The organism is Yersinia kristensenii, assembly GCF_900460525.1.
Taxonomy (GTDB): domain Bacteria; phylum Pseudomonadota; class Gammaproteobacteria; order Enterobacterales; family Enterobacteriaceae; genus Yersinia; species Yersinia kristensenii.
Genome location: NZ_UHIY01000001.1, coordinates 4320070 through 4377740, shown reverse-complemented (window position 1 = coordinate 4377740; position 57671 = coordinate 4320070). Strand labels below are relative to the sequence as shown.

Sequence of the window (57671 nt, the reverse complement as noted above, 5' to 3'; positions counted from 1 at the left end):
GTTGTCTGGCCCGCTTGAAATTACTGGAGTACATGCGGAACCGCTGGGCCCTAATGGCTATAAAAGCAATATTAAGACATCAGCAAGCGGAGCAATCACAAACGCAGGGGGGACGGGGATTGGCTTAAATGCTGACAAAGGTATTTATTTCTGGAATGACAATACGGGCTATGCAATGAGCTTGAGCCTGACAAAACTATCAGTGAATAGAGCTATTACAGCATTAGACAGCACAATCACACCGGGCGATTATTCAAACTTTGATGAAAGATATGAACCTGCACTAATCGGAACCCCGATTCCGTGGCCTCTTACTATTGCCCCGGCGGGCTATCTGAAATGTAACGGGGCACCGTTTAATAAAACACAATATCCAAAGCTTGCTCTTGCTTATCCATCGGGCGTTTTGCCTGACTTGCGCGGTGAATTTATTCGTGGATTTGATGATGGGCGCGGCGTTCGGCCTAACCAGCCATTGCTGGGCTGGCAAGGTTCAGAGATACAAAGCCATAACCACGGCATCACAAATTTTGAGATACGTGGCGTAACTGGTGGGCCAACAAATGCATGGTTTCCCAGCACGAATGGCATTTCAACAAATAATTCTGGGGGTGATGAAACACGCCCCCGCAATATTGCATTCAACTACATAGTGAGAGCTTTATAATGACAAAATATTCCCTTGATATCGTCCAGGCAAAATTAGGTAAAGATGGTCTGGCTATTACAGCTGGCTGGATAACAGTTTATAGCGCAAGTCGTGACACTCAAGAATATATAGGCGTTTCTAATGAGTATTTAATGTTGGGTGTGGGCTTACCGGCCAACGGATACCTTGATGCGCCAGTACTTTCCGAAGATGATAATGCTATTCGCCGTACAACTGATGGTACTGCATGGGAAATTGTACCGGATTTACGCGGCAAGATTGCGTATGACATAAAAACTGGATATCCGGATACCGTGACTGCTATTGGTGAATTGCCAGATACACTCACACTGTTAGCTCCACAGACTGTTTATGATGAATGGAGTGGTCGCAAATGGGTTACTGATAAAGCTGCACAGCACGCCGCAGCAATAAGCACAGCAGAAACAACAAAAGCTGAATTATTGAATGAAGCCACTGCGAGAATAGCCCTACTTCAAGATGCTGTAGATACTGAATTGGCAACTGGCGATGATAAAGAAAAACTCACGGCATGGAAAATTCATCGTGTGTTATTGAGCCGAATTGATCTATCAACCACCCCCGATATCAATTGGCCTGTCGCGCCACAGTCATAATTCAGGATTATTTACCCAAACAAACCGGGCTTAACGGCCCGGTCTATTCACTCGCTCGCCCCCACATCCCGCAATAACGCCCTCGTTAGTCCCCTCATTTCATGCTAAATTTACCCATCTCAAGCCATAGCATCGTTTCAGGTACCAGTATGTTTACATATAAAGAAATATCCTCGCTGAACGAACTGGAATTGATCGTCTATAACTACATCATAAAAAATACTGATAAAGTGATGTACATGACCATCAGAGAACTGGCGGATGCTGCGGGAGTATCGACTACCACGGTTTTACGTTTCTGCAAAAAAATGAATTGTGATGGTTACTCTGAATTCCGCATTCGTTTTAAACTGTATTTAGAACATGATGAAAAACCACCAGTCACTTTTGGCATCAGTGAAATAATCAGCTATTTTAAAAGTATTAATAATAGTGAATTTGATGAGTTACTTGATACGGTAGCAACCCAAATAGCCGCTACACGCCGAATTATTTTTGTTGGAATAGGAACGTCCGGTGCATTGGGGAAATACAGCGCGCGTTTCTTTTCTAATATAGGGAAGTACAGTACTTATATTGACGATCCTTATTATCCTATCAATAGTGATATGTATCAGGATGCGATTGCAATTATCTTCTCTGTCTCTGGTGAGACAGAAGAGATTATCCGCATTGCCAATCAGTTCAGCCTGCAAAATTGCAAAATTATTAGCCTGACCAACAGTGATAACTCAACATTGGCTAAGATGGCGGATTTAAATATTTCCTACCATATGCCACCTATTGTATTGGAAGGCCAATATAATATTACCACTCAGATCCCAGTATTATATATTATTGAGACCATCGGTAAGAAACTCCCCGGGTTAATTAATAAAAACACTCAATAAAACAGGGTGTTTTTTACATGTTACATATACCAAGTCACGGTTTTTGTTATATCGTGACTTCGTTTTTCTTTTTGTTAAACTCCAGACTCAATCAACAAAGAATATTAATAATAATCCGGTAACACTCTGTTTATCTTATACTCAGCACTCGTGGCAGGAGACTAATAATGGCAATTGATTACTCATTGACCGCCCAGGAAATTATTAAATATATCGGCGGCGATAATAATGTGATTACCGTCACACATTGCGCAACACGTTTACGCTTTATATTGAAAGATAATAAAATCGTCGATAAAGAAAAGTTAAATCGCGTTAAAGGGGTTATTACTGTCATTGAAGCGGGTGGGCAAATGCAAGTGGTTATTGGTAACCACGTTGGTGATGCTTATAAGCATGTGACGAATCTCATTAATATTGATGAAAGCGCGCCGGTGGCAGCACCGAAAGTTGGTATTGTTAGTCGCTTAATGGATATTATCTCCAGTATTTTTGCGCCTTTCCTTTATCCACTGGCCGCCTGCGGTATTTTACAAGGGATTATTTCTTTCCTTGCCGCGATAGGTTGGATGGATGCCGCCAGCGGCACTTATCGTATTCTAAACTTTGTTTCCTGGACCGGTTTTACCTTCCTGCCGGTGATGGTGGCCTTTACTGCTGCCAAGAAATTCAATGTTAACCCTTTCACCGCGGTTATTACTGCTTGTGCGCTGATCAGCCCTGATTATATGAACATGCTCACGGCCAACAAAATCGTCACGGTGAACTCAGCCGATCCTGCTGTGCAGCAATTGATGCATGAAGCACTGAATAATCCGCAGGTTGCCCATATTTTGAATACCATCGCCGGTATTCCTTTGTCGTCACCGACCTTAGATTTCTTCGGTATTCCCGTGCAATACCTGAGCTATACCGCCTCGGTTATCCCGATCATTTTGATGGTTTGGGCGATGTCTTATGTACAGCGCTTCTGTGAAAAAGTGCTGCCAATGGTAGTGCGTAATCTGTTTACCCCGATGTTCTGTATTGCCATTATGGTGCCATTAACCCTGCTGGTATTTGGCCCGGTGGGTAATTTGATCGGTGGGGCAATTGGCGGTGTTTACAACACACTTTATAACCTCAGCCCAGCGATAGCAGGGTTTATGGTGGGAGCATTCTGGCAACCATTGGTTACATTGGGTGTTCATTGGGGCATCACCCCTGTCACTGTGGGTAACTACGCAACATTAGGTTATGACACCTTCACTGGCTTGCAAGCCTCCGCAGTCTTTGCCATGGCCGGAACCATGTTTGGTGTTTACTTAAAAACGCGCAACAGTGAAATGAAAGGAATTTCATTGTCAGCAGGGATTACGGCTTTATTCGGTATTACCGAGCCTGCTATCTATGGCGTGGCATTACGCTTGAAGAAACCTTTCTTATGCAGCTGTGCCGCAGGGGGGATCGGCGGGGCTATTGCCGGGACTTTTAATGCCGTGTCATGGAGTTATTGCTTGCCCGGTATCGCGGTGCTGCCGGTCTTCTTTAAAGAAGGGCATATGACACAGTTCCTGGGATTCTTGCTATCCATCACTGTCGCTTTCGTCTTGGGTGCAGTTTTCACCTGGTTGGTTGGGTTTACTGATGAGACAGAGAATGTAGTGCAATCAAGCAGTGCTAAAGCATCCGAAGCACCAATTGCTCAGGCGCAAATGAATCAGAGCTAAAATATTTAATGTTCGGGCGGGCTATCACCCGCCATTGATTTTCATTTTCAGGGTGAACGATTGCCCACAGTACTTAGGGAGAGAATTATGAGCCACAAACAATTACCGAAAGATTTTTTATGGGGCGGCGCAGTTGCAGCACATCAGGTTGAAGGCGGCTGGGATAAAGGCGGCAAAGGTATAAGTATTGCCGATGTATTGTCCGGTGGTGCACACGGTGTTGACCGTGTGGTGACTGATGGGGTGCACGAAGGCTATCGCTATCCAAACCATGAAGCGGTTGATTTTTATGGACATTATAAAGAAGACATCGCATTGTTTGCTGAGATGGGCTTCAAATGCTTCCGTACTTCCATTGCCTGGACGCGTATTTTCCCGAATGGTGATGAGCAGCAACCGAATGAGGCTGGCCTACAATTTTACGATGATATGTTTGATGAGCTGCTGAAATACGGTATTGAACCGGTGATTACGCTCTCTCACTTCGAAATGCCATGGCATTTGGTGAAAGAGTACGGCGGCTGGAAAAATCGGAAAGTGGTCGATTTCTTCGTGAAATTCAGTGAAGTGGTTATGGAGCGCTATAAAAGTAAAGTCAAATACTGGATGACATTCAACGAGATCAATAACCAACGTAACTGGAAATATCCATTATTTGGTTATTGTTGCTCTGGCGTTGTGTTCACTGAGCAAGGGAATCCGGAAGAGACGATGTATCAGGTTCTGCATCATCAGTTTGTGGCCAGTGCCAAAGTGGTCAAATTGGGCCACGCTATTAATCCGGAGTTCAAAATTGGCTGTATGGTCGCGATGGTGCCGTTGTACCCATTCTCTTGCCATCCTGATGACATGATGTATTCGGTAGAAGCTATGCGTGAGCGTTATCTATTCGGTGACGTCCATATGCGCGGTTACTATCCTTCCTACATTCTGAATGAATGGGCGCGTCGCGGTTTCACTATCAATATGGAAGAGGGGGATCTCGATACTCTGCGTGAAGGTTGTGCGGATTACATGGGGCTGAGCTATTACATGAGTAATGCGGTTTCAGCTACCCATCCGGGGAGTGGAAATTCACTTTCCGGCTTTGAGGGCAGTGTGCCGAATCCACATGTTAAAGCTTCTGACTGGGGATGGCAGATTGATCCTGTCGGCTTGCGTTATTCACTGAGCGTATTGTATGAGCGTTACCAAAAGCCGCTATTTATTGTTGAGAATGGTTTTGGTGCCATCGATAAAGTTGCTGATGACGGCATGGTTCACGATGATTACCGCATCGCGTATCTCAAAGCCCATATTGAGCAAATGAAAAAAGCGGTGTTTGAAGATGGCGTGGACTTAATGGGGTATACCCCATGGGGCTGCATCGATTGTGTATCATTCACTACGGGTGAATACAGCAAACGTTATGGTTTTATCTACGTGGATAAAAATGATGACGGGACTGGCACGATGGCACGTTCGCGTAAATTGAGTTTTGACTGGTATAAGAAAGTCATTGCCAGTAATGGTGAACAGCTCTAACTCCTCGACAAGCCTTTTCTCAGAGAAAGCCGCCCAATCATATGGGCGGCTTATCACATTGCCAGTTAACGATAAATTGAGAGAGTTTTAATTACTCAAAATAATGTGATTTTAATTCTAGAATCATCAAGCATATTGTTGATGATTTATTAAAGCCAGTTTTAAAAATGACTTATCGATGACAGATAATATCATCCTTTAATCGGTCGAGTCTTTGAATATCAATAATAAAGACAATGCTACACAGCAATGTTTCATAACATTGTCCATAGACTTTCTCGACTTGATAGATAATAGTTATCCGATTAAATCTAATATTTAATCTTTCCGTTAAGTTTTTTATTTTCTAACTGATGCTTCTTTTCAGTTTGCAATTGCCTCGATTATTGATACATAGCTCCCCGTGTCGATGATACGATTAAGCTTCAAATCTGCACTAGCCAGTAGTGCTTTCAGTTCCTCTTCCGTCCGTGCTTGCCCTCCATCAAAGCTGCCGAGTAATAGAAGGTCAATCTCTCGGCCTCCCTGCCAGGTATCCTCTCTGGAGATCACGGGTTCTAAGATGAGTACTTTTGCATTGGGCCGCATTGCATTACGACAACTGCGTAATATCTTGCTTGCTTGTTCTTCCGGCCAATCCATTGTTATATATTTTAATAAATAAATATCAGCTGTTGGGCAGCTTTCAAAGAAATTACCAGTCTGGGTTTCCCAGCGAGAATCATCCCCTAACTCACCCAGCCAGTTCTTTGCTAAAACCGCTGGGCGGTCGAACAAGATACCGTGGAGTGTCGGATTATTTTGCAAAACTTTCAGCAGCAATCCACCGAAACCGCCGGCAATATCCACCACTGTGGCATGTTCTGGGAAGTCATAACTGCGCACCAAAAAGTTATTCTCTACTGAGGACATAGACGACATCCCAGCATGAAAATCACCTTCTGACTCGGGCAGATTCTCTTGTGACCAGTACTCATAAAAAGACATTCCGAATGCCTGTTTAAAGGCGGATTCTCCTCTTAAATTTTCGACAAGATTCCCCAGCGGCAGCCAGAATGTTTTATCGGTTAACATTAATACCGCAGGGCGAAGTGAATGACGATTATCTGAGCGAAGGAATTGTGCTGCGGCGTTAAGTGAATAGCGGCCATCTGCTGATTCTTCAAAAATATTTCGCGAGGCCAGCATCCGTAAAACACGATTTAACAGACGCCAATCAGCCCCCACCGCTGTTCCTAACTCCTCCGCTGTTCTGGCACTTGTGGTCAGATGATCCGCAACTCCTAAAATAGCTGCAGCACGCAATGAGGCTTGGAAAGTAAATCCCATTGCCTGTTCTAATAAGTATAATGCTGCAGTATCATTTTCATGCTTAAGTTGATTATTATTGCCCATTATAATAACGTCCTTTGATAATTGATGTGACTATATATAATTGCAATAGATAGAAGTGCAACTACATTCATTAGGATAATAAATATATCCATGGAAAATGTAGCTCACGAAATTGAATTATTGCAAATAGTCTATTGTGCTAATTAAACGAATAAATGGGTTTTGGTGGGCAATTCGATGAAAAATATGGGTTATTAATTATTAATAATATTTATATTTCAGGTTTTATATTTGTAATATAAGTTAATTTTTTTGATGTTTGTGGCTGGGTTTGGGATTGTGTCATTGAAGATTCAAGGCTGTGTCAGCTTGTTGAAATAGGATGGTAAAGAACAATATTAGTGCTCATGAAACCGCGTAAAGCGGGCCATCCAACTGAGTTGCGGGAAGCCAAACAACTCGCGGTTCCATTGGCACAAGCAAGCTAAAACGCTTGATTCAGATATTGAGAAAATTAAAGGGATTGCCAGAAATTGGCGAGTAGAAGCTCTACTTTGCATCTAGTGGGAACAAACATAGTAAGAATTTTTTTGCTATAAATATCGCATTCGATTCTCTGTATATTTCTGCGTCGATTTAGCCGCGCTTATCCAGTCAAATAAGCCGCGCCTTTGTGCGGATTTTTATTATTTATAAAGTATGCGATCAATAACCAATTTGACACATTGCAGTTTACATCCAGAGGTAACAATTCAATTAAACACGGCGGTGATTTTTACGATACTGGGCCGGTGTAATATTTAATTGACGGACAAAGGCGCGACGGAGAATATCAATGCTTGAAAATCCGCATTGTGCAGCAATTTGTTTAGGGGCTAGCGCGGTTGACTCCAATAAATGACGCGCATGGCTAAGCCGTTGCTGATCCAGCCATTGTGAAGGTGTCAAATCCAGCTCTTGCTTAAAAAGTCGGCTAAGATGACGTGGACTCAAGCCAATATGCTGTGCCAGAGACTGCATATTATGCGGATATTCAAGCGTTGAGATCGCCCACCGTTGTAACTCTTGCAATGCTGAACGCCCCGATAGATTGGTCGAACCATGACGGCTAAATTGTAGTTGGCCGCCTGGGCGTTTAAAAAACATCACTAATTGGGCTGCTACGGCAAGGGCAACATCATGCCCCATATCTTCCTCCACCATCATCAGCGCCAAATCCAGCCCGGAAGTGACACCCGCGGCCGTTCTCAATGGCCCATCGGCAATACATATTGCATCGGCCTCGACTTGAACTTGCGGATACTCTTTCGCCAGTTGTCCTGCTACTGCCCAGTGCGTCGTCACCCGATGCCCATCGAGCAACCCTGCCGCAGCTAAAAGTAAAGCCCCACTGCATACTGAGCCATAACGTCGACTTCGTTGGGTTTGTGCGACTAAGGCATTCATCAGGCCGTTATGGCTACGATAATCATCAATACCTGGTGCCCCGGCAACAAGAAAACTGTCGAGTGATGATAAATCTGGGTCGGTAATTAACATATCCGCCATGATCCTGACGCCAGAAGATGTGGTGATATCCTGCCGCTCTAATCCCATAATGCGGGAATGATAAATCTTACGGCCCATCTGATTGTTCACCTCGGCGAATACATCCAGTGGCCCGGATATATCGAGCATTTGCACCCCGGGCACTGCCAAGATCACCATCTCTCTGGTCATTCTTCTGATTCCATGTCTGACATATTCGCAATGTCTCAATAAGTCGCATTGATACGATTGATGACATTTATTTTCAACTTTATCGTACGGAGATGCAATCCATACCGGAAAGCAACCGGAGAAATCATATGAAATTAAATATCAATGGCATCCACATACCCGATAGTGCGATGGCTCGTGCGGCGACTGAATTAGTCAGAGATACGGAATCTGATTTGTTATTCCACCATTCAAGTCGGGTTTATTACTGGGCAGCATTAGCAGGGCAACAACGCGGGATTCAGGCGGATACTGAGCTTCTCTATATCGGTTGTATGTTTCATGATATGGGGTTAACCCACGAAAATTGCAGCTGTGAACATCGATTTGAAGTGGATGGCGCGAATGCAGCGCGGGACTTCTTACAACAATATAAAGTTAATCAACAAGATATAGATAAAGTATGGACAGCGATTGCCCTTCATACCACGCCGGGCATTCCTGAATTTATGGATCCGGTCATTGCATTGGTTACTGCGGGTGTTGAAATGGATGTGCTGGGAATCAATTACTCAGGATATGACTCAACAGTGACGGAGCAGGTTGTCGCACAGCATCCGCGCGGTGATAACTTCAAAGAAGAGATAATCCAGGCCTTCTACGAGGGTATTAAAAATAAACCGCAGACAACTTTTGGTAATGTGAAAGCGGATGTTATCGCCGACAAAGAACCTAAATTTGAGAAAGGTAACTTCTGCTCGGTTATCCGGGCCTCTCGTTGGGCGAGCTAAAGATTAAATCCTCTCTGGCACCATTCGAGCCTCCAATAATATTTTCTTTAAGCCCAGTAAAATGATGGAACATATCATCAGACAGTAGAAACAATCTGTTCATTACTGACTTAATCTAGACGTACGTAGTTGGGGGTTTTACCATCACCCAATCCCACAAACAAAAAAACCAACCCTAATAGGTTGGTTTTTTTAGGGTATTTTGGTCGGCATGAGAGGATTTGAACCTCCGACCCCCGACACCCCATGACGGTGCGCTACCAAGCTGCGCTACATGCCGATACAGTGGAATTTATACTACATTTTACAGTGACTAATGCAAGACCTGTTAAAATCGTTCGCTGGTTTTTTAAGCGCCTAAAGCTCTGTTTTTAGAGCTAGTTAGCAATAAAACGTTTTATATCAGTCAGCACTTGCAATAGTAATGGCAGCTGTGGCTTTTCATCTTTAATTTCATTGCCTTGCTCATCATAAGTCCGATATTCACCATTATTATCTAACACAATCGTTTGTGTTGGTGTAGTGATAACCAGTGTGCCATTATCGCCTGTCGCTACCCAGTTATTGTTGCGTTGTGCGGCGAATAAATCTTCCCCTTGCGAATAATCCTCTGATGCGGTTTTAACATGCAATAACCGCTGCATCAGTGTGGTCATAATATCTTCGTGGTTGGTTAACTTATTGACTTTCTGTGCGGGTGTACCTGGCCAGTGCACGATTAACGGGACTTGCAACTGTTGACGATTAAAGCTGCTGCCAGTCCCCCAGTTATTATTGCCGCTATCATTAAATTCGACGCCATGGGCGGCAGTAATAATAACGACGGTTTTATCGAGTTGTCCGCGTTGTTTTAGCGTATCGAGAATGGTCGCAATCTGCTGATCCACATCTTTTGCGCCCGTTTTATAGTGGCGAATAAAGTCGGCTGGTGTGGCAACTTTATGACCAACAACAGGATCTTGCGCTTCAATTGACCCGTTCAGGTTAATGTATGAGAACCATGGCGTATTATTATTCAGTGTTGACAGCCATTGTTGCCATTGTGCTGTGGTTGCGCTGTCAGTTTGTTCTGCCGGAGCAGGTAAGGTGAAATCAGATAACAACGCCTGGCGGTAGAGTGGCGAGGCGAAACCATCGGAGGAGAACAATCCAAACTGATAGCCTTGCGCACTCAATGACGTGATGAATGCAGAAGGTTTACGCGAAGAAAGAACGCCGTCTAAATAGGTTGGAGAAATACCGTAAAATAGCCCAAACAGCCCGGTATCCTGACGATTACCCGAGCTGTAATGCCGGTTAAACTGGATGTTTGAGTGGCCGAATTCAGCTAAAACAGGCATATCTTTTTGCAGGCCATTGGCGCGGATGCCATCAACCACAATTAATAACAGATTGTAACCGCTGCCTTTGTCGCTAAAGGCGATCGGGCTGAGGGGATATTCAACGGTCAATGCATCGGGATTACCTTGCTCTACTAAGCGCCGCTGATATTCCTCTTGGTCAAGCAGGCCGTGTTTCTCAAGGAATTTACGCGCAGTCATCGGATAGGAGAGCGGTAAATTCGCGCGCTGCATACTGATGGGGCGATAGAAATTAGCATCTGCCCAGATATAAATCAGATGTGAGGCAAAGAAGGCGGAAATAAACACGGCCACCAGCGGCTTAACAAAGCGCTGTCGATTGAGACTGCGTAGTTTTTGCCATGCCCAGGTACCGAAAAGCATCTCGACAAGAAAAATGACGGGCACGGCAATAAACATCAATTGCCAATCACGCGCCAACTCAGTTTGATCCGGGTTAACCACTAACTCCCATACTACGGGGTTAAGATGCAAGTGGAAGCGGGTGAAAACCTCGGTATCGACCAATAGCAGGGTTAAACCCGCAGTGGCAAAGGCGGCGGAAAGGAAACGGAGTAGCCGTTGTGACATCACCACAAAAGTCAGCGGGAATATCACCAGTAAATAGGCAGCAAAAACGATAAAACTAAAGTGCCCAAGCCAACTGACAAGGGCATAGACACGGCCAATCAGCGATGAGGGCCAATCGGAGATAAACAAATAGCGGCTACCCAGCACCAGGCTGAACAGGATGTTAAACAGGGCGAACCAGTGCCCCCAGCTGATCATCTGGGAGACTTTTTCACGATAGCGCTGACGATTTGTCACCATATTGAGATTGCAGTCTTGGCCGGTAAATTAATGAGCTTTATCTTCACGAACTGAAGCTTGAAGGGCTTCAGCGAAAGAACGAGCCAATACTTTGCGTTGCGCCGGGGCAATGCTGGTATTGATCAGATTTGTTACCATATTTCCCAAAACCATCAAAGAAAGATCGGTTGGGGTACGGTGTTTTTCCAGTACGCTGACTAATTCTGACAGCAATTTTTCAACGTGTTCGTCGCTATAACGGGATGATTGTGGCATAGAAATTGTGCTCAACACCTGACAAAGTCCCATATCTTACCGTATAGAGACGCGCTTTTCCGCTATTTTATAGCATTAAGAATCATTAGCCATTAATTGGGGGCCGAGATAGCTTTTGAGTTGCAGCTCTCAGGCATCAGTGATTGAATACGCCCCTAGCCAAAAGGAGTATTTATCATGAGTCTGGATATTGACCAGATAGCCTTACATCAGCTTATAAAACGTGATGAACAAACGCTTGATGTGGTGTTGCGCGATTCGTTGTTACCAGCCAATGCTGTAGTTGAAGAAATGATGGCTGAGCTGCATCGGGTTTACAGTGCCAAAAGTAAAGCTTATGGGTTGTTTAATGAACAAAGTGAGCTGGCCGATGCGCTGAAACGGAGCCGTAAGGGTGATGAAGACTTTCTCAGCTTTAGCCGCGCGGCAACCGGGCGTTTACGTGATGAGTTAGCCAAATATCCGTTTGCTGAAGGTGGCGTGGTGCTGTTTTGCCAATACCGCTATCTGGCGGTGGAATATTTGCTGATTTCGGTGCTAAGCAGCTGTAATAGCATGCGGGTGAATGAGCAACTTGACCTGAGCACCACCCATTATCTTGATATCAATCGTGCTGATATTGTGGCCCGTATTGATTTAACGGAATGGGAAAATAACCCGGAATCAACCCGTTATCTGACTTTCCTGAAAGGGCGAGTAGGGCGTAAAGTCTCAGATTTCTTTATGGATTTCTTGGCTGCAAGTGAAGGTCTGGATACTAAAGCGCAAAACCGTGGTTTATTACAGGCGGTTGACGATTATTGCGCGGATGCTGAGCTGGATAAAAATGAGCGCCAGGCTTATCGCCAGCAGGTTTATAGCTATTGCAATGAGCAATTGCAGGCCGGTGAAGAAATTGCCTTGCAGGAGCTTTCGCAAGAGTTGCCAAAGTTGGGCGAAAAAGATTTCCAACAATTCTCTGCTGAGCAGGGCTATGCATTGGAAGAGAGTTTCCCAGCAGATCGCGGCACTTTGCGCCAGTTGACCAAGTTTGCGGGTAGTGGCGGTGGGTTGAGTATCAATTTTGATGCGTTGTTACTGGGCGAGCGTATTTTCTGGGATGCTGCGACAGACACCTTGACCATTAAAGGCACGCCACCAAATCTGCGTGACCAACTACAGCGCAATGCGGGTAAGAAGTAATTGTTTGCATCGTGACATTATTCAACCAATAAAAAACGCCGCAGAAGCGGCGTTTTTTATTTCGGCGTCCCGAATATCGAAAGCGACGCGATTAAACGCGAACGAAGTCGATATGAGTCAGTTTTGGCTTGAAAGCGTGACGCTGAACAGCCTGTACTTTAACTTTGGTTTCTTTACCGTCGACAACCAGAGTCAGTACTGAATCATAAAAGCCCGGTTTCAATTCAATATTCTTGGTGGTGTCATGATCAAGAGTGATAGCGATTGCTGGCTCTGAACCACCGTAAATGATTGCCGGAAATTTATTTGCTGCACGCAGGCGGCGGCTCGCACCCTTACCCTGGTCGTTACGTACTTCTACATTGATAGTGGTCATTTTGTTTTCTCTTAAAGAAAATTAACCCTGCTACAGGCGACCCAGCAACAGGTTCGATACTCGGCTTTACTTGGGTAAACCCAGAGCAAAGCGGGCGACATTCTAGCGAAATATCGACCAGACAGCAAACGAAACTACGAATTTATCAGGCTAAATGCGGCTTAGGCGAGAGAGTCAGCTCGCCGAAAACGCCCCTGATAATCGAAAACCTTTTCCCTGATTTGCCACCATTGTCCACGACGGCGGGCGACAACAAAATCGGGATAACGCAATAGTGCTTGCTGAGCAATGATATCGGCGGCAGTTTGCCATTTCAGCGTAATCCCAGGCGCGCGTTGATGAGGGCGCAAGAAAATTTGCTCAAATGCCATCCGTTGGGCGGCGGTGGTTAAGCGAAAGCGCTCACTGGTATGGGTGCCATCTTCGTCGTAATAGGTGATTTTTAGCCACTCGCCTTTCGCATCTTGGCCACTTTCCAAACCCATTCCGCCACAACGCAATACCAGCGCGTCTTTTAATTTCAGAGCTGCTTTCAGCATATCATCGGGGTCGACCAACACCTCCTGACACTGATGACAGCGGCGGGCTGCAATATCATTTTCTGCCCCGCAATGTGGGCAGGATTTAAAGCGGAAACGGTAATCACATTGGGCTCGCGCGCCTTTATCATCCTCAAACCAGCCCTGACAACGACGGCCATAATGCTCAATGATGTCGCCGGATTCGGTACATTTTCCCCAGAAAATATTGGCAAAACCGCAGTCTGGGCAAAAGACTTGTACCGGTTGGCTGTTGCTGTGGGGTTTGCTGGTGCCCACTTCCGGGGTGAAAAGGTCGTGGGGATTGCCGGCATAATCCAGAATCAAACAATCTTCTTTGCCCGGCGAGAGTCGCAGACCTCGCCCAACAATTTGTTGATACAAGCTGACGGATTCGGTTGGACGAAGAATTGCAATCAAATCAACATGCGGGGCATCAAATCCGGTCGTCAATACCGCCACATTCACCAAGTAATGTAATTGTTGCTGCTTAAAAGCGGTGATTAAAGCATCCCGTTCAGCGGGAGGCGTTCCGGCACTCACCAGTGCAGCTTCGCTTTTGGGCAGTAACCCATAGACTTCTTTAGCATGTTCGACCGTGGCGGCAAAAATCATCACACCCCGCCGATGGGCGGCATATTCAATGATCTGGCTAACAATATGCGGAGTAATTCTTTGCTGTTGTTTAAGCTCTCGGTCTAAATCTGCTTCACGGAACATGCCGTCACTATTGCTGGTCAACCGGCTGAAATCATATTGTACGACCGGCATATCCAGCCGCTCCGGTGGCACCAGAAAGCCGTGCTTAATCATATAACGCAGGGGTAATTCATAAATGCAATCGCGGAATAGGGCCTTGCCATCACCACGAGTGATACCGTGATAGTGGAATTGGTAAATCCAGCCTTTGCCCAAGCGGTAAGGGGTCGCCGTCAGCCCCAGCAAACGCAATCGTGGGTTGGTGGTACGTAAATGTTGAATAATTTGCTGATATTGGCTGTCATCATCGTCACTGATGCGATGGCACTCATCAATAATCAGCAGTGAAAAGGCGCTATCAAACAGTGACAGATTTCGCGCCACGGATTGCACACTGCCAAAGACCACTTTCCCCTCGCTTTGGCGTTGTTGCAGTCCTGCGGCAAAAATATCGGCCTCTAAACCGTAAGCACAATATTTGGCATGATTTTGCGCCACCAGTTCTTTGACATGCGCTAACACCAAAACGCGTCCACGCGCCAGTTTGGCTAATTCAGCTATCACCAGACTTTTACCCGCGCCAGTGGGTAAGACAATTAGCGCTGGTTCGGCATGGCGACGAAAATGAGCCAGCGTCGCGTCCACGGCTTCTTGTTGATAAGGGCGGAGTGTGAAAGCCATTAATGCGCCTGCCCGTTGATTTTTATCATCATTTTCAATTTGTTCAACTCATTCACCATTTGCAACACTTTCCAGCAACGTAACATTTACTTTCAACGTATAAGTGCCTTTTATCTTCAAGACTTTCTATTATTATGCCCATGTGTGGCCGCCCGCGCGAGGAGGCAGGGCGGGGTGGATAAGTTGTTTCTCAATAACGGCTTTTTGCGTAACTGTTCCTAGGATGATAGGGCAACCGCCGCTATACTGTTTTATTAATTTCACACCGTATTATTAGCATTCTGTCATCATTGGCAGGTATGAGTGCGGGTATCGTGCCCCTCAGTGGCATGACTATACCCTAAATAATTCGAGTTGCAGGAAGGTGGCAACGGAGGGAATCCCAGGAGCTTACACTGGTAAGTGACTGGGCTGAACGAAAGCAGCCCACGCACATGCAGCTTGAAGTATGACGGGTAAGACAACAGGCAAAGTAGATTTAATGCGATTGGACAAGTTTTTATCTCAGCAATTAGGGGTTAGCCGGGCGTTGGTCGCGCGCGAGCTACGGGCAAAACGCGTCACTATTGATGGTGAGATAGTCAAAAGTGGTGCCATTAAGCTGACACCAGAACAAGACGTAAGATTTGATGGTAATCCATTACAACAGACTGTGGGCCCACGTTATTTTATGCTGAACAAACCGCAGGGTTATGTGTGTTCAACAGAAGATCCGGATCACCCAACGGTGTTGTATTTCCTTGATGAACCCGTGGCTTATAAGCTTCACGCGGCGGGGCGGTTGGATATCGACACCACCGGGCTGGTGCTGATGACTGACGATGGTCAATGGTCACACCGCATTACTTCTCCGCGCCATCATTGCGAAAAAACCTATTTGGTGACGCTGGAACATCCGGTTGCTGATGATACGGCGCAGCAGTTTACTGACGGCGTACAGTTGCATAACGAAAAGTCATTAACTAAACCGGCACAGCTTGAAGTTATCGAGCCTCAGCTAGTGCGTTTGACCATCAGTGAGGGGCGCTACCATCAGGTAAAACGCATGTTCGGGGCGGTCGGGAATCGTGTGCTGGAACTGCATCGTGAGCGCATTGGCGACATCAAACTTGATGATGATTTAGCACCCGGTGAGTATCGCCCACTGACAGCAGAAGAAATTGCGAGTGTCGGCGCTCCCCATCTGTAATTGATTTTCTATTGCGGCGTGGTCAGCTGTCTCCACGTTGTTTTGCCGTTGATATAACCCGCGGTAGGTTAGTGAAGGAGTTGTTGAACGTGCATGCCAGTAATCAAAATGAAGCGACAAACCGGACATCCCACATTGGTTTGATCTTTATCCTGGGCTTGTTATCAATGCTGATGCCACTGGCAATTGATATGTATCTGCCCAGTATGCCAATTATTGCACAGCAATTTGGCGTAGAAAGTGGTGCAGTACAGATGACGCTAAGCGCCTATGTGCTGGGGTTTGCCATCGGGCAAATGTTCTATGGGCCCATGGCGGATAGCATCGGGCGCAAGCCGGTCATTTTCTGGGGAACGCTCATCTTTGCGTTGGCAGGGATGGCCTGTGCCATGGCGCAATCAATTGAGCAGCTGATTAATTTGCGTTTCTTGCACGGCCTGTCAGCTGCTGCTGCCAGTGTGGTGATTAACGCATTGATGCGAGACATGTTCACCAAAGATGATTTCTCGCGAATGATGTCTTTTGTGGTCTTGGTGATGACTATTGCGCCGTTGCTGGCACCGATTATCGGCGGCGCTTTGCTGGTGTGGTTTAGCTGGCATGCCATTTTCTGGACGATGGCGGGAGCTGCATTGGTGGGGGCGATATTAGTTGCATTGTTTATCAAAGAAACCTTGCCAAAGGAGAAACGGCAGAAGTTTCGTTTGCGCACCACTATTGGCAATTTTGGCGCTTTATTCCGCCACAAGCGGGTACTGAGCTATATGCTGGCCAGCGGTTTTTCTTTTGCCGGTATGTTCTCATTCCTCAGCGCCGGGCCTTTTGTTTATATTGATTTAAATGGAGTTTCTCCGCAGAACTTTGGCTATTACTTTGCGCTGAATATTGTCTTTTTATTCTTGATGACATTAATCAACAGCCGCAATGTTCGCCGCTTCGGGGCACTGAAAATGTTCCGCTTCGGTCTGTGGGTTCAATTTGTGATGGGCATCTGGCTGCTGGTGGTGTGTGCCGCCGGGTTGGGGTTCTGGGCGCTGGTGCTGGGTGTCGCCGCTTATGTGGGTTGTATCGCGATGATCACTTCGAATGCCATGGCCGTCATTTTGGATGATTTCCCACATATGGCGGGGACTGCCTCTTCTTTGGCGGGAACTTTACGGTTTGGTATTGGTGCCATCGTGGGGACGCTGTTGTCGATGGCGCCATCACGTAGCGCCTGGCCGATGGTCAGCTCAATGGCATTTTGTATTATCGTCGCCATGTTGCTGTATCTTTATGCTAGCCGCCCACATAAAGATACAGTGAAATAATCACTATCAGTAGATGTGAGGGGCGATGCTCCTGAGCGCCCCTCACGTTTATTATTTGTAGCCAGTTTGTCAAATCACACCTTATTTATTCCTCTCTTTCTCCGTCTTGTACATGATTAAATATCGCCACAATTATCACTAAAAAAGACCGAATCCTTGCGCTCAATCAACATAATAAGCTTGCATATCATTATCTGTTGCATAGTTGTGTATGACACCATATTGTTAACTTTTTGAGCGATGTTATAAAAAAGACGAAATTGTTATCACGTTATTTTTACCCGTTATTCTTGCTTGTTACAGGATGATGGATATCAATGAATTTATATATTTATCAATTGATTAAATCCATTTCATTCAGCTTGACTGAGGCTGAATTGTTCCTTAAATGTAAAATGTTGGCTGATATTAGGTAATGGGTTTGCAAGAAAAATGGTTGAGATAGAGGCGATAAAGGGTTAAAAATAACGAAAAATGGGATCTAAATCTCAAACCGGCAGTTTCAGTCTGGGTATGACGGGCTGAATAAGCGTTGTAAACAGCGCAAAAAATAGCGTTGTAGGTTTTAAGTTTCTAAATTGTTATCAATATTGTGTTTTGATAAGGTTTGGAGCGAGCACAATGGCAATTTAGCGGCTATAACTTTAAATCAGTATGAGTCTTTGTGGTGCTTTGTGAGTTTTTGAATTTTTATTTTTACTAGGAAAAATACGTGAATAATATCCAACTTTCGGTAGTACATCGTCTGCCGCAAAGTTACCGTTGGTTATCGGGGTTTATCGGCGTAAAAGTTGAACCGATGCCATTAACGGCGATAGACGATAGCAATAATGATCTCATGGGACTGAAGTTACTGAGCCATGATGGTGCCCATGCGCAAATTATCATGCAGAGGCTTCATCTCTCACTGCAAGAGATTCAGGTGGACTCCGCGATTGTGGAATGGGAAGGTGAGCCTTGCCTGTTTGTTCATCGTCAGGATGAAAGTGCCACTATGTGTCGCTTGAAAGATGTTGGGGTGGCAATTGCTGAGACCATGACCGCACTTTATCCTTTCTGATTTGCGATTACGTGTTTGTCAGCCTTTTATGCTGACGCTTTTCTATGCCCTAATATGCGCCAAATCAGTCGGAAAATTGTAGTAATTGCTGAGTATATTGCTGTTTTGGTGCGGCAAAGATTGCCTGACAGTCACCTTGTTCCACGACTTCCCCTTGTTTTAATACAATCACTTGGTGGCAGAGTGACCGCACCACTTGCAAGTCATGACTGATAAATAGGTAACTGAGTTGGTAGCGCTGCTGAAGGGATTTCAGCAAAGCCAGAATTTGCGCTTGTACCGATTTATCCAGTGATGACGTCGGTTCATCGAGGATAAGTAATTGAGGTTGCAGGATGAGTGCCCGTGCAATAGCAATGCGCTGGCGCTGGCCGCCGGAGAACTCAGTCGGGTATCTATAGCGGCTTACCGGGTCTAACCCAACTTCTTCCATGGCTTTAATCACGCGCTGCTCGCGATGTGCAGCAGTGAGTTTCTGATGTACTTCCAGCCCTTCCGCAATGATTTGTTGAACATTCAAGCGCGGGTTTAGCGCCGAGTAAGGGTCTTGGAAAACCACCTGAATTCGGCTGCGATAAGGTAGCATCTGTTTGGGCGAGAAATTGTGTAGCGGCTGGCCACTAAACCAAATTTCTCCTTTAGAGGGCAGCAAGCGCAGCAAAGCTAAGCCGGTAGTGCTTTTCCCCGAGCCCGATTCCCCTACCAAACCTAAACTTTCACCGGGTTTTAACACAAAACTGAGATCTTTCAGAGCATAGTGATGCGCCACAGTACGGCGCAATAGGCCGCGTTTAATCGCAAAAGCGACTTGTAGCCCTTTGACCTCAAGCAGCGGTTGTAGATCGGTCTGGAGCGGCAGTGGGTCGCCCTGTGGTTCCGCATCTAATAATTGGCGAGTATATGTATGCTGGGGGGAGCTAAACAGCGCCTGGCGGGTATTGTGCTCAACCACGCGCCCCTCACGCATCACGGCTACGTTATCGGCCAGCCGGCGGACGATATTCAGGTTATGGGTGATAAACAGCAAGCTCATGCCCATCTCTTGCTTTAACTCTTTCAGCAAACTCAAAATCTGGGCTTGTACCGAAACATCCAGCGCGGTAGTGGGTTCATCGGCAATCAGTAATTTTGGCTGGGTCAGGACAGCCATAGCAATCATCACGCGCTGGCGTTCTCCGCCGGAAAGCTGATGTGGGAAATCCGCTAATCGGCCTTTGGCATTGCGAATACCTACTCGGTCAAGGCATTGAATAATCTCAGATCTGGCGGCTTCCCTGCGCATACCTCGGTGCAGTGACAGCACTTCTGCCAGCTGTTTCTCAATAGTATGTAAGGGGTTTAAAGACACCATCGGCTCTTGGAAAATCATAGAAATTTTATCACCGCGAATGGCGCGTAATGTCGGCTCATCGGCATGTAACAGTGATTTTCCGGCAAACAGAATATCGCCGCTGGAGTAAACTACCGGTGGCGAGGGCAGCAGGCGCAATATCGACAAGGCGGTAACACTCTTGCCCGAACCCGATTCCCCCACTAAAGCCAGTGTCTCACCGCTCTCTATTTTCAGCGAAAGGTCGCTGACGACCTGGCGATCAACTCCCGCTTGGCGAAATGCAACACTGAGATTTTGAATGTCCAGCAGTGGAGAGGTCGCCATATCAATACACCTTACTTGGGTCAAAGGCGTCACGCACGGCTTCGCCGATAAAGATCAACAGAGATAACAGCACGGCCAACACCAGGAATGCGGTTATGCCGAGCCAGGGAGCTTGAAGGTTATTTTTGCCCTCCAATAACAACCCGCCTAATGAGGGTGACCCCATTGGCAAGCCGAAACCAAGGAAATCCAGTGAGGTGAGAGTGGTTATTGAGCCGCACAGAATAAAGGGTAAAAAGGTCAGAGTGGCTACCATGGCATTAGGCAGCATATGGCGCGACATAATCACTCTGTCACGCACGCCCATGGCCTTGGCGGCGCGGATATAGTCATAATTTCGGGTGCGCAGAAACTCGGCCCGAACCACGCCGACCAGCCCCATCCAGCCAAATATGACAGTGATGGCTAATAACCACCAGAAATTCGGCTGCACAATGCTGGACAGTAAAATCACTAAAAATAGGGTCGGCATACCGGACCAGACTTCAATAAATCGTTGGCCCCATAAATCAACTCTACCGCCGTAATAGCCCTGAATTGCCCCGGCACAAATCCCAATCACACTGGAAAATAGAGTTAACGTTAGGCCAAATAATAATGAAATACGAAAGCCATAAATAACTTTGGCCAATACATCACCGCCAGTGCTGTCAGTGCCGAGCAAATTGGTGCGACTGGGGGGCGAGGGGAAGGGCACATTGGTTGCGAAATTAATGGTGTTATTACTAAAGCGGATGGGAGCCCAAATAGCCCAGCCATTATCTTTAATGCGGCCAATCACATACGGGTCTTGATAATCAGCGGCCGTGGTTAAAATACCACCAAAGGTTGATTCGGTGTAATTAACCATAAAGGGCATATAAAATTTGCCCTGATAGCTCACCAGCAGCGGTTTGTCGTTGGCAATCAACTCGGCAAACAGGCTGATAATAAACAGTGTCAGAAAAATCCACAGTGACCAATAGCCACGGCGGTTTTGGCGAAACCGTGCCCAGCGGGCCTGATTAATAGCGTTTAGCCGTTTCATCATTGGCGGCCCTCAAAATCAATTCGGGGATCAACCAAGGTGTAGGTGATATCGCTCAGGATATTCAGCAGCAAACCAATCAGAGTGAAAATATAAAGGGTGCCAAACATCACCGGATAATCTCGTTGCAAGGTAGCGTCATAGCCCAGTAACCCTAAACCATTCAGTGAAAACATCACTTCGATTAACAATGAACCCGTAAAAAACATACTAATAAAAGCCGCCGGGAAGCCCGCAATCACCAGCAACATGGCATTGCGAAATACATGGCGGTAAAGGATTTTTTCTTCAGGTAAACCTTTGGCGCGGGCAGTGACCACATATTGTTTGCGGATTTCATCGAGAAACGAGTTTTTGGTCAGCATGGTGAGTGTGGCAAAGCCACCAATCACGGTAGCCAGCACCGGTAACGTGATGTGCCACAAATAGTCGGTTATCTTGCCATACCACGGCAGTGTATCCCAATTGCTGGATACTAGCCCGCGAAGCGGAAACAGATCGAAATAACTGCCGCCGGAAAACAGCACTACCAGTAAAATAGCGAATAAAAACGAAGGAATAGCATAGCCGATAATTATTAAGGTACTGCTCCAAGTATCAAAAGCCGAGCCATTACGCACGGCTTTTTTAATCCCCAAAGGAATGGAAACCAGATAAATAATCAGTGTGCTCCATAACCCAAGTGAGATAGACACCGGCAGGCTATGTTTAATCAATGACATGACGGATTCGCCGCGAAACAGGCTGTCGCCAAAATCAAAGCGCGCATAGCTCCAAAGCATATTGAAATAGCGCTCATGCAGCGGCTTGTCAAAACCAAAGCGCTGTTTAATTTCGGCAATCACTTCTGGGTCTAGCCCTCGCGAACCGCGATAGTTACTGTCACCGACTTGCGCTGCATTCAAGCCGACTTTCGCACCACCCAATCCGCTATCACCCCCACCGGCGCTATATCCGCTGGAATGACCCAGTTCAATGTTGGCTATCGCCTGATCTACCGGGCCGCCGGGCGCGATTTGGACAATGAAAAAGTTAATAGTAATAATGGCCCACAAGGTGGGAATAACCAGCAACAATCGCCGTAATAGATATGCGCCCACACCGCCCCCTAATGATGTTCTGTTGGCAGGCGAGCTGCCTTGTTGACATCCAACCACCAGCTATCAAAGCCGAGCGAATATGTGGGCCTGTCCGCTGGCATTGAAAATTTATCCCAATAAGCAAAGCGGGCATGGTTGGAATACCACATCGGGATCATCAAATAGTTCCAGGTCAGCACGCGATCCAGCGCCCGGCCCAGAGACAGCAGTGCCTCTGGCTGCTCCTGATGCTTAACAATCTGTTCAATCAATTGGTCGATGGCCGGATCTTTAATACCCGAAGCGTTATAACTGGAATCAATATAAGCCGAACTCCAAAAAATTTGCAGGTTCGGGCTAGGGTAAGGGAAGGCACTGTAAACCGTCGGGATCATATCGTAATCCCGGCTGCGCAGGCGGTTAACAAACTGAGAGCTGTCCACCTCGCGAATATTCATGGTTATTCCCAAACGCTGCAAATTATGCTTAAACGGTTGAACGTATTGGAAGTTACTGCCGCTGAGTAACAGCAATTCAAAGACAAAAGGTTTACCCGTTTTGCTGTTGATCAATTGCTGGTTTTTCACTTCCCAACCGGCTTCACTCAGTAATTCGCGCGCTTTTAATAGATTATCCCGCGCGTTGCCGCTGCCGTCAGTTTGCGGTGGCTGATAAATTTTCGTGAAGACCTCCGCGGGGATTTTGCCTTTTAGCGGTGCCAGCCACGCCAATTCCGCGCTGTTCGGATAACCTTTAGCGGCATATTCGGTGTTCTGGAAAAAACTATTAGTGCGTTGATAACTGTCGAAATAAAAAGCTTTATTCATCCAGTCAAAATCAAAGGCCAATGTCAGGGCTTCACGAACTCTGCGGTCGCTAAAAATAGGGCGCTGGACATTAAATGCCAGCCAGCGGGTGTTCTGCGCGGAGTTATCGAGGATATCCTGTTTGACGATATAGTTTTTCGCAAAGTTGCCGCCCACATATTGTGTCGCCCAGCTTTTTGGCGATGTTTCTTCACGGAAATCAAAAGCACCGGCTTTAAAGGCTTCCAGCGCGACTTTATCGTCTAAATAATAATCATAACGGATGGTGTCAAAATTATATTGCCCACGATTGACCGGTAAGTTGGCTGCCCAGTAGTCTCTAACCCGTTCATAGGTAATAAATTGGCCCATCTTATATTTGCCAATACGATAGGGGCCGCTGCTAACGGGAGGTTTACTTAGCGGTTCACTGAGTTTATGGTCTTTCCAGAAATGCTCGGGCATTACCGGTAAGCCAAATAAGCCCAACATTTTATCTTTATTCGGTTCTGGGAATTCAAAACGCACAGTCAGGCGGGAAATCGCTTTAACTTGCACGCCTTTATAAACAATTCGAAATTGCGGTACACCCTCGGTCATGAATTTATTGAAAGTGAATGCCACATCTTGTGCAGTAATGGGTTGGCCATCATGAAAACGAGCGCGAGGGTTAATATCGACTTCAATCCAGTGGAAGTCGGGGGCAAAGCGTGCAGATTCGGCAATTAAGGGATAATAGCTGCCAATCTCATCGTCCGAAGTAGCGAATAATGAGTCATACAGCCGCTCAGTGCGCACTGCCGGGTTGCCACGTAGCGCATAACGATTGAAGTTATCAAAGGTACCAATCGCAGAGAGTGTGATATCTCCGCCTTTAGGGGCTGCCGGATTAACATAATCAAAATGGTTAAAATCTGATGAGTACTTGGGTTCGCCCAATATGGCAAAAGAGCTACCTTCTTTAATGGTCTCAGCCTGTAGGCCAAAACTCAGAACTGAAAGCACGAAAGCAGCAAGTAGGCGTAACAACATATTGGTGGTGATCTCCTGCTATTATTTAGTTGTAATACTCTTAAATGAAATTACCAGTTTGCAGGGGTAAAGCAAACATTAAGCCAATTAGTTTTTGTTACGAAGTTTTTTTATTACAAAACTCGACTAAATCCTCCACAGATAGCGGCTTGCTAAGGAGATAACCTTGCAGGAAGTTGACGCCGTGTTGTGCCAAATACTGGAGCTGTTGTTCCGTTTCGACACCTTCAGCGACGGTTTCAATATTGAGCTTGCTCGCCAACATTAATACTGCATCTAATACCGGTGCGGCAACAGTATTAATGCCTATGGTGCTGACAAAACCACGATCAATTTTAATATAATCTAAAGTAAAACGTTCTAAATAAATCAGCGCGCTGTGCCCGGTGCCAAAGTCATCAACAGCGATTTGTATCCCTTGAGAGCGCAACCAAGCAAACTGCTTAATAGCCAATTCCTCTTCAACCATACCCCGCTCAGTTATCTCAAATACCGGAGAATACACATCGGTATTTAATTGTTGTAACATTTGAGTGACATCTTTGCGGAAATTATCATCGGTAAGATGGACAGGGGAGATATTAAAAGCCAATTTAATTCCCGCTGGAACGTGGGCTGCCATTAATTCACTGTCTCTAATGATTAATTCAAATAAATGCCGGGTCAGAGGTTGAATCAAATGCTGAGCTTCTGCATAGGGAATAAAAAGATCTGGGGAAATACGTCCTTCAATCGGATGTTGCCAGCGGATAAGCGCTTCCAATCCTGATAGGGAGCGGTCATCAGACCGGAATGCGGGCTGATATTCAACAAAGAATTCACCCCGACGAATACCACGCAAAATTTCAGCTTCCGCACTTTGACTAGCAATTAAAATATAGTAAGCCAAGATACCGACTAACCCTGCGAGTAATACTCCCCCTAACAAGGTCATACGAATATCATCCGCAGTGAGGTTGGTATGATAAATCAATACTTTAATTGGATAGCCAGGTAATTGAATTTCACGTGCATCATGCGTTGGTAACTGGCTGATAGGCATGACTTTAGAGTCAAATGTCGTGACTGCCAAGTCATCAATAACAATAGCTAATCCGTTGACTTGATTATTGGAGTTATTCAGTAACAGATAGGGATGTAAATTTAATTCGAGTGTTGCTAATACGCCGGTATTACCACGACCAGCTTCACGCAGCCATACGCCAATTGCCGGTTTGCTCGGCATCATCGGCGTACCTTGTTGAATTTTAAAATCCAAAGGCCGGGAGACATTCATTTTGGGGTATAACGCGCTGACCGGCGTATTCATTTCCCCCGTTGCTGAAGAGCAATAGGTAATATCATCCCGAACTAATAAGAAAGCTCGGACACCATTGGTAAATGCCGCCCGATAGTGCAGAGCAGAACTGGCCTGTTCACAATTTTTTGCACTTAGCGGGATAAGCTGAGACATCGTTGTAGTTAGTTCATTAAGGAACTGGGATGAATAGGCGATAATATGGTCACTTTGTGTTGTTAGTTTACGTTCACTGCTGCGATAAAGTAATGACAAAGTAATAACAACAAAAAAAATAAAGAAACAGAGTGCGAGGATGACACTTTTTTTAACAAGATGGCGTCTGGATAAAATATTGCGGGAGAACGCACTGTTTGAACCCATGTTACGCCGCTCCTCAGCATGATCGATAAAGTGTTATGAGTATAAGTAAGTTAGCAGCACAGCGCTACCGATTTGCTAGGGAGCATTATTGACATTAATAAACTTATCTATTTGAAACGCAATCCAATATAAAGCAAAGATGCCATATAAATGCATCAAATATGTGGTGTCAGTGAAATTCATTTGTATTGATGTATTTTAGAAATACATATCTATAAAACAAATTTTCAGCTTAGTAACACAACTTACTTAATTCCAGAAAGGATAATCGTAGTTGATATGTTTTAGTGTCAGGGAACTCTTGGTTTAGCAGGGCGAATTTTACACAGAATATTCTTGAATTTCGCTGTTTTTGGCAAAAAAGGACCTTTCCTACAAAGGTGAGGATATGGGACTACAAAATTATATTTCGGCAATAAGAACGATTTCGGCAATAAAAAAACGCTGCCAATGGCAGCGTTTCATCGTTTCGTTTGGTATCTCGGACAACAGGAATAAAATCAGTTAGCTGCGCGAACCGCTACTTAGCACTCGTCGGCCATCACGATAACGCTTATTCCAATAATCTTCATTTAGACTCGATATTGTCACGCCGACACTGGTGGAAGCATGTACAAATTTATCGTTACCTAAATAGATACCTACATGACGACCCGTCGATCCCGCTCGGAACAGCACCAAATCACCAGGTCGCAACTTGGTACGTTGGATTTTCTTGCCAATATCTTGCTGCTCAGAGGTTGAGCGTGGCAAATTCATACCAAATTGTTCACGGAACGTGGTTTGTACAAACGCAGAACAATCAATACCGCGTTTGGTGCTACCGCCTAAACGATAACGAACCCCTTTCCACCCTGCATACTGTTCTAAAATTTTCGACTTGACGTCAACGTTGCGCACCATCGCTTCGAATTCATCCTGAGAGGCTTGCAGTAAAAGCCCATCTTTATCATTAACTGCACGCATCTCAGTTTGCGTATTATGTACGTTCGAACTCTGTGGTGAACTACACGCGGATAACATTACCGCTGCTGCAACCGCAGGAATGACCCGCAGAATATATCTCATAATAGGTTGAGACTTGACCATTGTTGTTGTTTTCCCTTGCTGTCCTTACGACGGATGTCGCTACCAAAAATACCAAACGAATCGAGATTATTGATTGTGGTCTGATGAGACAATCACTTAACCAAATAAATGTGCAGGAACGCACAATATTAATCAGGATAGGGGTGAAATGCCGGTATCCGAGCACAAACGTTTTTGAGATTACCGTAATGATTAATAAAAGGCGAGAGCTTTTATGCCCATAATTTTACAAAATGTTAATGTAACATTATGTAATATTATATATTAAATGCAGATAGCTGAATTTATGGCCGTTTGGTGATAATAAAGCCGTGAAATCATTAGTGGCGGTTGGAGCAAAAAAAAGTCTATTTTTTGCTCCAACATAAAGTAGGCAGCGCGTTACTGATTTTTTGAGCCTGGCAGATTCCGGTTAATGGCATCAATGACTTTATCACTCAGTGGTGTCAGCAATATCCAACTTATCCCTACCAAGACAACTGAAAGCGAGCCGACAGCAATATCAGTAAACCAATGCGCACCAATCATTATTCGTGGCATAGAGAAGACCACCACGATCACTAAGGCGATGGCAAAAGCACCCCGAGAGAAATAGCGCAACATAAAGCAGGCAAAAATAATCAGCATCATGCCATGGTCGCCGGGGAAGCTGTCACTGGATGCGTCTTTGGTCGGAATACCCGTTAACTCACTGACACGATTAATATTCTCAAAAATCAGTGTTGGGCTGGGATGTGATACCGGTAGCAAATGGCCTAATTGATTTAGGATGACTGCGGTCAACAGCATGACAAACCCCGTGACGATCAGCCGACGGCGGCCTGCAGCGGTTTCCTTTATATAAAAGTACAAGTAAAGCAGCCCCATGCAAATCAGGGAAATAACATCGAAAGCCCGATTATTGGTAATCGCCACTAAATGCAGAAATGAAGGGCTGGATAGTAGGTGCTGGTTAAAATAGAAGAATATTGCTGAGTCTATTTTAAACCAAAAACCGTGGTCCGCTGGAATATACCAAGAGAAAAAGAGGGTTATTCCAAGTAAATTAAGCAGTAATATTGTCGGCAAATTACGACGGGTCATGCGATGGCCTTTAATCTATAAATAGTCAGTGTAAGAATGGTGCAGTAAATAAATTTGGGCGCATTATACCTCCTTCTGTAGCCGAGTCCTGAGTAATTCATGCTGTAATACATTCCAATCAGGGTCAGTTGTGCTAATGAGTTCAATTCGGCTATCAAGCGGCGGCGTTTGGCGAGTTTCAATTTTCAAATCATGCCCTTGTCGGTTAACCACGAGAGTACCCTCAGGTATGCGCATCACACCTTTTATTCGTTCCACTGAATTTAATCGCACCCATTCTAATAATGGCACTGTGTCAAATACGGTATCCGCATTAAATACCCAACCACAGCTCAGATAACCTTGACCCTGATTAAGGGCGCGGCGCCAAGGTTCGTGACCTTTCAAGCTCAATGCGGCCAATCCTTTTTGTCGGGTTGAACTGTGATGATGTGCGCCGTTGGGTAAGTCATCATTATTACTGTGTGGCATATCCAGCAGAGCAACATCAATTTTCCCTTGTTCTGCATAATAGAGTGGGCGTGATACCGGCTGCTGTTTATGCCATTGCTGCAATACGGCGTAATCCACCTCACTATAGGCATCCTGTTTATTCGCCACGAGGATATCGGCTGCGGCCAATTGGTCACGGAAATTTTCATTTTCTGTATAGCGGGGATCACTTAATTGGCGGGCATCAAGCAAGCTGAGGGTGGCATGCAGAGAGAGCCAGGGTTGGTAAATTTCTGAAGTTAATAAGGAGAGAATCTGTTTTGGGTGACCCAGCCCCGTAGGTTCGATGAGTAAACGATCCGGTTTTGCCTGTTGGAGCAACATATTCAAACCCACTTGCATGGGGAGCCCATTCACGCAGCACATGCATCCACCGGGTATTTCTTTTAATACTGCCCCACAGCCAGCCAATAGTGCGCCATCAATACCTATCTCACCAAATTCATTGACCAGGACTGCCCATTTTTCATTTTCCGGCTTTTGTGACAATAAATGGCGAATAGTGGTGGTCTTGCCACACCCCAAAAAGCCGGTAATCAAGTTCGTTTTGGTCATCAGAGACCTCCTACCGTAAATTTATTTTCAATACCATCTCAAGAAAAGGCTCAAGTATGTCGATGTAGTCAGAAGAGGATATAACACTAGCCAAGCTTATTATTAAACGAAAAAGAGTGAAAGATAGACAATTTCCTAGGTGGGTTAGGAACCTCGCCTAATTGTATTGCCAAGCTAAGCAATATAATTCACTTCTACGAGGAATCTTAGTGAGTTATCGACAGAGTAGGGCAATAAAAAATGCTCTGTCATTCCCATCGCTCTGGCTGGAATCCTCTATCATTTAAAATGACGGATATGAGAGTCGAGGTGGTTATGAAGAGTTTTCGAGTGCTGATGATCGTAGCAATAATGTTTTCATGGATAATATCTTTTGCTGCAAGTAGTGCGCAATCCACCCTGTCGGTTACTGGAACAATTACTTTTTCCGGAGCTATTGTAGAAAGCCCATGTGATACTTCATTTGCGGACCAAACGATAACAACCCGCTGTTATCGCAATGGTGAAACATTGACTCAACGACAAACACTCTCACGCAGTATGTCTCTGACTTCTCGGTTACCCAGTCAGTTGGCATCTTCGAACTTAGAATGGTTGAACCCACAACGTAGTTTGGGAATTTTGACTGTCTCTTACCTCTAATAGTTAAAACTAGCAATCATCTTATAATCACGGCTTATCACACTGATAAGCCGTGATAGTTCTTCAACTTTGCTGCAATGAAATTGTTTGACCGCAATGAAATTGTTCGACCACATGATATACTCAATATTATTCACACACCCTTTGGTCAGGCCAATTTGGTATTTTCAGTGCCAATACCTGATGCAGGAAATAAGGTTATGCGGTTATATCAGGAAGTTGGCAGTCAACTGCGTGAAGCAATTATCAGTGGGCAATATAATTTGGGCGATCGTTTACCGCCTGAGCGTGACATTGCCGAAAACTTCAGCGTCAGTCGTAGTGTGGTCCGTGAAGCACTGATCATGCTGGAGCTGGAAAAGTTAGTGGAAGTGCGTAAAGGTTCAGGTGTCTATGTGGTGAATGTCCCCGATAGACCTGCATATGGGGAATCTGTCGTCTCAACCGACAGTGGTTACGGCCCATTTGAACTGCTGCAAGCCCGCCAATTGCTGGAAAGTGAAGTTGCTGCTTTTGCTGCTATGCAAGCGACCAAAGCTGACATTATCAAAATGCGTCAGGCCATCGAGCAGGAAAAAACCGCATTAGATGCCGGTGCTGTGGATGAAAGTGCAGATGAATTGTTCCACTGTTTGTTGGCGCAATCGACACAAAATAGTGTATTGGCGAATATGGTGGCGGAGGCATGGCAGGCGAGAAAAACCAGCGCCATGTGGCAAGGGGCACATAGCCATACCCTCGATTTTAGTTACCGCTGGCAATGGATGGAAGACCATCAAAAAATCCTGCAAGCAGTATTGCGCCGAGATAGCAAAGCAGCCAAGCAAGCCATGTGGCAGCATTTAGAAAATGTAAAATTAAAATTACTCGAGATTTCTGATGCCGACCATCCTGATTTTGATGGGTATTTGTTTGAGTCTGCGCCGTATCAGCTCGAAGAATAATTTACCCTTCGGCCTTGAAGCTACAGGGGGGTTGGCTGCGCTCACAAACCCGAATCACTTACACCAGTAAGCTCATCGGGCTTTATTTGCTTGCCGCCTACCTGTAACTCCAATGACTTTGGGTAAGCTTTTCGGCCTTGAAGCTACAGAGGCTGCACTCACAAACCTAATTAGAAAGAATGAGCCTCATTGTGAGGCTCGCTAAATTAAGCCTGTTGTGCCAAACGCTTCACACTTTCTTTCGCACCAAACTGTTGTAGGCTGAGATATGCTTCTGTCACGGCCTGAACAAATTCGGGTTGTTGTGGAAGAGTTTCACCAAACAGTGCTTTCAGGGACAGTAAGCTCTCGACTCTGGCGATACCCTCTTCGCTATTCTCAACGCATTTTTTAAAGCTATCTACCATTGGGTCACGAATATCAATAGGTTGGCCGTTATCATCTACACCGCTTACATAACGCATCCAGCCAGCGATACCCAATGCCAGGCAATGATATGGCCCCCCGTTTTGTAAATGCCAGCGCACTGAATCAAGCATCCGTTGTGGCAATTTCTGGCTACCGTCCATGGCAATTTGCCAAGTGCGGTGTTTTAACGACGGGTTACTGTAACGCTCAATCAATTGGTTAGCATAAGCATTCAGATCAATACCGGTGACACGTAGTGTTGGAGCTTGCTCATCCATCATTAAACGACGGGCAGTCAGGCGATAATTTTCATCCGCCATACAATCATTAATATGCTGATAACCGGCCAGATAACCCAGGTAAGAGAGGTAGGAGTGGCTACCATTCAACATACGCAACTTCATCTCTTCAAAGGGCAAAACATCATCGACTAATTGTACCCCAGCCACTTGCCAGTCAGGCCGACCGGCCACAAATTTGTCTTCGACGACCCATTGAATGAAGGGCTCACAAGCAATGCCGCAAGGGTCGGCAACCCCCAGTGTCTCTGTGATTTCCTGCAATGTTTCTGTTGTTGCAGCGGGAACGATGCGGTCGACCATGGTGTTAGGGAACGTGACATTTTGTTCTATCCAGCTTGCCAGTTCGGGGTCACGAGCCGCAGCTAAACCGAGGACGGCATTTTTTACTACATGGCCGTTTTCTGGAATGTTGTCGCATGAAAGGACAGTGAAAGGTTTCAGCCCTCGCAAGCGACGTAACCGCAGAGCTTCAACCAGTACACCGGGGGCGGAAGTTGGAGCATCAGGGATAGCCAGGTCAGCAAGTACAAACTCATTGTGCAGATCCAGTTGACCCGTTCCCGGCTCGATGCAGTAACCTTTTTCGGTAATGGTAAGTGAAACAATAGCCACTTGTGGTTCGGCCAATTTCTCCAGAACCTGCATGACACCATCTAACCGAGCATGTACTGACTCACAAACTGACCCAACAACAATGGTTTGATTACTTTTCGCGCCTTTTTCCAGCACCGAGAAAAGATGATCCTGTTGGCGCAAATTTTGGATCAAGACATCAGCACCAAACAAGCTGACCTCACAGATACCCCAGTCGCCCCCTTGTTTATTTAACACCCGGTCAGTCAGTAGAGCTTGATGCGCGCGGTGAAATGCGCCAAAACCGATGTGAACAATGCGGCTTTTCAGTGCAGTTCTATCATAAGTTGGTCGCTGTACAGTATCGGGTAGGCGGCTATTGGCAATAGTGTTCATACGTGGCTCCAGAATCATTCACCCCATGGGTATAGCAAAGGGATGGCGATAGATAAAAAGTTGTTAGACCAGTTTCATTTGGCTTCTGTACGAAAAAAACCACACCATACGGATCGTTTGCTTTTGTTCATTGTCATGCAATATCGGCTTGCAGTGTAAAGGCATATGACAGAAAATAAAATTGGTAAGTCCAATATTGATTATATTCGTGAAGTGGATCAACCAATGAGATTTTGCTTTTTGACACGAGGCGCTGAAAGAGTAAGGATAAAGCTGAGTGATACCTCTTGGAATCGGTATAACAACATTGTCGGTATAACCGCGTTAGTCGGTATAACAAAATTATATGCACCCGAACAGTTTACGTAGAAGGTAAAAATAAATGGAACAAACATGGCGTTGGTATGGCCCAAATGATCCGGTGTCATTAGATGATATCCGTCAGGCTGGAGCAACCGGAGTAGTGACTGCATTACACCATATTCCGAATGGCCAAGTCTGGCCGGTGAGTGAAATCAAACAACGCCAGGCAGAATTGGCAGCGAAAGGTTTGGTTTGGTCTGTAGTGGAAAGTGTACCGATTCATGAAGAGATCAAAACTCACAGCGGTAACTATCAGCAACATATTGAAAATTATCAGCAAACTCTGCGTAATATTGCTGAATGTGGCATTGACACCGTGTGCTACAACTTCATGCCGATATTAGACTGGACACGCACGGATCTGGAATATCAATTGCCAGACGGTTCCAAAGCACTGCGTTTTGACCAAATAGCCTTTGCTGCTTTTGAGTTGCATATCCTCAAGCGCCCAGGTGCTGAGAAGGATTACTCTGCTGAAGAGTTGGTGCAGGCGGCGGACTATTTCGATGCGATGACTGAGGCCGACATCGCCAAGCTGACGGGCAATATTATTGCTGGTTTGCCGGGAGCAGAAGAGGGTTATACGCTGGATCAATTCCGTGCGCGTTTAGCCGAGTATGACGGTATTGATAAAGCGCAACTCCGTGAAAATATGGCGTATTTCCTGCGCGCTATTATACCGGTTGCTGAACAGGTTGGCTTGCGGATGGCGGTACACCCGGATGATCCACCGCGCCCAATTCTTGGCCTGCCGCGTATTGTGTCGACCATTGAAGATATGCAGTGGCTGAAAGAGACCGTTGATAGCATTTATAACGGCTTTACTATGTGCACCGGTTCTTATGGTGTGCGTGCCGACAATGATTTGGTGAAGATGATCGAAACCTTCGGTGACCGTATTCACTTCACTCATTTGCGCTCGACTTGCCGTGAAGGGAACCCAAAAACCTTCCATGAAGGCGGTCATTTGCAAGGTGATGTCGACATGTACTCAGTGGTTAAAGCCATTTTAACCGAAGAGCAACGTCGTCAGGCTGCCGGAGATATGCGCCCGATTCCGATGCGACCAGACCATGGTCACCAAATGCTGGATGATTTACATAAGAAAACCAATCCGGGCTATTCCGCTATTGGTCGCCTAAAAGGGCTGGCAGAAGTTCGCGGCGTGGAGTTAGCGTTGAAGCGCACATTCTTCCCAGAGCTAAAGTAACCCGTCATATTTCAAACTGCAGGTGTGTTGGCTGCTCTTAATAACCCGAATCACTTACTGATGTAAGCTCATCGGGATTAATGAGCCTCATCCCTGAGGCTCACCCTGCGGGCAGCATAAATGCTGTTCAAATCGGTTCCCGACCGATTTGTATCTCACTTACCGCCTTCCTGTATCTTGAAATCTATAGGCTATAGTTTGGGTATAAAATAGTTAAGGGCCGGTTTTCCGGCCCTTAATAACTTGAGAGATGAAGGGTATTGGGTATTAGTCTGCGCGGCCCATATAGCGGCGCTCTGCAATATGAATGCGGATTTTCTCGCCAGGGCTGATATATTCCGGCACCTGAATAGATAAGCCGGTACTCATCACTGCTGGTTTATTACGAGCACTGGCTGATGCGCCTTTAATGCTCGGAGCAGTTTCTACAATTTCCATATCAACTGTTTGCGGCAATTCCAACGCCAGCAATTGTCCGTCCATTGTTAACACTTGCATCCCCGGCATTCCACCCTCAGGAATAAACAATAACTCTTCTTCTATCTGCTCTTTCTTGAAGTTGTATGGTGTGAAATCTTCATCATCCATAAAGACGTATTCGTCGCCATCGATGTAAGAGAAATTCACACTGCGGCGAGTCAAGGTAATGGTGTCAAGGATCTCATCGCCTTTAAAACGCTCTTCAACTTTTAAACCGGTACGCACATCAGAAAAACGCATTTTATACAAAGTACTTGCGCCACGGGCACTTGGGCTTTGCACATCGATATCTTTCACCAGCAGTAATTTGCCGTTGAGGTTGACCGCCATACCGCGTTTTATTTCGTTAGCTCTTGCCATTTATTAACCGCCAATCAGGATTGAAGATAAGTTGCGACAAGTTACTCGCGCCGCCAGTTTCAGGCAAGCAGATAGCGCAAAAAAGAGCAAGATTTCGCGATAAAATTGGCCTTATGCGTACACCGGTAACAAGCCCAATAATGTGGCGATATGGGCCACTGCATTGATCAAACCAAACAGGATAATAAAGCCAATCATAAAACTCCCCCCAGGTGCCCGATAACTCGCTTGTGGGAAGCGTTTACGGCTAGCGCGTGCCATCAATGCGGGGACAATCACGGCCCAAATGGTGGCGGCCAAACCGGCAAAGCCAATGGCGTAGATAAAGCCATTCGGGAACAACAGCGCCCCCACCGTGGGTGGGACAAAAGTCACTAATGCTGATTTAGTGCGCCCACCGCGGTCATCGGAAAATTTAAAGAAATCGGCAATAAAATCAAACAATCCAAGGGAAACACCGAGGAATGAACTGGCCAGTGCCATATAAGAGAAGGCATTCAGCAGTTGGCTGGTGGCTTGACTGGCAGAGACGGTATCCATCTGTTTCAGCAAGCTGCCTATGTTACTGCCGTCAGCAATCACTTGTTTGAATGCATCCCGAGCAATATTGCCCTGAATGGCATACTGCCACAGGATATAAATGACCAATGCTATCAAAGTGCCGTACAGCAAACTACGCACTACGGCTTTGCCGTCTTTATGGTAGTACTTCACCAGCCCCGGCACATTACCGTGATAGCCGAAAGAGGTCAGTAAGTAGGGCAGGGCCGCCAGCGCATAAGGTAAGTAACGGGCATTGCTATCGGCCTGATTGAACAGAACTGCGCTTTCCACATGGCTAAACATATCACCGACGGACATAACAAATGTGATAACCATGCCGCCAATCAATATAGTGCTTAAGCGGTCTACTGCGCGGGTGGATAACCAGACAATAAATGCCACTAATACCGCAAAGATAAAGCCCGCCCCAGTTTGACCCATTCCCACCACATTTTGTAGCGTATGGGTAATGATTGATCCACCCGCTGAGATATAGGCGTAGGTCAGAATATAGAGAACAAAAGTGATCGAGACGCCATTAATAGCGCTCCAAACTTTGCCCAGCAGGTCTTGCACCATGGTGTGGAAACTGGCGCCACTCGGGTAGTTCAAGTTAGCTTCCAGAATCATCAAGCCGGAAATCAGCATGCATGCCCACGTATAAATCAGCAGCATGACTGAGCCGCTGAACCACACACCCGCCGTCACGATTGGGATTGAAAACATCCCTGCGCCTACTGCGGTACCGGCGACAATCATTGCACCGCCGAGGACGGAGGGGCGTGATAGGGGTTGGGATACATCCATCGACATTTATAGCTCCAAATATCCTTCATCCTTGACGCTACAGCTGCGTTAGCCGTACTTACTCACCCGAATCACTTACTTATGTAAGCTCATCGGGATTTGTTCGTTTGCCGCCTTGCTGTAACGCCAATGATTTTGGATATTAATAATATAGTTAATAGTTCTTTTGTACTAGCTCAATGGTACATGGAGGCGATGAAGCTGTAAACAGATGAATATGCTCATGTGGATACTCTGGTCAGTGATTAGTCTTGATCTGGTGGTTGGTTGTGATTGAATATCGCACAAATTGGGATTTTTTAGGTTAAAAAACAAACTGAAAGTAATGAAGTTAAAAGCTGAAGCCGTGTGCTGGGTCTGCTATTGGACGGTTGATTAAGGATAGTGCTGGTAGTTCATCAGGCTGATTGCTATTGTCCGCGGTTATGCCACCAGCCTACAGGAGCCTGCTGATGGACTGTCGCTCAGATTGCGGTGCTTGCTGTATTGCTCCTTCGATTTCCAGCCCGATCCCCGGTATGCCATTCGGCAAGCCCGCCAATACCCGTTGCTTGCATTTAGATGACAATATGCGCTGCGGTATTTTCCATTCTCCATCCCGCCCGGCAGTGTGTGCCAGCCTGCAAGCATTGCGCGAGATGTGTTTTGATACCCGCGAACAGGCGCTGGTGTATTTGATTAAACTGGAAGCGGATACTGCGCCTTAATCGATGACTGGCTCGGCGAGAAAGCACGGTGAGCCAAGGGTTTACCGCACCTAGGGGCGCTCCGACGGCTTACGCCGTTACGACCCCAACGGCACGATTCCCCTTGGTTCAATTTGTCAGCAATATGAGGGCGAAAATAATATTGCCCTCAGTTATTCAACCTAAAGACTAAGCCCCTGCCGGAACTGCGTGAGCGGTATTTTTCAGCACTGGCCCAGTGTACTTTTCAATTTCAAGCTGTGCCATCTGCCCACAGTTACCTTGCGCCAAACTGGACGAGCCGATATCGAAAGTCAGGCAATTAATATTACCGTTCTTACAAATCGAACCCGGCACAGACGGCTCGGCGGGGTCAAACCATGCCCCTTCGCTGATACGCACCACGCCAGGCCGCACATCTTCCGTGACCACGGCACCGACCAAAATTTGCCCGCGATCGTTAAACGCCCGAACTAAATCGCCGTTCACAATCTGACGCGCACTGGCATCTTGTGGGCTTATCAGAATGGCTTCGCGATCAGCCACCGCGTACTTTTCGCGCAGTGGCGTGTTATCCAATTGCGAATGCAGGCGGTTGATGGGGTGCGCCGTGTTCAGTGACAGCGGATATTGCTTGGCTTCTGCTCCGCGATACCACTCATGAGGTGGCATCCAGGTGGGAATTCCCTGACAATCGGCATATTCCATTTTGGCGATGGTATCGGAGTAGATTTCAATTTTACCCGATGGCGTGCCCAGCGGATTGAGCAATGGATTCTCACGATAATCAGCAAAACGCACCCACTGCTTATTCGCCTCTGGGATAGGGAAGCGAATATAGTTGTTCGATTCCCAGAACATATCGAACGGCGGCAGGGCGACACGCGCAGTACGGGCCTGTGATTTCATATCGTCATACATTGATTTCAACCACTGTGTTTCATCTTTGCCCTCGCTAAAGGCATCAATGACACCCAGCCGGGTGGCCATGGCGGCGAAAATATCAAAATCACTGCGCGACTCATGCTGTGGCGGCACGCATTGATGCATCGGGAACACATAAAGCTGCGAATAATCGCCGCCCATTTCCAAATCGTTGCGCTCATAGCTGGTGGTGGCCGGTAACACGATATCGGCGTGCTTAGCCGTGGCGGTCCAGTAGGGTTCATTAACGACAATGGTTTCTGGATGCTGCCAGGCTTTCACCAGATTATTAGTATCCTGATGCTGATGGAAGGTATTCCCGCCCGCGACATAGACCATTTTGACATCTGGATAGGTCACTTTTGTGCCATTGAAATCAATGGTTTTGCCTGGATTGGCCAAACATTCGGCAATGCGAGCCACCGGGATCGGGGTCGGCGAGTTCTTCGGCGCGTTACCGGCAGAAATTCCTGGCAAAATGCCGCCTTTGGCGGTTGGACTACCACCGGAGGAGTAATGGTAGCTGAAGCCAAAGCCACCACCCGGCAAACCAATTTGGCCGAGCATCGAGGCCACTGTCACCAGCAGCCAGTGTTGTTGCTCACCGTGGTGTTGGCGTTGAATCCCCCAGCCGCCCATGATCATGGTGCGCTGTTTTGCCATATCGCGCGCCAACTGGCGTATCACTTCAGCATCGACACCGCTGATATCAGCCGCCCATTCCGCCGTCTTCGGCTGGCCGTCAGTTTCCCCTAACAGATAAGCCTGGAATTTATCGAAACCAATTGTATAGGTTTTGATAAAGTCCGGATTGTGCAGCTTTTCCGTCAGCAAGGTATGGGCAATCCCAATCAGCATCGCGCTGTCAGTGTAAGGGCGCGGGGCAATCCATTGAGCATTGGTGAATTTGGCGCTGTCATTATTAACCGGGTCAATACTGATGACTTTGGTGCCTTTCTTCTTCAGCGCTTCAAAGCCAGTTTGGCCGACATGATCCGGAATATTCCAACTATTTTTCAAAGTGATCATTGGGTTACAGCCCCACAGGATCACCAGCTCGCTGTTTTCGACTACATTTGGCCAGGCGGTTTGTTGCTCATAAACCTCCATCGACCCCATGACGTGGGTCATAATGACCTGTGCGGCACCGGTTGAATAGTCACCGGCGTAGCCGAGGAACCCGCCACTCAGGTTCATTAAGCGTTGCAGCAAAGTGCGGCTGTTGTGCAGCATGCCGACACTTTTCCAGCCATAAGAACCGGCATACAGCGCTTGTGGGCCGTGGTCTTTCTGGACTCGAACTATTTCATTGCACACCAGCTCGGTGGCTTTATCCCAACTGACTCGCACCCATTCATCGCGGCCACGTAATTCAGTATGGCTGCCGGGGCCGCCTTCCAACCAGCTTTTGCGCACCATCGGGTATTTAATGCGGTTTTCGGCATGTACCTGATAAGGCGCCATGGTGATAAGTTCATTCGGCCATGGGTCATCTTTGACCGGTTGGACGCCCACCATGCGGCCATTCTCAACCAGCGCTTCGAATGCCCCCCAGTGAGCGCCGGTCAGAATGCCTTTCTGGGCCTGACGCAGTGCTAAAAATTGTGGTAATGCCTGGCTGATAGCTTGGGCCAATGCGGATTTTGGCCACAGACTCCCGACTAAAGGCAGTGCGGCTAGCGCACTGGTTCCCAGTAAGAAGCGACGGCGGCTCATTTGTAAGGGTTGTTGTTGATATTTAGTCATTTTCGCCTCTTATTTACAGCTTGGCCGGCATATCACTGGCATGTTTTTGTACATATTGTGTCATCACGCGCAGCTGTTCCTGCGTCAGGGACGTGCGTGGTGCCATGCCTTTGATAACCCCAATCCATTGATTCGCATTAAAGCGGTCCAGTGCGGTCAAACCGTGGCAACCGGTACAGTTAGCCGACATCATATCAGCGGCATAGCGCCAGATTTTCTGTTGGTCATCAACCAGTTGTTTCTTTGGCAACCACACTTGGAGTGCAACTTGGTGCCAGACCAGATTGGTTTCTGGGTCGGTTTGGGTATTCAATGTTTTCAGTGCTTTTTGTGCCTCTTCGCCCAGTAACACACTTAAAATGCGTTTTCCTTGGGCGGCGTAGAACACTTCAGCTACGCCATCTTGCTGCCAGCCTTTGACATCAACTAACACCTGGTCACCTTGCTGCTTCACGACTTCCACTTCGGTCGATGGCATCAAGTTGCCAGCATTGTGGCTGTCACCGGCATTCATAAAGAAGGGTTCAGTGGCGATGGTGTAAAGCGTGGTGGCGCTGGCTGGGGTTTGGGCTGCGGCGGTAGCCAGTTCGGCGGCACCGGCCTGAGTCACTTCACTCATGTCGGGCAGGATATGGGCGACACCTTTATGGCAATCAATACAAGTTTCACCCTTCTTGATGGCGACCGGGTGCTGAATGCGTGCTTCAGCACTTTGCCCGGTGATGTCCATAGCATCAAAACTGTGGCAAGAACGGCAGGTTGCTGAATCATTTTCTTTCAGCGTTTTCCACACTGATTGGGCCATGGCGAGTTTATGGGCTTCATATTTCTCTGGTGTATTGATGGTGCCAACCATTTCACCATAGATATCTTTCACTGCCCGGATTTTAGTCCATAGATAATCCAGCGGCTCATGAGGCACATGGCAATCAGCACATTCAGCACGGATACCCTTGGTGTTTTGGAAGTGTACGCTACCTTGATATTCAGCCAGTGGCTGCTGCATGGTGTGGCAGGAAACGCAGAACGCGGTATCACTGGTTTTATGGAAGACGGTGGCGGTTCCTGCTAATAGGGCGGCACCAATAATAATGCCGATCAGCAAAATCCATAACCATCCCCACCGGCGTCGCTTCCCGAAGCCAGTTTGTTTGTTGCTCATAATTGCACCCATTCTAATAATTATTGGTAAAACGGACGGATCAAATGCACGACTGGTTACTCTGCCAGCGACAACTCTTTCCCATAAAATAAGTAGGCTTATTGTAGGGCGGTTTTCTCCAGCTGACTAACCCAATAGAGGTATTTAGCTATATTAGTTCAAATTAGCTGAATATAAATGCCAGAAATGGCGGGGATTTTGTGAGGAAGGGCAAATAACCAGCTGAAATTGCTGGTTATATAATACTTTATATAGCGCTATTTTTTAGTTGGAAGAGACATAAAACTGCTGATTCAACCATAAATCGATAGCATGGCGGCTGGCTTCAAAATGGGGCTCGGGTAATTCACGCGGATTGCACCACAGCCATTGCTGACATTTATCCGGCTCTTTCAGCTCGGGTTCCCCACCGGGATGTTGGGCTAACAAACAAACCGAAACCGTATGTTTGCCCTCTTCACGCCAGGTCGCGAGGTTATTGCATAAACCAATAACCGACATGTTATTGATTTTTAAGCCAGTTTCTTCCAATATTTCCCGCTGTGCCGCTTGTTCAAAAGACTCGCCGGCCTCCATATGACCACCGGGAATTGACCAGTAAGGTGCATGCTGACTGCTGCGTTTCCCCAACAGAACTTCACCTTGTTGATTGACGATAATCACGCCAACACCGACAACGACAGACATTATTTAGCTCCTTTAATATGTGTATCAGCAACTGTCAGCAAATGGGGCTATTTTGTCGCTGACAGAAACTTGTTCAAGACTAAAATGTGCGGAGTGTCAAAAATTCATCAAGAATAAAAGCAGAAAACTTGCATATATTCTGAGTCGGAAACACACTCCTTGAAACGTTTCAGCGTTATCTCGTCACCAAGTGATAAAGGGTAACGCTCCTTTTTCTCACTAAAGCTGAAACGATTCAATTCAGCAAGAGAGGAGACATAATGTTCCAGTTATCGACGCAAGATATCCATCTGGCTGCACAAGCAGGCAGTAAAAACGAGGCTATCAGCCAAGTAGCGGCCGCCCTGGCGCAAGCTGGCAATGTTGCTGCGGGCTACCTTGATGGGATGCTAGCCCGCGAGCAGCAGACCTCGACCTACTTGGGTAATGGCATTGCCATCCCACATGGTACCACTGATACCCGCGACTTGGTGTTGAACACCGGGGTTCAGGTTTTCCAATTCCCACAGGGAATCGCCTGGGGTGAAGATCAAACCGCCTACATTGTTATCGGCATCGCCGCCCGTTCAGATGAACACCTGGCATTATTACGCCAATTGACGCACGTGTTAAGTGATGATGCGGTTGCCGCACAGTTAGCAAAAACCACGTCAGCTGAAGAATTACGCAGTTTGCTGATGGGCGAGAAAAAAGCGGCTGAATTCCATTTTGACACTTCACTTATCGCGCTCGATGTCGCGGCTGACAATCTAATCACGCTACAAGCACTGAATGCGGGCCGTTTACAGCAAATCGGCGCTGTTGATGCGCGTTTTGTCAGTGATGTGATTACTCGCGAGCCGCTGAATCTGGGGCAGGGGATCTGGCTGAGTGACAGCACCGAAGGTAATTTGGTCAGTGCCGCGACAGTCAGTCGCCCGGTAACTGCTTTTGAACATCATGGGGAGAAAGTGGCCCTATTGCTGACATTGTCTGTAGCGAATAACCCGTCAGGGGCTGATGATCAGCCGCTCTCAATGTTAAATTATCTCAGTGACTTACTGCTGGCGAAAAAAGCTGACGCGTTGCTGAACGCCGATGCCGCTGCGCTGTTGGCATTGCTGACCAGCGAATATGTCGAGCAAAATGAAGTATTAAGCGCAGAGTTTGTTATCCGTAATGAACATGGGTTACATGCGCGCCCAGGGACGATTTTAGTCAATACAATCAAACAGTTTACCAGTGAAATCACCGTAACCAATCTGGACGGCACCGGTAAACCCGCTAATGGACGTAGTCTCATGAAAGTTGTGGCTTTAGGGGTTAAAAAAGGGAATCGCCTGCGCTTTACCGCCAGCGGTGAAGATGCACAGGCCGCACTGGATGCTATTGGTGCCGCTATTTCCGCCGGTTTGGGCGAGGGGGCAGCATGAGCAGAAGAGTCGCGACTATCACACTGAACCCGGCTTACGATTTGGTAGGCTTTTGCCCAGAGATTGAGCGCGGTGAAGTTAACCTGGTAAAAACTGCCGGCCTGCATGCTGCGGGTAAAGGTATTAATGTTGCCAAGGTGCTGAAAGATTTAGGTATTGATGTCACTGTTGGCGGTTTTCTCGGCAAAGATAACCAAGATGGCTTCCAACTGTTGTTCAGCGAACTGGGTATCGCTAACCGTTTTCAGGTGGTGCCGGGGCGTACTCGCATCAACGTTAAACTGACCGAAAAAGATGGCGAAGTGACTGATTTTAACTTCTCCGGTTTTGAAGTCACCAAACCGGATTGGGATCGTTTTGTCAACGATTCATTAAGTTGGTTGGGGCAGTTCGACATGGTCGCGGTCAGCGGCAGTTTGCCAGCGGGGGTGAATCCCGATGACTTTACCGACTGGATGAAGCGCCTGCGCTCCCAGTGTCCGTGCATTATTTTCGACAGTAGCCGCGAAGCCTTAGTGGCGGGGCTGAAAGCTTCGCCATGGTTGGTGAAACCCAACCGCCGTGAACTGGAAATCTGGGCCGGTCGCCCGTTACCTGAACTGGGTGACGTGGTGGAAGCCGCACACGCACTGCGCGACCAGGGGATTGCCCATGTGGTGATTTCGCTCGGCGCGGAAGGTGCTCTGTGGGTCAATGCCTCCGGCGCGTGGTTAGCAAAACCCCCTGCTTGCGAGGTGGTCAGCACTGTTGGTGCCGGTGACTCCATGGTCGGTGGCCTGATTTATGGATTGTTAATGCGTGAGTCCAGCGAGCATACCTTGCGCCTCGCAACCGCAGTCGCCGCTTTGGCCGTCAGTCAAAGCAATGTGGGTATTACGGATCGCCCACAATTGGCCGCCATGATGGCAAAAGTCGATTTGAAACCTTTTAATTGATCTCCGGAGGCGAAATGAAAACGCTACTAATAATAGACAGTTCGCTCGGGCAGGCCAGAGGCCACCTTGCGTCACTGATGCTGGGTGCAGCGGCGGCAAAAGCTGGGCTGAGCTGGGTTGAGCAGGCCGAAGAGGCCGAACTGGTGATTGTGGCCGGGCAATCAGTTCCGGCTGACAATGCGCTGAACGGCAAGAAAGTGTATGTCGGTGAGCTAGAAAAAGCGGTGCGTGACCCTGAGGGCTTTTTGGCTCAGGCAATTGCGCAGGCCAAGCCTTATCAGGCTCCAGTGACCACCGCGCCAGCAACAATTTCAGCAACCACGTCAGCAACCGGTCCAAAGCGCATTGTGGCGATTACCGCTTGCCCAACCGGTGTGGCTCACACCTTTATGGCGGCTGAAGCCATTGAAAGTGAAGCAAAAAAACGTGGCTGGTGGGTAAAAGTAGAAACGCGTGGTTCTGTCGGTGCGGGCAATGCCATCACGCCGGAAGAAGTGGCGGCGGCAGATCTGGTGATTGTGGCGGCTGACATTGAAGTGGATTTGGACAAGTTTGCCGGTAAACCGATGTACCGCACTACCACCGGCTTGGCACTGAAGAAAACCGCGCAGGAACTGGACAAAGCGCTGGTGCAAGCGGAAGTTTATCAGCCAAAAAACGGCAGCAGCACTGGCAGCAAAAAAACAGAAACTGGCGGCCCTTATCGCCATCTGCTGACCGGTGTGTCTTACATGTTGCCGATGGTGGTGGCCGGTGGTTTGTGTATCGCGCTCTCCTTCGTGTTCGGGATTAAAGCATTTGAAGTCAAAGGCACACTGGCTGCGGCCTTGATGCAAATCGGTGGCGGTTCTGCGTTCGCCTTGATGGTGCCGGTATTGGCCGGTTTCATCGCCTTCTCGATTGCTGACCGTCCCGGTCTGACACCGGGTTTGATTGGCGGTATGTTGGCGGTGAGCACCGGTGCGGGCTTCCTCGGCGGTATTATTGCTGGTTTCCTCGCCGGTTATGTCGCCAAAGCCATCAGCACCAAGTTGCATTTACCGCAAAGTATGGAAGCGCTGAAGCCGATATTGATTATCCCGCTGGTGGCGAGCTTGATTGTCGGTTTGGTGATGATTTATGTGGTCGGTACGCCGGTGGCACAAATCATGACTGGCCTGACTAATTGGCTGCAATCTATGGGTACCGCCAATGCGGTGCTGCTGGGCGCTATCCTCGGGGCGATGATGTGTACCGATATGGGGGGGGCCGGTGAACAAAGCGGCTTACGCCTTTGGTGTCGCGCTGCTGAGTTCATCAGTTTATGCCCCGATGGCAGCTATTATGGCGGCGGGGATGGTTCCACCGCTGGCGATGGGGCTGGCAACACTGTTGGCGCGTCATAAGTTTGACAAAGGTGAGCAGGAAGGGGGCAAAGCCGCGCTGGTATTGGGCTTGTGCTTTATCTCTGAAGGGGCGATTCCGTTTGCGGCCCGTGACCCAATGCGCGTGTTACCCTGCTGTATTGCGGGTGGCGCATTAACTGGTGCTCTGTCGATGGCCTTCGGCGCGCAACTGATGGCGCCACACGGCGGCTTGTTCGTGCTGTTGATCCCAGGGGCCATCCATCCAGTGCTGTTATATCTGGTGGCGATTATTGCCGGTACCGTCTTAGCCGGTGGCCTGTACGCGATGCTAAAACGCCCTGATGACGTGGTCGCGAAAGTAGCGTAATAGTTTATTAGATTCAGTTAAATTAGCTTTTATTAATGCCAGTCACAATTAACTGACTGGCATTTTTTATTTTTAATATCATATAGTTATTCTTATGTAATACTATTATTAATAGATAATAATGTGGTTAAATTTATACTTGCTTGGGTTAATCTGTCTCTATAAAATACTGCGCCGTTACTATTTCCCCTTATATCTTTAATCACTCAACGACTTTTAAATTAAAAGGAGGCAAGGGTGAGTAGCCCTATTGTTTTAGATAAATTAAAAAATGTGCTTGTCATTAATAATGAAGCACATGCTTTATCAAAAAATGAAGTGCTGCTGCTGGAACATCTCTATTTACGCGGCGGTGAAGTGATTCCCCGCGATGATTTAATCAGTACCTGTTGGCCTGATCGGGTGGTATCCCCGGTTTCACTGCCGGTGGCGATAAAGCATATTCGCGATGTATTACGCAAGGCCACCCAAAATGAGGTGATTAAAACCCATAAGAGTGTGGGTTACAGTTTTCAGCAAGATAGCCTTGAATTGGCAATTAATAGTGCGGTGTATGAGCAACAAATCAATAAAGCAGAGATACGTCAAGAAACCCCAGTAGAGAATAGTGCAGAGCAGAATCAACAGTCGCTACTGGTTAAAGCGCATGGCGGGAAAAAGATCTCCCACAACTACACCCACTATTTTATGGCTATTGCCATTATTGTGGTTATGGCGCTTTTTATCAGCGGTGAAGAGGATGTTATCTCTTTTATTGATAGCACGACTCACAGCACTATTATCACTAATGTGCCACCGGCACTGGATAATAACACCGCGAAACTACCTGCGGTTAACCATGGGGTGATATTTAAAGACAACTTTGGTTCAGTTATCGTTTGCGATCATGTGGAGTGTAAGCGGCAATGAAAATCAAATCTGTGGTTATTATATCTATTTTCTCCATTATTACTTTATTATTAATCTACAGTTACAAACACTTATGTTATTACTCAGAGATGAAATATGGTAGTAACACTGAGCATATTGATATTAAGGTCAGTGGGCTAAAATTTGACATTTTGCACTATATTATTGATAAGGATTCACGGCTGGTCCTGTCAGAAGAGATGTCCGGTATTAGCTTACGGAAACCGGGTGGGGGATATATTTTTTTCCCGCTGCACTCATATCAATCAGCCCCGAATGGCCAGCCTAAGGGATCACTCAAGTCATTAGGCTCAGTGTTATCGGTTTGTATTTATGAAGTGGACAATCAGAAAAAGAATATTGTCAGTTTCTTTAATGGCGATCGCGGGTTTATTGAAATAAACGGTGAAACTATACATTTGTCCTCGTTATTATTGGGTTTGCAAGGTAAACATACTCATGCTTCTTATCTCAGTGTGAATGAATAACAGCATTACAATAAAAACATTCGTTTAATTAATTATGGCTAATCAAGTCAAAAAGCAGGTTATTTCAATGGGATAGCCTGCTTTTTTGTTTTCCCAGTTTTTATTAACGATTAATAAACCATTAATAATTTAAATCATCAAAAAAACTTTGCCAGTATATGCCCCGTCGGTAATGGCGCCGTTTGTACCTATTTGCACCTACTAGATTAGGTGCTGGTGCTGTTATTGTTATTAGGTGTTGTCATTTAGTAACTTAGACATTTATTTTATCATCGTTATGTATCTTCATACATCAATGTATCAATGTGAGGTTCTATATGAATATGAAAAAATTTGTTAAAAAACCACTGGTAATTGCTGTATTAATGTTGGCTAGTGGTGGTGTGGTAAATATGGCACATGCAGATACTAAACTTCATGGTCAAGATGTCGTTGCAAAAAAAAGCTGTCAAAAAGGGGGGGGTGTTTGGAGTTGAACTCAAGGCTACTGATAAAGAGATTGTGTCGGGTAAGACGACTAAGGCTGAAAGTATTTTCTATATGGTAATGACGGATCCAGAGGACCATAAAGGTTGGAATGTTTGGCCTACCGGTGTATCTAAGGGAGGACAGATGTCTTTGGAAGATGGTAGTCACAAAGTTGACCTACATACAAATAATCTAACGTGGGCTAAAGACCACTGGATGATAAATGACAGTTCTGAGCGTGTGGAAGCGACTTTCTTTGTTAATGCTGGCAATTTGCTTAAACCAGGTGAATATGTGTTCTCTGCGTATGTTGAGGACTTTGTAAATTAAACTAATAAAGCTTAAGGACGTATAGCCTAACTGAGAGGAGAACATGGTAATATGCATTGCCATGTTCTCTGTATTGGTTGTTTTATATACTGGCAGAGTGATAATTAAAAATTGATTTATTAAGGAGAAGTAGAGGTGGTGAAATATAAATCCTCGCACAATTTCATAAGTTATAATTTATTTTTATTTGTTTTTATGTCATTAATTTTATTACCCTATGCGCACGCCAGCAGCATGGGTTTTAATGCAACTCAGCATAAGTTTTCAGTGGGAACAGGTGCGACACGGATTATCTATCCATTATCTTCAGTTAAAGGAGTGTCATTATCAGTAACCAATCCGCAAGATTATCCGATATTGGTACAAACTCAGGTCAAAGGTGAAGATAAACATTCGCCAGCGCCTTTTATGGCGACTCCGCCATTATTTCGCCTGGATGCGGGTATGCGAGGGCGAGTACGCGTAATTCGGACTGGCGGCAACTTCCCCGAGGATCGCGAAAGTTTGCAATGGCTGTGCCTGACCGGCATACCACCGAAAGAGGGCGATATGTGGGATAATAGCCATCATGATAAAAAAAAGGAAACGCAAGATGTTAATCTGGATGTCAGGTTATCTATCGGCACCTGCATGAAATTGTTGGTCAGACCGGATCAACTTAAACAAAAACCCGAAGATGTTGCTGGGGAATTAATTTGGCAGCGTAATGGGAAGCAGTTACAAGTTAATAATCCCACTCCATTTTATATCAGCTTTAAATCTGTAATGTTGGCGGGTAAAAATATCGATTTATCTTCTGCTGGAAGCGATAGTTATGTTGCTCCTTTTGCAAAAAGAAGTTTTTCACTGCCGGTTGATATGGCAGGGGTTCCTGCAGAAGTTAATTGGCAAATCATTAATGATTTGGGTGGCGTGAGTCAGATATTTAAAGCCAACGTTTAAAGAAAACATTTACTGTTATTTAATATTTTCCCTGTATTTTTATAGGGTGGGGTGATGTTTTTTTCTTTGAAAAATTCGGTGGTTAAACTTATTGCGTTTCTGGCGGTATGTTTGATATTTCCTGTGTGGGCCGGTCATTACAGCTTTGACCCTATATTGTTAAATAACATCAATGCTAATACCAATGCGGATCTTTCTTTATTTGAACAAGGCGGGCAATTACCGGGGACTTATCTGGTGGATATTATCCTGGGCGGCGAAAAGGTGGATTCCACCAATGTGGCGTTCCATTCGGTAAAGTCACCAACCGGAGAATATTCGCTACAATCTTGTTTAACTAAAGAGCAATTATCCCGCTATGGCGTAGATGTAGATAATTACCCGGAATTATTGCCGCCAGCAAAAAATACCGGGCAGGGTGAACAAGCTGACCAGTGCGTTAATTTGGCGGCTATTCCACAGGCCAGTGAAGAGTTTGAATTTTATAATATGCAGTTGGTGCTGAATATTCCACAAGTGGCATTGCGGCCCAAAGATGAAACGCCAATTGAGCGCTGGGATGACGGTATTACTGCTTTCCTGCTCAATTATATGGCCAATAGCAGTGAAACAACTTATCGCCAAAATGGTCAGCAGCAGCGCTCGCACTATATTCAGCTGTATCCCGGTTTTAATATTGGTGCATGGCGCATTCGTAATGCCACCAGTTGGAGCCAATCCGGTGATACTGGCGGCAAGTGGCAAAGTAGTTATATTTATGCCACGCGTGGTTTATACCGCTTAAAAAGCCGGATCACTTTGGGGGAAAGCTATACTCCCGGTGATTTTTTTGACAGCGTGCCATTCACTGGTGTGATGCTGGGCGATGATGCCAATATGCTGCCGAGTAATCAGCGCGATTTTATGCCAGTAGTACGCGGCATTGCCCGCAGTCAGGCGCGAGTGGAAGTGCGGCAAAATGGCTATCTGATCTACAGCACTGTGGTGTCACCGGGGCCGTTTGAGTTAACTGACATGCTGCCAAGTCACTCAGAGGGTGATTTGCATGTGACAGTGTTGGAAAGTAACGGCGCAACGCAGCAGTTTACCGTGCCTTATACCGTGCCAGCTATCGCGCTGCGCAAGGGGCGTTTGCGCTACAACCTGATGGCGGGGCGCTATCGCCCAGCTAATGTGGATGTGGAAACCACGCCCATCGCACAGACAACAGTGGCCTATGGGTTGCCGTGGAATCTGACCGCCTTTGTCGGCGGGCAATGGTCGCCGCACTATCAGGCCACCACGGCGGGGATGGGGGTGATGCTGGGGGATTATGGTGCGTTGTCATCCAGTATTACCCAAGCCAGCAGTGAATATCGCCAGCAGCAGCCGGTGAAAGGGCAGGCGTGGGAAGTGCGTTATAACAAGACCTTGCAAGCATCGGATACTTCATTTTCAGTGGTCAATAGCCAATACAGCACCGCTGATTTCAGTACGCTATCTGATGTGTTGCAGAGTTATCGGCGTCATGATGGCAGCCGCAGGGATTGGCACTCAAACCCACTGCGCAACCAAACCAGTGTGGTCGTCGGGCAATCCTTAGGTCAGTTTGGCTATCTGAACCTCAATTGGTCACGACAGAATTACCGCGATACGCCGGCGAGCAGTTCCTGGGGCGTTCAATACAGCTTCGATATCGGCAATTTATATTGCTCACTGGATTGGACACAAAATCAGTATCGCGGTAATCAGGATCGCCTGTTGAGTTTGTCGGTCAGTATGCCGCTGGGCCATGAACACAACACCTATGCGGCTTACCGTATGACGTCATCTGATAACAGCAAAGATCACGAACTGAGCTTGTATGGCCATGCTTTCGATAATCGGCTGAGCTGGAATGTGCGCCAGACAGAACGTTATGCTCAATTTCACTCCGGTGAAAACAGCGGTTCACTGGGCCTGGATTGGCACGGTTCTTATGGCGATATTGGCGGGAATTATTACTATAACCCGACGATGCGCCAGATCAGTGCCAATGTGTCCGGCGGGGCAGTTATCCATCGGCACGGGTTGACATTGGGGCCGCAAATCAATGGCACCGCCGCACTGGTTGAAGTGCCGGGGGTGAGCGGAGTCTCCACCAGTGAAGATAGGCGGTTGAAAACGGATTTTCGCGGTTACAGCATCGTGCCGAGCATTTTCCCTTATGAAGAGCATGATATTTTGCTGGAAACCACTGATTTACCACCGGATGCTGAGGTGACAAAAACCGATGCCAAGGTGCTGCCGACCGAAGGGGCGATAGTACGCGCCAGCTTCAGCCCACAAATCGGGGCGCGGGCGCTGATGACCATCACCCGCAAGAGTGGCGAAAGCATTCCGTTTGGCGCGATGGCCAGTTTGGTCAATCAGCCCGCTAATGCGGCGATTGTGGATGAGGGCGGGAAAGCTTATCTGACTGGCTTGCCGGAAACCGGGCAGTTGTTGGTTCAGTGGGGTAGGGATGCCAGCCAACAGTGCCGGGTAGATTACCAGCTTGCGAGCGCGAAAAAAGATGACTCTGGGCTATATATGCTCAGTGGAGTGTGTCATTAAGCGGGATAAATCATAGCAAAATGCCCGTCAGATAAACTGGCGGGCATTTTTTTGCTTTCTGATTTGCTTAAATTTCCGCCTGCGATTTCAACCAGGCTATCTCTTCGGCCCAGATATCCGGGTTCACTGTTTCCAGAATCAGCGGAATATTATCAAAGCGCGGATCGCGCATAATATAGCTAAACACCGTTTTGCCGATATTGCCCTCACCCAAGCTGTGGTGGCGGTCGACGCGGCTGTTAAATTCACTTTTTGCATCATTAAGATGCATACCGCGCAAATACTCGAAACCGACGATTTCACCAAGCTGATTGAAAGTATGTTCACAATCTGCTTCGGTGCGTAAATCATAACCGGCAGCGAAAGCATGGCAGGTATCAATACAAACTCCCACACGGCTCTTATCTTCCACCCCATCTATGATGGCGGCCAGATGTTCAAACTTGAAGCCGAGGTTGCTGCCCTGACCGGCGGTATTCTCAATCACTGCGGTCACGCTTTCACTGGCATCCAGCGCGATATTGATGGATTCGGCAATGCGCGCCAGACACTTATCTTCATCAATTTGCAGTAAATGGCTGCCGGGATGGAAGTTCAATAATGACAAACCCAATTGCTGGCAGCGGGCCATTTCATCTATAAAGGCTTCACGGGATTTTTCCAGTGCCTCAGTGACTGGATGACCGAGGTTAATCAAATAACTGTCGTGCGGCAGGATTTGAGCTGAGGTGTAACCATATTGCTCACAAGCCTGCTTAAATTTTTCAATAACATCTTCCGCTAACGGCGCGGCGCGCCATTGCCGTTGATTCTTGGTAAACAGGGCAAAGGCAGTGGCCTCAAGTTCGTGCGCCCGAATTACAGCCTGGTCTACACCACCTGCTGCGCTGACATGTGCACCGACAAATTTCATTCCATTCTCCTTTGATTACTCGGCTATTATGGCATTGATAGCGGCGCGATTGAATGGGATAAACTGCGGGAAAAGAAAAGGGCCGCAGTGGCGACCCTTAAATAATAATTAGCCAGGTTAGATATCGACTTTACGCCGCAATATGCTGCACCAGTAAGTTAATACCTGTCCCACCGACCAGCAACCAGACAAATAGCATCAAAGCCAGTAACAGGGGTTTGACACCCGCCTGGCGGATGGAGCCCACATGGGTAGTTAGCCCCAGTGCCGCCATTGCCATCGCCAGCAAAATGGTGTCCAGTGTAATCAAGTGGCTAACCCAAGCTGCGGGCAGCAAATTTAGTGAGTTAAAACCGGCCATCAGGATAAATATCACCGCAAACCAGGGGATGGTGATGGCACTTTTCTCACGTTTTTCACCGTGGGTTTTCATACTATTGCGGCCCAAATAAGCCGACAGCAGCAGCAAGAACGGTGCCAGCATCATGACCCGGATCATTTTGGTAATGACGGCGGCATTTTCAGCATCAGGGCCAATAGCATGCCCGGCGGCTACCACCTGTGCTACTTCATGAATGGTTGAACCAGCAAAGATACCAAAAGTTTCCTGATTAAATGGCAGCCATTGATAATGCAGGTTTAGCTGGTACAACCATGGGTAAACAAAAATTGCCAGTGTCCCGAAAATCACCACGGTCGCCACCGCTACCGCCACTTTGCTGGCATCGGCTTTCAGCACCGGTTCGGTCGCCATAATAGCTGCGGCCCCACAAATACTGCTACCGGCACCGATTAACATCGCGGTTTGCTGGTCTAAACCAAACACGCGTTTCCCCAGCCAGCAGGCCAATATAAAGGTTGAACCGAGGGTTAACAGGTCAATAATCATCCCGGTAGCCCCCACGTCAGCCACTTGCTGGAAGGTGAGCCGGAAACCGTACAAAATGATCCCCAACCGCAGTAAGTGCTGTTTGGCGAGCACCACCCCGTCAGAGCAAACCGGTTGCACCCAAGGGTATAAAGTGTTGCCCACCAGGATACCGAAGAGAATCGCCAAGGTCAGCGCCCCGAGGCCCATGTCGATAAACCACGGCATATCACCCACTTTGAGCGCTAACCCAGTTATCACACCAGCCAATGCCAAGCCCGGAATATAGCGGAACAGGGTAGGCAGTTGTGGTTGGGAGAGTTCTTTAATATGAGAATTCGCCATGTTCATTTCCTGTGTTCTGTAAAGATTGAACACAGTTTACTGGATTTAGACATAATAGATAAATTCATTATATATTTATAATCTATCGATATAAGTGTTAAGTGGTGTATTTGTGGGCCAAAAGAGATGTTGGAGCAGAGCGCTGTGAGTGATGCAGGCATACACAAAGAGGTATGCCTGATAATACTACTCTTGAGGGGCGGACTGATCAGTCTGCCCGGTAGGTGCTGGAGTGCCTAGCATGCAAGCATCATAATCCTCTATTTGTGGCTGTGAACAGGCAGTTATACACTCGCTTTCACTCAATCCTGCAAGCATACAAGCATTGACGAACATCGGAGTCGCTGAAAAAGCTAAGGAAAGTAATATATATTTAAGACTATTATTCATAAGAAATACCTTATAAGTGAAATGCATCCATATATTTCAGATATGAAAACCCATTGGTCACACTCTAATTTCCAAGCTAATAAATAATATCAATAATTAATATATACAATGAGTTAGCACATCACAGAGAGAGTATGCCGATAAAACTAACAGTTCAATGAGCTTATACCTGTATTAATAAGCTTAAAGCATCGGAACAACCGACAGGTGCTATAAAAGAGTCATTCCTGTGAATATAAACTTAGATTGTTTGGCTGGGGCTTATGAGTAAAAGCGATAGCTATGTTAGAATTACAACATTAATAATTGATGATATAAGGTTTTAATATGAAAAAAGTAAAACCAGAAAAATCACTGTGGATGATATTGATCATTGCACCACTTATTTATTGATCCCACCTTATTTGGTCGCTTATTTTTTCAAGTTATATAACTTGAATCCTTTCCATATTACACCTCTACCTCATTTTAATCCGTTTAAGAGCGAACGTGGTATTCCATTATCCCACACATTCAGCTACCTTTTATTTATATGGTTGATTTTTAATGTCATTTTATGTGCTGTTGGCGCGATTATTTATCGAATTTTCTTTCATTCCGATGACAGTCAATAGTATTTTACTGCTTAAATTCATCCTTGATAATCGCCGAATTTTACTCAGAAGTGTTAGTATTACAGAGTCATCGGGGCTATATACTCTTTGTGTCAGAAATGACTTTGGGCCAGTGCCAATTCTTATCATCCGGTCACTGACAATCAGAGTGATGATAGCATTCTCCATTTTTTACTACAGAGACTCTTATGCACATAACCTTACGTCAACTTGAAGTCTTTACAGAGGTGCTAAAAAGCAGCTCTACGACACAAGCCTCGGTTGTGCTCGCCCTTTCACAATCGGCAGTCAGTGCTGCGTTGGCAGATTTGGAAGGGCAATTAGGGGTACAACTTTTTGATAGGGTTGGTAAGCGTTTAGTCACGAATGAACATGGGCGGCTACTATATCCCAAAGCACTGTCACTTCTTGAGCAAGCTGTAGAAATTGAACAACTTTTCTTGCAGGATTTAGGCGCATTGCGCATCGCTGCCAGTAGCACTATCGGCAATTATATGTTGCCGGGTATGATTGCCAAATATCGGCGTGATTTCCCGGGTACGCCGCTGGAGTTGAATATTGGTAACAGTCAGGATGTGATTGAAGCCGTAGCTGATTTTCGCGGCGACCTGGGCCTGATTGAAGGGCCGTGCCATATGCCAGAGTTAATGACACAAGCTTGGTTGCACGATGAATTAGTGGTGTTTGCCGCACCTGATAACCCGCTATGCCATAAAATGTTAACGCTAGAAGAGCTGGCTGATGCCGCGTGGATCTTACGCGAGCGAGGTTCGGGTACGCGTGAAGTTCTCGACCACTTATTGTTGGCAAAATTGCCCCATTTTAAATTGGTCATGGAACTGGGCCATTCTGAAGCGATTAAGCGGGCAGTGCGTTATGGCATAGGAATCAGTTGCTTGTCGCGGCGAGTGATTGCCGATCAACTCACCAGCGGTGAACTGATTGAGCTTAATATTCCTTTGCCGCCGCTGATCAGGACGTTATATCTGATTCATCATCGGCAAAAGCACATTTCAAATGCATTGCAACGTTTTTTAAGTTATTGCCAAGAAGAGCCCTGAAACTCCGGGTCTCATCAAAGCGTATTCGCAATATGGGGCATAGGATTTTAAGTGTTTTACGCCACGACAAAGGGTTATTACGGCAATAATACCCCGTGAGAATGCAGTTATTCTGATAATTAAGCTTTTGCTAATAATTCAACTGGGATTATGAAGGTATCTTATATCAGCGCATTGTTCCTCACACAAACGATAGGATTTGCTACAATTCTGCCTCGTTTTTTAAGGGCGGATTAGGGTAAGAATGACTCAGCCACAGACTAAAATCCCCGCGCAGCAGGGTGCACAGCGCTTACGCCGAGAGCTTAAATCACGGCATTTAGCCATGATTGCTATCGGCGGTTCTATTGGTACCGGTTTATTTGTGGCCTCAGGGGCGACGGTATCTCAGGCCGGCCCGGGTGGAGCATTGCTCTCCTATGCATTGATTGGCCTGATGGTTTATTTCTTGATGACTAGCCTCGGTGAGCTGGCGGCATTTATGCCGGTATCGGGTTCATTTTCGACTTATGGTTCCAAATATGTAGAGGAAGGCTTCGGCTTCGCCCTTGGCTGGAACTATTGGTACAACTGGGCGGTCACTATCGCCGTTGACCTGGTCGCGGCACAATTGGTGATGAATTACTGGTTCCCGGATGCCCCCGGCTGGATCTGGAGTGCACTGTTCCTCGCCTTAATGTTTTTATTGAACTACATCTCAGTTAAAGGCTTTGGTGAAGCGGAATACTGGTTCTCACTGATTAAAGTCACCACGGTTATTATCTTCATCATTATTGGTGTGATGATGATTAGCGGCATCATGAAAGGTGGTGAGACGGCGGGCTGGCACAACTGGACTATTGGCGACGCGCCGTTTGCCGGTGGTTTCTCGGCGATGATTGGGGTGGCGATGATTGTTGGTTTCTCCTTCCAGGGGACAGAGCTGATTGGTATCGCGGCCGGTGAATCAAAAGATCCGGGCAAAAACATTCCGCGCGCAGTGCGCAAAGTGTTTTGGCGTATTCTGCTGTTCTATATCTTCGCTATCCTGATTATCAGTTTGATTATCCCGTATACCGACCCAAGTCTGTTGCGTAATGATGTTAAAGATATCAGCGTCAGCCCGTTCACTTTGGTGTTCCAGAATGCGGGCCTGTTGTCAGCGGCGGCGGTAATGAATGCGGTTATTCTGACGGCAGTATTATCAGCGGGTAATTCGGGAATGTATGCTTCAACTCGCATGCTATTTACCCTGGCCTCAGAGGGCAAAGCGCCCCGTATTTTCGCCAAATTGTCGAAGGGCGGTGTGCCGCGTAATGCGCTGTATGCTACCACTGTAGTGGCGGGTTTGTGCTTCTTAAGCTCTATGTTTGGCAACCAAACTGTTTATTTGTGGTTACTGAATACCTCCGGTATGACTGGCTTTATCGCCTGGTTGGGGATTGCTATCAGTCATTATCGTTTCCGCCGGGGCTATATGATGCAGGGCCGCGATTTGAACGATTTGCCGTATCAGTCGGGTTTCTTCCCGCTGGGGCCAATCTTTGCCTTTGTACTGTGTTTGATCATTACTTTGGGTCAGAACTATCAGGCATTCCTGCAAGACCGTATTGATTGGTATGGCGTGACCGCCACCTATATTGGCATTCCATTATTCCTGGTGATTTGGTTCGGCTATAAGCTCAGCCGTGGCACTAAGGTTATCAAATACAAAGATATGGAATTCCCGAAATGGCGTGATGAAAGTCATGATGATCAGGAACCTCAAAAAACTGTACTGATTTCTGATTAACAAAATAATGCAGTAGAGGAAAGGGCGATAATATTATCGCCCTTTTTTATGGTGATGAGTTGATGATTATTCAAACAATTTTAAGCAAATAATTTCGCTGACTTCGCTTCATCTCCCTCCTGATACCCTGTATTCGATTAACCACACTGATTAAATAATATTATAAAATAAGTATTTACAAAAATTTGGGTCAAAACAGTTATAGCAATCTTATTGATAAGTATTATCGTTTGTTTTATTGTTAGCGTCATATTGATAGTCAGTTGCTGAAATAACAGTCAGTAGCTGAAAATAGCTGGTAGCTGAAATAAATGAGTGTATCCACTGAACCCATGACAAAAACCTCTGGCCAGGCAGATGCCAGTGTTATGGGCCGCTATAAGAATATCGTGCGCCACCGCCTGCTTATCATGGGTGTGCTGGTGTTAGCCATCTTCGGCTGCTTGTTGCTGGACTTCACTATGGGGCCATCGGGCCTGACACTGTCGTCCCTGTGGCAGACGCTAATTGACCCGGCCAGCGCAGATGC

At 46.6% G+C, this 57671-nt stretch carries 47 protein-coding genes, 1 tRNA gene and 1 pseudogene (2 of these 49 only partly in view); 26 read left to right on the top strand and 23 right to left on the bottom strand.

Annotation, left to right across the window (positions count from 1 at the left end; all coding sequences use genetic code 11):
• From DX162_RS22975 to DX162_RS20300, 5 genes are all read left to right on the top strand, one after another.
• Nucleotides 1-667, top strand: the 3' portion of a protein-coding gene (locus tag DX162_RS22975) for a phage tail protein (protein ID WP_004389471.1). 542 nt of this gene lie to the left of the window's left edge; the window shows 667 of its 1209 coding nt (coding positions 543-1209); its start codon lies off the left edge, out of view; the stop codon is at nucleotides 665-667.
• Entirely contained in the window at nucleotides 667-1287 is a 621-nt protein-coding gene (locus DX162_RS20315; RefSeq protein WP_032819396.1) for a tail fiber assembly protein, read from the top strand. Before DX162_RS22975 ends, DX162_RS20315 begins: the two co-directional genes overlap by 1 nt.
• Nucleotides 1288-1436: 149 nt before the next feature.
• Entirely contained in the window at nucleotides 1437-2177 is a 741-nt protein-coding gene (locus DX162_RS20310) for a MurR/RpiR family transcriptional regulator (protein WP_004389472.1), read from the top strand.
• A 167-nt stretch (nucleotides 2178-2344) separates the two neighbouring features.
• A complete protein-coding gene (locus tag DX162_RS20305) occupies nucleotides 2345-3886 on the top strand; it encodes a PTS transporter subunit EIIC (protein ID WP_004389473.1) in 1542 nt (513 codons plus the stop codon).
• An 87-nt stretch (nucleotides 3887-3973) separates the two neighbouring features.
• Nucleotides 3974-5410 carry a 6-phospho-beta-glucosidase gene (locus tag DX162_RS20300; RefSeq protein ID WP_004389474.1) on the top strand — a complete coding sequence of 479 codons (1437 nt, stop codon included), beginning with the start codon at nucleotides 3974-3976 and terminating at the stop codon, nucleotides 5408-5410.
• A gap of 363 nt (nucleotides 5411-5773) precedes the next feature.
• Here the strand turns inward: DX162_RS20300 and DX162_RS20295 are convergent, their stop codons facing one another.
• Nucleotides 5774-6805: a methyltransferase gene (locus tag DX162_RS20295; protein ID WP_004389475.1), complete on the bottom strand. Its 1032-nt coding sequence runs from the start codon at nucleotides 6803-6805 to the stop codon at nucleotides 5774-5776.
• 696 nt (nucleotides 6806-7501) lie between these two features.
• A complete protein-coding gene (locus DX162_RS20290) occupies nucleotides 7502-8464 on the bottom strand; it encodes a GlxA family transcriptional regulator (protein WP_032819397.1) in 963 nt (320 codons plus the stop codon).
• 128 nt (nucleotides 8465-8592) lie between these two features.
• Here DX162_RS20290 and DX162_RS20285 point away from each other — a divergent pair, with 128 nt between their 5' ends.
• Nucleotides 8593-9234, top strand: a complete 642-nt coding sequence (locus tag DX162_RS20285) for an HD domain-containing protein (RefSeq protein WP_004389479.1) — start codon at nucleotides 8593-8595, stop codon at nucleotides 9232-9234.
• Nucleotides 9235-9437: 203 nt separating this feature from the next.
• Here the strand turns inward: DX162_RS20285 and DX162_RS20280 are convergent.
• From DX162_RS20280 to DX162_RS20270, 3 genes are all read right to left on the bottom strand, one after another.
• Nucleotides 9438-9514: transfer RNA gene (locus DX162_RS20280), tRNA-Pro, on the bottom strand.
• A 97-nt stretch (nucleotides 9515-9611) separates the two neighbouring features.
• Nucleotides 9612-11405 carry an LPS biosynthesis-modulating metalloenzyme YejM gene (gene yejM, locus DX162_RS20275; protein WP_004389480.1) on the bottom strand — a complete coding sequence of 598 codons (1794 nt, stop codon included), beginning with the start codon at nucleotides 11403-11405 and terminating at the stop codon, nucleotides 9612-9614.
• 27 nt (nucleotides 11406-11432) lie between these two features.
• Entirely contained in the window at nucleotides 11433-11660 is a 228-nt protein-coding gene (locus DX162_RS20270) for a YejL family protein (RefSeq protein ID WP_004389481.1), read from the bottom strand.
• A gap of 177 nt (nucleotides 11661-11837) precedes the next feature.
• Between DX162_RS20270 and yejK the strand changes: the two genes are divergently transcribed.
• Entirely contained in the window at nucleotides 11838-12842 is a 1005-nt protein-coding gene (yejK, locus tag DX162_RS20265) for a nucleoid-associated protein YejK (protein ID WP_004389482.1), read from the top strand.
• 91 nt (nucleotides 12843-12933) lie between these two features.
• On the opposite strand, the gene rplY is transcribed toward yejK, so the two are convergent.
• Nucleotides 12934-13218, bottom strand: coding sequence for a 50S ribosomal protein L25 (gene rplY, locus DX162_RS20260; RefSeq protein WP_004389483.1), 285 nt, complete (start codon nucleotides 13216-13218; stop codon nucleotides 12934-12936).
• Nucleotides 13219-13379: 161 nt separating this feature from the next.
• Complete coding sequence (gene radD / locus DX162_RS20255; RefSeq protein ID WP_004389484.1) at nucleotides 13380-15137, bottom strand: DNA repair helicase RadD; 1758 nt, start codon at nucleotides 15135-15137, stop codon at nucleotides 13380-13382.
• Between the two features lie 481 nt (nucleotides 15138-15618).
• Between radD and rsuA the strand changes: the two genes are divergently transcribed.
• From rsuA to DX162_RS20240, 3 genes are all read left to right on the top strand, one after another.
• Nucleotides 15619-16326 (top strand): 16S rRNA pseudouridine(516) synthase RsuA, encoded by a 708-nt coding sequence (gene rsuA / locus DX162_RS20250; protein WP_032819398.1) that lies wholly within the window; start codon nucleotides 15619-15621, stop codon nucleotides 16324-16326.
• Nucleotides 16327-16415: 89 nt separating this feature from the next.
• The gene (locus DX162_RS20245) at nucleotides 16416-17636 is read left to right on the top strand and encodes a Bcr/CflA family multidrug efflux MFS transporter (RefSeq protein ID WP_032819399.1); all 1221 of its coding nucleotides are present in this window, start codon (nucleotides 16416-16418) and stop codon (nucleotides 17634-17636) included.
• 712 nt (nucleotides 17637-18348) lie between these two features.
• Entirely contained in the window at nucleotides 18349-18696 is a 348-nt protein-coding gene (locus DX162_RS20240) for a YejG family protein (RefSeq protein WP_004389488.1), read from the top strand.
• A 64-nt stretch (nucleotides 18697-18760) separates the two neighbouring features.
• On the opposite strand, the gene yejF is transcribed toward DX162_RS20240, so the two are convergent.
• The 8 genes from yejF to DX162_RS20195 all read right to left on the bottom strand — a co-directional run bounded on the left by yejF (nucleotide 18761) and on the right by DX162_RS20195 (nucleotide 29176).
• The gene (gene yejF, locus DX162_RS20235) at nucleotides 18761-20353 is read right to left on the bottom strand and encodes a microcin C ABC transporter ATP-binding protein YejF (protein ID WP_004389489.1); all 1593 of its coding nucleotides are present in this window, start codon (nucleotides 20351-20353) and stop codon (nucleotides 18761-18763) included.
• A 1-nt stretch (nucleotide 20354) separates the two neighbouring features.
• Nucleotides 20355-21380 carry an ABC transporter permease gene (locus tag DX162_RS20230; RefSeq protein WP_032819461.1) on the bottom strand — a complete coding sequence of 342 codons (1026 nt, stop codon included), beginning with the start codon at nucleotides 21378-21380 and terminating at the stop codon, nucleotides 20355-20357.
• Nucleotides 21380-22480, bottom strand: a complete 1101-nt coding sequence (locus tag DX162_RS20225) for a microcin C ABC transporter permease YejB (protein ID WP_004389490.1) — start codon at nucleotides 22478-22480, stop codon at nucleotides 21380-21382. The genes DX162_RS20230 and DX162_RS20225 overlap by 1 nt, the downstream gene beginning before the upstream one ends.
• Nucleotides 22481-22488: 8 nt before the next feature.
• On the bottom strand, nucleotides 22489-24297 hold the full coding sequence (locus DX162_RS20220) for an extracellular solute-binding protein (RefSeq protein WP_004389491.1): 1809 nt from the start codon (nucleotides 24295-24297) through the stop codon (nucleotides 22489-22491).
• 97 nt (nucleotides 24298-24394) lie between these two features.
• Complete coding sequence (locus tag DX162_RS20215) at nucleotides 24395-25957, bottom strand: cyclic di-GMP phosphodiesterase (protein ID WP_098080909.1); 1563 nt, start codon at nucleotides 25955-25957, stop codon at nucleotides 24395-24397.
• 504 nt (nucleotides 25958-26461) lie between these two features.
• Complete coding sequence (gene mepS, locus DX162_RS20205) at nucleotides 26462-27046, bottom strand: bifunctional murein DD-endopeptidase/murein LD-carboxypeptidase (RefSeq protein ID WP_032819401.1); 585 nt, start codon at nucleotides 27044-27046, stop codon at nucleotides 26462-26464.
• 381 nt (nucleotides 27047-27427) lie between these two features.
• Nucleotides 27428-28129, bottom strand: a complete 702-nt coding sequence (locus DX162_RS20200; protein ID WP_004389494.1) for a phosphatase PAP2 family protein — start codon at nucleotides 28127-28129, stop codon at nucleotides 27428-27430.
• A 63-nt stretch (nucleotides 28130-28192) separates the two neighbouring features.
• Entirely contained in the window at nucleotides 28193-29176 is a 984-nt protein-coding gene (locus tag DX162_RS20195) for a CobW family GTP-binding protein (RefSeq protein ID WP_004389495.1), read from the bottom strand.
• A gap of 288 nt (nucleotides 29177-29464) precedes the next feature.
• On the opposite strand from DX162_RS20195, the gene DX162_RS22860 reads away from it, so the two are divergent.
• The gene (locus tag DX162_RS22860) at nucleotides 29465-29818 is read left to right on the top strand and encodes a type 1 fimbrial protein (RefSeq protein ID WP_373368382.1); all 354 of its coding nucleotides are present in this window, start codon (nucleotides 29465-29467) and stop codon (nucleotides 29816-29818) included.
• 200 nt (nucleotides 29819-30018) lie between these two features.
• Nucleotides 30019-30762 carry a GntR family transcriptional regulator gene (locus tag DX162_RS20185; protein WP_032819402.1) on the top strand — a complete coding sequence of 248 codons (744 nt, stop codon included), beginning with the start codon at nucleotides 30019-30021 and terminating at the stop codon, nucleotides 30760-30762.
• A 206-nt stretch (nucleotides 30763-30968) separates the two neighbouring features.
• Here DX162_RS20185 and DX162_RS20180 read toward each other — a convergent pair whose 3' ends face one another.
• A complete protein-coding gene (locus tag DX162_RS20180; RefSeq protein WP_032819463.1) occupies nucleotides 30969-32441 on the bottom strand; it encodes a mannitol dehydrogenase family protein in 1473 nt (490 codons plus the stop codon).
• Nucleotides 32442-32823: 382 nt separating this feature from the next.
• Between DX162_RS20180 and uxuA the strand changes: the two genes are divergently transcribed.
• Nucleotides 32824-34014, top strand: coding sequence for a mannonate dehydratase (gene uxuA / locus DX162_RS20175; protein ID WP_004389499.1), 1191 nt, complete (start codon nucleotides 32824-32826; stop codon nucleotides 34012-34014).
• Between the two features lie 267 nt (nucleotides 34015-34281).
• On the opposite strand, the gene yeiP is transcribed toward uxuA, so the two are convergent.
• Together yeiP and mtr are read right to left on the bottom strand one after the other, a co-directional pair.
• Complete coding sequence (gene yeiP, locus DX162_RS20170) at nucleotides 34282-34854, bottom strand: elongation factor P-like protein YeiP (protein WP_004389501.1); 573 nt, start codon at nucleotides 34852-34854, stop codon at nucleotides 34282-34284.
• Nucleotides 34855-34965: 111 nt separating this feature from the next.
• Nucleotides 34966-36210, bottom strand: a complete 1245-nt coding sequence (mtr, locus tag DX162_RS20165) for a tryptophan permease (protein WP_032819403.1) — start codon at nucleotides 36208-36210, stop codon at nucleotides 34966-34968.
• Between the two features lie 446 nt (nucleotides 36211-36656).
• Between mtr and DX162_RS20160 the strand changes: the two genes are divergently transcribed.
• Entirely contained in the window at nucleotides 36657-36911 is a 255-nt protein-coding gene (locus DX162_RS20160; protein ID WP_004389504.1) for a YkgJ family cysteine cluster protein, read from the top strand.
• Between the two features lie 168 nt (nucleotides 36912-37079).
• Here DX162_RS20160 and torA read toward each other — a convergent pair whose 3' ends face one another.
• The 3 genes from torA to DX162_RS20145 all read right to left on the bottom strand — a co-directional run bounded on the left by torA (nucleotide 37080) and on the right by DX162_RS20145 (nucleotide 41409).
• Nucleotides 37080-39560, bottom strand: a complete 2481-nt coding sequence (torA, locus tag DX162_RS20155; RefSeq protein WP_004389505.1) for a trimethylamine-N-oxide reductase TorA — start codon at nucleotides 39558-39560, stop codon at nucleotides 37080-37082.
• A gap of 13 nt (nucleotides 39561-39573) precedes the next feature.
• A complete protein-coding gene (locus DX162_RS20150) occupies nucleotides 39574-40722 on the bottom strand; it encodes a NapC/NirT family cytochrome c (RefSeq protein WP_032819405.1) in 1149 nt (382 codons plus the stop codon).
• A gap of 264 nt (nucleotides 40723-40986) precedes the next feature.
• A complete protein-coding gene (locus tag DX162_RS20145; RefSeq protein WP_004389507.1) occupies nucleotides 40987-41409 on the bottom strand; it encodes a nucleotide triphosphate diphosphatase NUDT15 in 423 nt (140 codons plus the stop codon).
• Between the two features lie 260 nt (nucleotides 41410-41669).
• Here DX162_RS20145 and fruB point away from each other — a divergent pair, with 260 nt between their 5' ends.
• The 9 genes and pseudogenes from fruB (at nucleotide 41670) to myfC (ending at nucleotide 51180) form a co-directional block, all read left to right on the top strand.
• Complete coding sequence (gene fruB, locus DX162_RS20140) at nucleotides 41670-42821, top strand: fused PTS fructose transporter subunit IIA/HPr protein (RefSeq protein ID WP_004389508.1); 1152 nt, start codon at nucleotides 41670-41672, stop codon at nucleotides 42819-42821.
• Nucleotides 42818-43756, top strand: a complete 939-nt coding sequence (gene fruK, locus DX162_RS20135; RefSeq protein WP_032819407.1) for a 1-phosphofructokinase — start codon at nucleotides 42818-42820, stop codon at nucleotides 43754-43756. Before fruB ends, fruK begins: the two co-directional genes overlap by 4 nt.
• Nucleotides 43757-43770: 14 nt before the next feature.
• Nucleotides 43771-45469, top strand: a pseudogene (gene fruA, locus DX162_RS20130) (PTS fructose transporter subunit IIBC).
• A gap of 237 nt (nucleotides 45470-45706) precedes the next feature.
• Nucleotides 45707-46378: a winged helix-turn-helix domain-containing protein gene (locus tag DX162_RS20125; RefSeq protein ID WP_004389511.1), complete on the top strand. Its 672-nt coding sequence runs from the start codon at nucleotides 45707-45709 to the stop codon at nucleotides 46376-46378.
• Nucleotides 46375-46866, top strand: coding sequence for a fimbrial polyadhesin regulatory protein MyfF (gene myfF, locus DX162_RS20120; protein WP_032819411.1), 492 nt, complete (start codon nucleotides 46375-46377; stop codon nucleotides 46864-46866). Before DX162_RS20125 ends, myfF begins: the two co-directional genes overlap by 4 nt.
• Before the next feature lie 317 nt (nucleotides 46867-47183).
• Entirely contained in the window at nucleotides 47184-47342 is a 159-nt protein-coding gene (locus DX162_RS22805; RefSeq protein ID WP_276329937.1) for a MyfA/PsaA family fimbrial adhesin, read from the top strand.
• On the top strand, nucleotides 47329-47664 hold the full coding sequence (locus DX162_RS20115) for a MyfA/PsaA family fimbrial adhesin (RefSeq protein WP_276329936.1): 336 nt from the start codon (nucleotides 47329-47331) through the stop codon (nucleotides 47662-47664). Before DX162_RS22805 ends, DX162_RS20115 begins: the two co-directional genes overlap by 14 nt.
• A gap of 138 nt (nucleotides 47665-47802) precedes the next feature.
• Complete coding sequence (locus DX162_RS20110; RefSeq protein WP_032819464.1) at nucleotides 47803-48606, top strand: fimbria/pilus periplasmic chaperone; 804 nt, start codon at nucleotides 47803-47805, stop codon at nucleotides 48604-48606.
• A gap of 54 nt (nucleotides 48607-48660) precedes the next feature.
• Complete coding sequence (gene myfC / locus DX162_RS20105) at nucleotides 48661-51180, top strand: fimbrial polyadhesin usher MyfC (RefSeq protein WP_004389515.1); 2520 nt, start codon at nucleotides 48661-48663, stop codon at nucleotides 51178-51180.
• A 67-nt stretch (nucleotides 51181-51247) separates the two neighbouring features.
• On the opposite strand, the gene nfo is transcribed toward myfC, so the two are convergent.
• Together nfo and DX162_RS20095 are read right to left on the bottom strand one after the other, a co-directional pair.
• Entirely contained in the window at nucleotides 51248-52093 is an 846-nt protein-coding gene (gene nfo / locus DX162_RS20100; RefSeq protein WP_004389516.1) for a deoxyribonuclease IV, read from the bottom strand.
• Between the two features lie 130 nt (nucleotides 52094-52223).
• Nucleotides 52224-53306, bottom strand: coding sequence for a YeiH family protein (locus tag DX162_RS20095; protein WP_032819413.1), 1083 nt, complete (start codon nucleotides 53304-53306; stop codon nucleotides 52224-52226).
• 1192 nt (nucleotides 53307-54498) lie between these two features.
• Here DX162_RS20095 and yieE point away from each other — a divergent pair.
• From yieE to DX162_RS20075, 3 genes are all read left to right on the top strand, one after another.
• A complete protein-coding gene (gene yieE, locus DX162_RS20085; RefSeq protein ID WP_032819415.1) occupies nucleotides 54499-55371 on the top strand; it encodes a DNA-binding transcriptional regulator YeiE in 873 nt (290 codons plus the stop codon).
• A gap of 244 nt (nucleotides 55372-55615) precedes the next feature.
• Complete coding sequence (locus DX162_RS20080; protein ID WP_004389520.1) at nucleotides 55616-57142, top strand: amino acid permease; 1527 nt, start codon at nucleotides 55616-55618, stop codon at nucleotides 57140-57142.
• A 311-nt stretch (nucleotides 57143-57453) separates the two neighbouring features.
• On the top strand, nucleotides 57454-57671 hold the 5' end (the start) of the coding sequence (locus DX162_RS20075) for a FecCD family ABC transporter permease (RefSeq protein ID WP_004389521.1). The gene runs 865 nt beyond the window's last position; the window shows 218 of its 1083 coding nt (coding positions 1-218); the start codon lies at nucleotides 57454-57456; the stop codon falls past the right edge of the window.

Excerpts from the sequence above, each read along its gene's own strand:
- DX162_RS20315 (WP_032819396.1), top strand. The coding sequence starts at position 667 with ATGACAAAATATTCCCTTGATATCGTCCAGGCAAAATTAGGTAAAGAT.
- DX162_RS20310 (WP_004389472.1), top strand. The coding sequence starts at position 1,437 with ATGTTTACATATAAAGAAATATCCTCGCTGAACGAACTGGAATTGATC.
- DX162_RS20305 (WP_004389473.1), top strand. The coding sequence starts at position 2,345 with ATGGCAATTGATTACTCATTGACCGCCCAGGAAATTATTAAATATATC.
- DX162_RS20300 (WP_004389474.1), top strand. The coding sequence starts at position 3,974 with ATGAGCCACAAACAATTACCGAAAGATTTTTTATGGGGCGGCGCAGTT.
- DX162_RS20295 (WP_004389475.1), bottom strand. The coding sequence starts at position 6,805 with ATGGGCAATAATAATCAACTTAAGCATGAAAATGATACTGCAGCATTA.
- DX162_RS20290 (WP_032819397.1), bottom strand. The coding sequence starts at position 8,464 with ATGACCAGAGAGATGGTGATCTTGGCAGTGCCCGGGGTGCAAATGCTC.
- DX162_RS20285 (WP_004389479.1), top strand. The coding sequence starts at position 8,593 with ATGAAATTAAATATCAATGGCATCCACATACCCGATAGTGCGATGGCT.
- yejM (WP_004389480.1), bottom strand. The coding sequence starts at position 11,405 with ATGGTGACAAATCGTCAGCGCTATCGTGAAAAAGTCTCCCAGATGATC.
- DX162_RS20270 (WP_004389481.1), bottom strand. The coding sequence starts at position 11,660 with ATGCCACAATCATCCCGTTATAGCGACGAACACGTTGAAAAATTGCTG.
- yejK (WP_004389482.1), top strand. The coding sequence starts at position 11,838 with ATGAGTCTGGATATTGACCAGATAGCCTTACATCAGCTTATAAAACGT.
- rplY (WP_004389483.1), bottom strand. The coding sequence starts at position 13,218 with ATGACCACTATCAATGTAGAAGTACGTAACGACCAGGGTAAGGGTGCG.
- radD (WP_004389484.1), bottom strand. The coding sequence starts at position 15,137 with ATGGCTTTCACACTCCGCCCTTATCAACAAGAAGCCGTGGACGCGACG.
- rsuA (WP_032819398.1), top strand. The coding sequence starts at position 15,619 with ATGCGATTGGACAAGTTTTTATCTCAGCAATTAGGGGTTAGCCGGGCG.
- yejF (WP_004389489.1), bottom strand. The coding sequence starts at position 20,353 with ATGGCGACCTCTCCACTGCTGGACATTCAAAATCTCAGTGTTGCATTT.
- DX162_RS20230 (WP_032819461.1), bottom strand. The coding sequence starts at position 21,380 with ATGAAACGGCTAAACGCTATTAATCAGGCCCGCTGGGCACGGTTTCGC.
- DX162_RS20220 (WP_004389491.1), bottom strand. The coding sequence starts at position 24,297 with ATGTTGTTACGCCTACTTGCTGCTTTCGTGCTTTCAGTTCTGAGTTTT.
- DX162_RS20215 (WP_098080909.1), bottom strand. The coding sequence starts at position 25,957 with ATGGGTTCAAACAGTGCGTTCTCCCGCAATATTTTATCCAGACGCCAT.
- mepS (WP_032819401.1), bottom strand. The coding sequence starts at position 27,046 with ATGGTCAAGTCTCAACCTATTATGAGATATATTCTGCGGGTCATTCCT.
- DX162_RS20200 (WP_004389494.1), bottom strand. The coding sequence starts at position 28,129 with ATGACCCGTCGTAATTTGCCGACAATATTACTGCTTAATTTACTTGGA.
- DX162_RS20195 (WP_004389495.1), bottom strand. The coding sequence starts at position 29,176 with ATGACCAAAACGAACTTGATTACCGGCTTTTTGGGGTGTGGCAAGACC.
- DX162_RS22860 (WP_373368382.1), top strand. The coding sequence starts at position 29,465 with ATGACGGATATGAGAGTCGAGGTGGTTATGAAGAGTTTTCGAGTGCTG.
- DX162_RS20185 (WP_032819402.1), top strand. The coding sequence starts at position 30,019 with ATGCGGTTATATCAGGAAGTTGGCAGTCAACTGCGTGAAGCAATTATC.
- DX162_RS20180 (WP_032819463.1), bottom strand. The coding sequence starts at position 32,441 with ATGAACACTATTGCCAATAGCCGCCTACCCGATACTGTACAGCGACCA.
- uxuA (WP_004389499.1), top strand. The coding sequence starts at position 32,824 with ATGGAACAAACATGGCGTTGGTATGGCCCAAATGATCCGGTGTCATTA.
- yeiP (WP_004389501.1), bottom strand. The coding sequence starts at position 34,854 with ATGGCAAGAGCTAACGAAATAAAACGCGGTATGGCGGTCAACCTCAAC.
- mtr (WP_032819403.1), bottom strand. The coding sequence starts at position 36,210 with ATGTCGATGGATGTATCCCAACCCCTATCACGCCCCTCCGTCCTCGGC.
- DX162_RS20160 (WP_004389504.1), top strand. The coding sequence starts at position 36,657 with ATGGACTGTCGCTCAGATTGCGGTGCTTGCTGTATTGCTCCTTCGATT.
- torA (WP_004389505.1), bottom strand. The coding sequence starts at position 39,560 with ATGACTAAATATCAACAACAACCCTTACAAATGAGCCGCCGTCGCTTC.
- DX162_RS20150 (WP_032819405.1), bottom strand. The coding sequence starts at position 40,722 with ATGAGCAACAAACAAACTGGCTTCGGGAAGCGACGCCGGTGGGGATGG.
- DX162_RS20145 (WP_004389507.1), bottom strand. The coding sequence starts at position 41,409 with ATGTCTGTCGTTGTCGGTGTTGGCGTGATTATCGTCAATCAACAAGGT.
- fruB (WP_004389508.1), top strand. The coding sequence starts at position 41,670 with ATGTTCCAGTTATCGACGCAAGATATCCATCTGGCTGCACAAGCAGGC.
- fruK (WP_032819407.1), top strand. The coding sequence starts at position 42,818 with ATGAGCAGAAGAGTCGCGACTATCACACTGAACCCGGCTTACGATTTG.
- myfF (WP_032819411.1), top strand. The coding sequence starts at position 46,375 with ATGAAAATCAAATCTGTGGTTATTATATCTATTTTCTCCATTATTACT.
- DX162_RS22805 (WP_276329937.1), top strand. The coding sequence starts at position 47,184 with ATGAATATGAAAAAATTTGTTAAAAAACCACTGGTAATTGCTGTATTA.
- myfC (WP_004389515.1), top strand. The coding sequence starts at position 48,661 with ATGTTTTTTTCTTTGAAAAATTCGGTGGTTAAACTTATTGCGTTTCTG.
- nfo (WP_004389516.1), bottom strand. The coding sequence starts at position 52,093 with ATGAAATTTGTCGGTGCACATGTCAGCGCAGCAGGTGGTGTAGACCAG.
- DX162_RS20095 (WP_032819413.1), bottom strand. The coding sequence starts at position 53,306 with ATGGCGAATTCTCATATTAAAGAACTCTCCCAACCACAACTGCCTACC.
- yieE (WP_032819415.1), top strand. The coding sequence starts at position 54,499 with ATGCACATAACCTTACGTCAACTTGAAGTCTTTACAGAGGTGCTAAAA.
- DX162_RS20080 (WP_004389520.1), top strand. The coding sequence starts at position 55,616 with ATGACTCAGCCACAGACTAAAATCCCCGCGCAGCAGGGTGCACAGCGC.